The organism is Streptomyces himalayensis subsp. himalayensis, from assembly GCF_013778455.1.
Classification (GTDB): domain Bacteria; phylum Actinomycetota; class Actinomycetes; order Streptomycetales; family Streptomycetaceae; genus Streptomyces; species Streptomyces himalayensis.
This window is the reverse complement of the sequence record NZ_JACEHE010000025.1, coordinates 57672-115342: the sequence shown is the minus strand read 5'-3', so window position 1 is coordinate 115342 and position 57671 is coordinate 57672. Positions and strand designations below refer to the sequence as shown.

45 protein-coding genes and 1 pseudogene (2 of these 46 cut by a window edge) are annotated in these 57671 nt (G+C 70.0%); 31 read left to right on the top strand and 15 right to left on the bottom strand.

Annotated elements, in window-relative coordinates; genetic code table 11:
* The 3 genes from catA to H1D24_RS31540 all read right to left on the bottom strand — a co-directional run.
* Positions 1-271, bottom strand: partial view of a catechol 1,2-dioxygenase gene (catA, locus tag H1D24_RS31550; protein WP_181661133.1) — the start only. 593 nt of this gene lie to the left of the window's left edge; the window shows 271 of its 864 coding nt (coding positions 1-271); it begins with the start codon at positions 269-271; its stop codon lies off the left edge, out of view.
* 90 nt (positions 272-361) lie between these two features.
* The gene (locus tag H1D24_RS31545) at positions 362-1465 is read right to left on the bottom strand and encodes a mandelate racemase/muconate lactonizing enzyme family protein (RefSeq protein ID WP_181661132.1); all 1104 of its coding nucleotides are present in this window, start codon (positions 1463-1465) and stop codon (positions 362-364) included.
* Positions 1462-2370: a LysR substrate-binding domain-containing protein gene (locus H1D24_RS31540; protein ID WP_181661131.1), complete on the bottom strand. Its 909-nt coding sequence runs from the start codon at positions 2368-2370 to the stop codon at positions 1462-1464. Before H1D24_RS31540 ends, H1D24_RS31545 begins: the two co-directional genes overlap by 4 nt.
* A 260-nt stretch (positions 2371-2630) precedes the next feature.
* On the opposite strand from H1D24_RS31540, the gene benA reads away from it, so the two are divergent.
* The 8 genes and pseudogenes from benA to H1D24_RS31500 all read left to right on the top strand — a co-directional run.
* A complete protein-coding gene (gene benA, locus H1D24_RS31535; RefSeq protein WP_181661130.1) occupies positions 2631-3977 on the top strand; it encodes a benzoate 1,2-dioxygenase large subunit in 1347 nt (448 codons plus the stop codon).
* On the top strand, positions 3974-4498 hold the full coding sequence (benB, locus tag H1D24_RS31530; protein ID WP_181661129.1) for a benzoate 1,2-dioxygenase small subunit: 525 nt from the start codon (positions 3974-3976) through the stop codon (positions 4496-4498). Before benA ends, benB begins: the two co-directional genes overlap by 4 nt.
* 41 nt (positions 4499-4539) lie before the next feature.
* Positions 4540-5586 (top strand): benzoate 1,2-dioxygenase electron transfer component BenC, encoded by a 1047-nt coding sequence (benC, locus tag H1D24_RS31525; RefSeq protein ID WP_258564440.1) that lies wholly within the window; start codon positions 4540-4542, stop codon positions 5584-5586.
* Positions 5583-6368, top strand: coding sequence for a benzoate diol dehydrogenase BenD (gene benD, locus H1D24_RS31520; RefSeq protein WP_309484503.1), 786 nt, complete (start codon positions 5583-5585; stop codon positions 6366-6368). The genes benC and benD overlap by 4 nt, the downstream gene beginning before the upstream one ends.
* A 140-nt stretch (positions 6369-6508) precedes the next feature.
* Positions 6509-7915: an MFS transporter gene (locus H1D24_RS31515; RefSeq protein ID WP_181661128.1), complete on the top strand. Its 1407-nt coding sequence runs from the start codon at positions 6509-6511 to the stop codon at positions 7913-7915.
* Positions 7908-10862 carry a helix-turn-helix transcriptional regulator gene (locus H1D24_RS31510; protein WP_181661127.1) on the top strand — a complete coding sequence of 985 codons (2955 nt, stop codon included), beginning with the start codon at positions 7908-7910 and terminating at the stop codon, positions 10860-10862. The genes H1D24_RS31515 and H1D24_RS31510 overlap by 8 nt, the downstream gene beginning before the upstream one ends.
* 218 nt (positions 10863-11080) lie before the next feature.
* Positions 11081-11848 (top strand): sulfite exporter TauE/SafE family protein, encoded by a 768-nt coding sequence (locus H1D24_RS31505; RefSeq protein WP_181661126.1) that lies wholly within the window; start codon positions 11081-11083, stop codon positions 11846-11848.
* Positions 11849-11983: 135 nt separating this feature from the next.
* Positions 11984-12178 (top strand): annotated as a pseudogene (locus H1D24_RS31500) (2Fe-2S iron-sulfur cluster-binding protein); the annotation flags it as partial.
* Here the strand turns inward: H1D24_RS31500 and H1D24_RS31495 are convergent.
* On the bottom strand, positions 12175-13809 hold the full coding sequence (locus H1D24_RS31495) for a transposase (RefSeq protein ID WP_181661125.1): 1635 nt from the start codon (positions 13807-13809) through the stop codon (positions 12175-12177). The pseudogene H1D24_RS31500 and the gene H1D24_RS31495 sit on opposite strands and share 4 nt — an antisense overlap.
* 323 nt (positions 13810-14132) lie before the next feature.
* Positions 14133-14675, bottom strand: coding sequence for a DUF488 domain-containing protein (locus H1D24_RS31490; protein ID WP_181661143.1), 543 nt, complete (start codon positions 14673-14675; stop codon positions 14133-14135).
* Positions 14676-14986: 311 nt separating this feature from the next.
* Between H1D24_RS31490 and H1D24_RS31485 the strand changes: the two genes are divergently transcribed.
* The 7 genes from H1D24_RS31485 (at position 14987) to H1D24_RS31455 (ending at position 22087) form a co-directional block, all read left to right on the top strand.
* The gene (locus H1D24_RS31485; RefSeq protein ID WP_181661124.1) at positions 14987-15670 is read left to right on the top strand and encodes a DUF899 family protein; all 684 of its coding nucleotides are present in this window, start codon (positions 14987-14989) and stop codon (positions 15668-15670) included.
* 255 nt (positions 15671-15925) lie between these two features.
* A complete protein-coding gene (locus H1D24_RS31480) occupies positions 15926-17161 on the top strand; it encodes an ROK family transcriptional regulator (RefSeq protein WP_181661123.1) in 1236 nt (411 codons plus the stop codon).
* A gap of 395 nt (positions 17162-17556) precedes the next feature.
* Entirely contained in the window at positions 17557-18495 is a 939-nt protein-coding gene (locus tag H1D24_RS31475) for a TauD/TfdA dioxygenase family protein (protein WP_181661122.1), read from the top strand.
* Positions 18492-19526 (top strand): ABC transporter substrate-binding protein, encoded by a 1035-nt coding sequence (locus tag H1D24_RS31470; protein WP_181661121.1) that lies wholly within the window; start codon positions 18492-18494, stop codon positions 19524-19526. Before H1D24_RS31475 ends, H1D24_RS31470 begins: the two co-directional genes overlap by 4 nt.
* A 5-nt stretch (positions 19527-19531) precedes the next feature.
* Entirely contained in the window at positions 19532-20512 is a 981-nt protein-coding gene (locus tag H1D24_RS31465) for a TauD/TfdA dioxygenase family protein (RefSeq protein WP_181661120.1), read from the top strand.
* Positions 20505-21395, top strand: coding sequence for an ABC transporter permease (locus tag H1D24_RS43720; protein ID WP_220137454.1), 891 nt, complete (start codon positions 20505-20507; stop codon positions 21393-21395). Before H1D24_RS31465 ends, H1D24_RS43720 begins: the two co-directional genes overlap by 8 nt.
* On the top strand, positions 21395-22087 hold the full coding sequence (locus tag H1D24_RS31455; RefSeq protein ID WP_181661119.1) for an ABC transporter ATP-binding protein: 693 nt from the start codon (positions 21395-21397) through the stop codon (positions 22085-22087). Before H1D24_RS43720 ends, H1D24_RS31455 begins: the two co-directional genes overlap by 1 nt.
* A 212-nt stretch (positions 22088-22299) precedes the next feature.
* On the opposite strand, the gene H1D24_RS31450 is transcribed toward H1D24_RS31455, so the two are convergent.
* The 5 genes from H1D24_RS31450 to H1D24_RS43715 form a co-directional block, all read right to left on the bottom strand.
* Positions 22300-22521 (bottom strand): hypothetical protein, encoded by a 222-nt coding sequence (locus H1D24_RS31450; RefSeq protein ID WP_181661118.1) that lies wholly within the window; start codon positions 22519-22521, stop codon positions 22300-22302.
* Positions 22522-22982: 461 nt separating this feature from the next.
* A complete protein-coding gene (locus H1D24_RS31445) occupies positions 22983-24749 on the bottom strand; it encodes a hypothetical protein (protein WP_220137453.1) in 1767 nt (588 codons plus the stop codon).
* Positions 24750-24812: 63 nt separating this feature from the next.
* Complete coding sequence (locus H1D24_RS31440) at positions 24813-25643, bottom strand: nucleic acid/nucleotide deaminase domain-containing protein (protein ID WP_181661117.1); 831 nt, start codon at positions 25641-25643, stop codon at positions 24813-24815.
* Positions 25644-25686: 43 nt separating this feature from the next.
* Positions 25687-26265, bottom strand: coding sequence for an SUKH-4 family immunity protein (locus H1D24_RS31435; protein WP_181661116.1), 579 nt, complete (start codon positions 26263-26265; stop codon positions 25687-25689).
* A 79-nt stretch (positions 26266-26344) separates the two neighbouring features.
* Positions 26345-28057, bottom strand: a complete 1713-nt coding sequence (locus tag H1D24_RS43715) for a WXG100-like domain-containing protein (RefSeq protein ID WP_181661115.1) — start codon at positions 28055-28057, stop codon at positions 26345-26347.
* A gap of 264 nt (positions 28058-28321) precedes the next feature.
* On the opposite strand from H1D24_RS43715, the gene H1D24_RS31425 reads away from it, so the two are divergent.
* The 4 genes from H1D24_RS31425 to H1D24_RS31410 all read left to right on the top strand — a co-directional run bounded on the left by H1D24_RS31425 (position 28322) and on the right by H1D24_RS31410 (position 34960).
* A complete protein-coding gene (locus H1D24_RS31425) occupies positions 28322-30343 on the top strand; it encodes an ATP-binding protein (RefSeq protein WP_181661114.1) in 2022 nt (673 codons plus the stop codon).
* 2 nt (positions 30344-30345) lie between these two features.
* Entirely contained in the window at positions 30346-31878 is a 1533-nt protein-coding gene (locus tag H1D24_RS31420; RefSeq protein ID WP_258564444.1) for an ABC transporter substrate-binding protein, read from the top strand.
* Positions 31879-32401: 523 nt separating this feature from the next.
* Positions 32402-33505 carry a GNAT family N-acetyltransferase gene (locus H1D24_RS31415; protein ID WP_181661112.1) on the top strand — a complete coding sequence of 368 codons (1104 nt, stop codon included), beginning with the start codon at positions 32402-32404 and terminating at the stop codon, positions 33503-33505.
* Between the two features lie 249 nt (positions 33506-33754).
* The gene (locus tag H1D24_RS31410) at positions 33755-34960 is read left to right on the top strand and encodes a DegT/DnrJ/EryC1/StrS family aminotransferase (RefSeq protein ID WP_374064453.1); all 1206 of its coding nucleotides are present in this window, start codon (positions 33755-33757) and stop codon (positions 34958-34960) included.
* A gap of 37 nt (positions 34961-34997) precedes the next feature.
* On the opposite strand, the gene H1D24_RS31405 is transcribed toward H1D24_RS31410, so the two are convergent.
* Complete coding sequence (locus H1D24_RS31405) at positions 34998-35432, bottom strand: Lrp/AsnC family transcriptional regulator (RefSeq protein ID WP_181661110.1); 435 nt, start codon at positions 35430-35432, stop codon at positions 34998-35000.
* Positions 35433-35533: 101 nt separating this feature from the next.
* Between H1D24_RS31405 and H1D24_RS31400 the strand changes: the two genes are divergently transcribed.
* Positions 35534-36478, top strand: coding sequence for an SMP-30/gluconolactonase/LRE family protein (locus H1D24_RS31400; RefSeq protein WP_181661109.1), 945 nt, complete (start codon positions 35534-35536; stop codon positions 36476-36478).
* 71 nt (positions 36479-36549) lie between these two features.
* Here the strand turns inward: H1D24_RS31400 and H1D24_RS31395 are convergent, their stop codons facing one another.
* Positions 36550-37494, bottom strand: a complete 945-nt coding sequence (locus H1D24_RS31395; RefSeq protein ID WP_181661108.1) for an aldo/keto reductase — start codon at positions 37492-37494, stop codon at positions 36550-36552.
* A gap of 267 nt (positions 37495-37761) precedes the next feature.
* On the opposite strand from H1D24_RS31395, the gene H1D24_RS31390 reads away from it, so the two are divergent.
* Both H1D24_RS31390 and H1D24_RS31385 read left to right on the top strand, forming a co-directional pair.
* Positions 37762-38994 (top strand): M14 family zinc carboxypeptidase, encoded by a 1233-nt coding sequence (locus H1D24_RS31390; protein WP_220137452.1) that lies wholly within the window; start codon positions 37762-37764, stop codon positions 38992-38994.
* Between the two features lie 252 nt (positions 38995-39246).
* Complete coding sequence (locus tag H1D24_RS31385) at positions 39247-40140, top strand: Gfo/Idh/MocA family protein (protein ID WP_181661107.1); 894 nt, start codon at positions 39247-39249, stop codon at positions 40138-40140.
* A 63-nt stretch (positions 40141-40203) separates the two neighbouring features.
* Here H1D24_RS31385 and H1D24_RS31380 read toward each other — a convergent pair whose 3' ends face one another.
* Positions 40204-43578: a pyruvate carboxylase gene (locus H1D24_RS31380; protein WP_181661106.1), complete on the bottom strand. Its 3375-nt coding sequence runs from the start codon at positions 43576-43578 to the stop codon at positions 40204-40206.
* 21 nt (positions 43579-43599) lie between these two features.
* Here H1D24_RS31380 and H1D24_RS31375 point away from each other — a divergent pair, with 21 nt between their 5' ends.
* A complete protein-coding gene (locus H1D24_RS31375; protein ID WP_181661147.1) occupies positions 43600-43890 on the top strand; it encodes a hypothetical protein in 291 nt (96 codons plus the stop codon).
* 75 nt (positions 43891-43965) lie between these two features.
* On the opposite strand, the gene H1D24_RS31370 is transcribed toward H1D24_RS31375, so the two are convergent.
* Positions 43966-45897 carry a cellulase family glycosylhydrolase gene (locus H1D24_RS31370; RefSeq protein WP_181661105.1) on the bottom strand — a complete coding sequence of 644 codons (1932 nt, stop codon included), beginning with the start codon at positions 45895-45897 and terminating at the stop codon, positions 43966-43968.
* An 882-nt stretch (positions 45898-46779) separates the two neighbouring features.
* Here H1D24_RS31370 and H1D24_RS31365 point away from each other — a divergent pair.
* From H1D24_RS31365 to H1D24_RS31330, 8 genes are all read left to right on the top strand, one after another.
* The gene (locus H1D24_RS31365; protein ID WP_181661104.1) at positions 46780-48450 is read left to right on the top strand and encodes an ABC transporter substrate-binding protein; all 1671 of its coding nucleotides are present in this window, start codon (positions 46780-46782) and stop codon (positions 48448-48450) included.
* Positions 48451-48575: 125 nt separating this feature from the next.
* Positions 48576-49559 (top strand): ABC transporter permease, encoded by a 984-nt coding sequence (locus H1D24_RS31360; protein ID WP_181661103.1) that lies wholly within the window; start codon positions 48576-48578, stop codon positions 49557-49559.
* Complete coding sequence (locus H1D24_RS31355; RefSeq protein WP_181661102.1) at positions 49556-50518, top strand: ABC transporter permease; 963 nt, start codon at positions 49556-49558, stop codon at positions 50516-50518. Before H1D24_RS31360 ends, H1D24_RS31355 begins: the two co-directional genes overlap by 4 nt.
* Positions 50515-51591 carry an ABC transporter ATP-binding protein gene (locus H1D24_RS31350; RefSeq protein ID WP_181661101.1) on the top strand — a complete coding sequence of 359 codons (1077 nt, stop codon included), beginning with the start codon at positions 50515-50517 and terminating at the stop codon, positions 51589-51591. Before H1D24_RS31355 ends, H1D24_RS31350 begins: the two co-directional genes overlap by 4 nt.
* Positions 51588-52568, top strand: coding sequence for an ABC transporter ATP-binding protein (locus tag H1D24_RS31345; RefSeq protein ID WP_181661100.1), 981 nt, complete (start codon positions 51588-51590; stop codon positions 52566-52568). The genes H1D24_RS31350 and H1D24_RS31345 overlap by 4 nt, the downstream gene beginning before the upstream one ends.
* Complete coding sequence (locus tag H1D24_RS31340; RefSeq protein WP_309484502.1) at positions 52565-53932, top strand: glycoside hydrolase family 36 protein; 1368 nt, start codon at positions 52565-52567, stop codon at positions 53930-53932. Before H1D24_RS31345 ends, H1D24_RS31340 begins: the two co-directional genes overlap by 4 nt.
* Before the next feature lie 33 nt (positions 53933-53965).
* A complete protein-coding gene (locus tag H1D24_RS31335; protein WP_181661099.1) occupies positions 53966-54976 on the top strand; it encodes a LacI family DNA-binding transcriptional regulator in 1011 nt (336 codons plus the stop codon).
* Positions 54977-55575: 599 nt separating this feature from the next.
* Positions 55576-56856 (top strand): MFS transporter, encoded by a 1281-nt coding sequence (locus tag H1D24_RS31330; RefSeq protein WP_181661098.1) that lies wholly within the window; start codon positions 55576-55578, stop codon positions 56854-56856.
* 164 nt (positions 56857-57020) lie between these two features.
* On the opposite strand, the gene H1D24_RS31325 is transcribed toward H1D24_RS31330, so the two are convergent.
* Positions 57021-57671, bottom strand: the 3' portion of a protein-coding gene (locus H1D24_RS31325) for a LysR family transcriptional regulator (RefSeq protein ID WP_181661097.1). 315 nt of this gene lie beyond the right edge of the window; only the last 651 of its 966 coding nucleotides appear in the window; its start codon lies off the right edge, out of view; its stop codon occupies positions 57021-57023.

The window sequence follows — 57671 nt, the reverse complement described above, 5'->3', positions numbered from 1 at the left end:
CCAGCCACACGTCGAGGAAGAGCGGCCACTCGCCGTCCTCGCCGACCTGGATGAGCCACGACTTGAGGACGTCGTACTCGGCGTAGGTGACCTTGTGGCGGCGGATGATGTCGTGGGCGGCTGTGAGGAGTTCGGAGACCAGGGTGTCCACGCGCTTGGTGTCGGAGTCAGCGGTTCCGGTGCGCTGCTTGCTGCGGAACTGCTCAGTGGCGGCGGCTCCGGACGCGGCCGCGGTGGCCTGCTCGACCTGCTCGGTGATGGTGTCGGTCATGGTCTTTCCGTCCCTTGTCTGTCTGGTGTCGTTCTGTCCGCTGTATGTCTGGTGTCGTTCTGTCCGCCGGCCTCTGCCTGAGGCCGTCCGTCAACGGTCCTGGCGGTAGCGAGCCAGCTTCTCGGGGTCGACGTCGATGCCGAGGCCGGCGCCCTCGCGGATGCGCAGGGTGCCGTCCTCGATGGTCAGCGGCTCGGTGAGGAGGTCGTCGGTCATGTCGAGGAAGTTCGACAGCTCGCCGGCGTGCAGGGAGGTCGTCCGGTGGGCGGCGCCGAAGGCGGCCGAGCACAACGTGCCGATCTGGCCGTCGATCTGGTTGCCCATCACCACCTCGACGCCGAGCCCCTCGCACTCGTGCAATACGCGCTGGGAGGCGCTGAAGCCGGTGCGGGCGGTCTTGATGCTGATGGCGGTGGCGGATCCGCCGAGGAGTTCGCGGGTGACCTCGGCGGCCCGGGTGGCGCTCTCGTCGGCGATGAAGGGCACCGGGCTCTGCGCGACCAGCCAACGCCTGCCCAGCACGTCGTCGGCGGGGCAGAGTTCCTCGGCGAAGGTCAGGCCGAGGTCGGCCATCTCACGCAGGGCGCGGGCGGAGTCGGAGGCGCTCCAGCCGCGGTTGCCGTCGATGTAGAGCTCCACGTCCGGGCCGAGCGCCTCGCGCAAAGCCCGGCAGGCCACCACGTCTTCGGTGTACGGCTGCCGCCCCACCTTCACCTTGAACGTGGTGACCCCGTACGTGTCCCGGATCCGCTCCGCCTCGGCGACCATGCGGTCGGCCGGCGCGAACCCGACCATGTGGCTCACCCGCATACGGTCCGTGTAGCCGCCGAGCAGTCCGGAGACCGGCATGCCGGCGGCCTGGCCGAGGATGTCCCACAGGGCCATGTCGATGGCCGCCTTGGCGGTCGGGTTGCCGACGGTCCGGTCGAGCTTCTCGTGGACCGCCTCGCGCTCCAGCGGCGTCAGTCCCAGGATCCCCGGCGTGAAGATCTTGTCGATCACCGCGACGATCGACTCCTGGGTCTCGCCGTAGGTGTACGGGCGAGGCGGCGCCTCGGCGGTCCCGGTCAGGCCCTCGTCCGTGTGCACCCGCACCAGGACGTGGTCCGCGGTGTGCACCTCACCGCTGGCGAACTTCAGCGGCTTCTCATAGGGAATGGCAAAGGGTATTGCCTCCACGTTGACGATCTTCATGCCACTCCTTCGGGCACTTCAAGAAACATGTCGTGCTGCTCCAGCACCTTCAGGAGGTTCCGCAGCAGCGGCGAGTCGTCGTCCTCGCGCCAGGCCAGGTCCAGGCGTACGGACAGCGCGTCCTCGATCTCCTTGCACAGCACTCCCTCGCGGGGCGCGGAGCGGATCGAGTCCGGGAGCACGGCGACGCCGAGGCCGGCGGCGACCAGCGCCAGAGCTGCCGAGGTCTCGGTGACCTCGTACGCGCGGTGCGGGTAGAAGCCGGAGGCGAGGCAGCTGCGTACGACGGCGTCGTTGACGACGGAGCCGAGCGCGGCGCCATACATGATGAAGTCCTCGTGCCGCAGCTGCTCCACGCGGACGGATTCCGCGTCGGCGAGCCAGTGCTGCTCCGGGACCGCCACGATCAGTGGTTCGGAGGCGATGGAGCGGTGGGCGATGCCCTCCTGCCGTACCGGTGGGCGCAGGACCCCGACGTCGAGGCGCCGCTCGATCAGCCCCGCTTCCTGGGCGGGCGTGAGCATCTCGGTGTGCACCTCCAGCATCACGTGTGGCATCTCTCGCTTCATCAGCCGTGCCAGCGCGGGCAGTTGTCGGTACGAGGCGGAACCCGTCAGGCCGATCCTCAGCACCCCCTCCACCCCGGACGCGAAGCGCGCGACCCTGGCCACCGCTTCGTCGACGGCTTGGAGGATCCGCTCCACATCGGTGCGGAACACCTCGCCGGCGCCGGTCAGGGCGACCTGGCGGGTCGTGCGGGTGAACAGCTCCACGCCCAGTTCCGACTCCAGTCGGCGGATCGCCTGGGAGAGCGGGGGCTGGGCCATGTGCAGGCGTTCCGCGGCCTTTCCGAAATGACGCGTTTCGGCGACGGCCACGAAATACCGGAGGTGCCTGAACTCCATCGGGCTGCCCCTTTCCTGTTTCGGGGCCCCTCGAATGCCCCTCAGCGTAGGGAGCGCCTCCCATACACCACAAATACCTGGTTGGAGGTTATTGAGACGCCGGAGATATCAGTACCCCCCTGGGTCAACCCTGGGGAAATGTCTGGGGCCGACTCTTCACCGCGCTGCCATGGTGCTGAAAAGCGGCCGTAACACGCCGTTGCCGACCGGAGAGGCCGCTCGGCGACATGAATCGCGGACAGGAATCGGAGGGACGGACCATGGCCGACGACCTCAGCCGTGCACGGACCATCCTCGAAGACGCCCTCGTGGAGGACCCGGACAGCGGTGTGTACCGGGTGCGCCGGAGCGTCTTCACCGACGAGGAGCTTTTCGAGCTGGAGATGAAGTACATCTTCGAGGGCAACTGGGTCTATCTCGCTCACGAGAGCCAGATCCCGGAGATCGGGGACTACTTCACGACCTATATCGGCCGGCAGCCCGTCGTCATCTCCCGCGACAAGCAGGGCGAGCTGCACTGCCTGATCAACGCGTGCAGCCACCGCGGCGCGATGCTCTGCCGCCGCAAGACCGACAACCGCACCACCTTCACCTGCCCGTTCCACGGCTGGACGTTCAACAACAGCGGCAAGCTGCTGAAGGTGAAGGACCCGCGCGAGGCGGGCTATCCGGAGCAGTTCAACACCGACGGCTCCCACGATCTGAAGAAGGTCGCCCGGTTCGAGAGCTACCGCGGCTTCCTCTTCGGCAGCCTCAACCCGGACGTCAAGCCCCTCACCGAGCATCTGGGCGACGCGGCGGTCGTCATCGACATGGTCGTCGACCAGTCCCCTGAGGGTCTGGAGGTGCTGCGCGGCTCGTCCACGTACCACTACGACGGCAACTGGAAGCTGCAGGCGGAGAACGGCGCCGACGGCTACCACGTGTCCGCAACCCACTGGAACTACGCGGCCACGCAGGCCCGCCGTACGTCCGGGGAGTCGAAGAACGACACCAAGACGATGGACGCGGGCGGCTGGTCCAAGCAGCAGGGCGGCTTCTACTCCTTCGACCACGGCCATCTGCTGCTGTGGACCAAGTGGCTCGACCCCGCCAACCGGCCCCTCCACGAGAAGCGCGACGAGCTGGCGGCCGAGTTCGGCGAGGAGAAGGCCGACTGGATGATCGGCGTCTCCCGCAATCTGTGCCTCTATCCCAATGTCTATCTGATGGACCAGTTCAGCTCGCAGATACGGCATTTCAGGCCCATCTCCGTCGATAAGACCGAGGTCACCATCTACTGCATCGCCCCCAAGGGCGAACCGGCCGAGGCGCGTGCCCGCCGCATCCGGCAGTACGAGGACTTCTTCAACGCCACCGGCATGGCGACCCCGGACGACCTGGAGGAGTTCCGCTCCTGCCAGAAGACCTACCTGGCCGAATCCATGCCCTGGAACGACCTCAGCCGCGGCGCCGTGCACCAGATCGACGGCCCCGACGAGGACGCCAAGAAGATCGGCATCAATCCCATCGCCAGCGGCGTGCGCACGGAGGACGAGGGCCTCTACCCCATCCAGCACGGCTACTGGCTCGAGACCATGCGCAAGGCCCTGGAGGTGGCGAAGTGACCACGGCGATCGACACCACGATCACGCCCGGCGCAGTCACGCTGGAGGGCATCCGCCAGTTCCTCTACCGCGAGGCGCGTCACCTCGACGACCGCGAGTTCGAGAAGTGGCTGGAGTGCTACCACCCGGACGCCGAGTACTGGATGCCCGCCTGGGCGGACGACGACGAGCTCACCCGCGACCCGCAGCGTGAGATCTCGCTGATCTACTACCCGAGCCGGGCGGGTCTGGAGGACCGGGTGTTCCGCATCCGCACCGACCGCTCCAGCGCGACAAGCCTGCCCGAGCCGCGCACCGGCCACAACATCACCAACGTCGAGATCACCGGCCAGGACGGTGACCTGGTGGACGTGCGGTTCAACTGGTTCACGCTCTACTACCGCTACCAGACCGTCGACACGTACTTCGGCACGTCCTTCTACCGGATCGACTTCTCGGGCCCGGACCCGCTGATCAGGAGCAAGAAGGTCGTGCTGAAGAACGACTACGTGCACCACGTCGTCGACATCTACCACGTCTGAGCCGGCCAGTCCCCGTCCTGATACGACGCCCCCTTCTTGAAATGAGCAAGCGCATGCCCTTCCAGGTCGCCCTGAACTTCGAGGACGGCATCACCCGGTTCATCGAGTGCCGGCCCGACGAGACGGTCGCCGAGGCCTCGTACAAGGCCCGGATCAACATCCCCCTCGACTGCCGCGACGGCGCCTGCGGCACCTGCAAGTCGCTGTGCGACTCGGGCCGTTACGACGGCGGCGACTACATCGACGAGGCACTCACCGAGGACGAGGCGGCGCTCGGCTACTGCCTGCCCTGCCAGATGACGCCGCAGAGCGATCTCGTGCTGCGCATCCCCTCCTCCTCGGCCGCGGCCAGGACCGCCGCGGCCACGCACACCGCCACCGTCGCCGGCATCAAGCACCACTCACCCACCACGGTCGAGTTCACGCTCGACGTCGACGACCGGGAGGCGCTGGACTTCCTGCCCGGCCAGTACGTCAACGTCGCCGTGCCCGGCACGGACCAGGCCCGCTCGTACTCGTTCAGCTCCGGCCCGAACCAGCAGCAGACCTCGTTCCTGGTGCGGATCGTGGAGGGCGGCGCGATGTCCGGCTACCTCACCGAACGCGCCGCGGTCGGCGACCGCATCGAGTTCACCGGTCCGATGGGGAGCTTCTACCTGCGCGAACTCACCCGGCCCGCCCTGCTCCTTGCGGGCGGCACCGGCCTCGCACCGCTGCTGTCGATGCTGGAACGCCTGGCCCAGAAGCCGGTCGCCCACCCGGTCCACCTGCTCTACGGAGTCACCACCGACCAGGACCTCGTCCACCTCGACACCCTCGAGGACTACGCGGAGGTCATCCCGGGATTCACCTTCGACCACTGCGTGGCCGACCCGTCCAGCAGCGCCCGCAACAAGGGTTTCGTCACCGGCCTGATCGACTCCGGGACGCTGCACGACGGTGACGTGGACGTCTACCTGTGCGGACCGCCGGCCATGGTGGAGGCTGTACGCGGCCACATCACCTCCCTCGGCGTGACTCCGGCGAGCTTCCACTACGAGAAGTTCACGCCGGCCGCCGCAAGGGAGACGGTGGAGGCGGCCGCGTGAGCGTGACCACCATCCACGCAGACCGGTTCGCCGGGAAGAAGGCCGTGGTCACGGGTGCGGCGCAGGGCATCGGTCTCGCGGTGGCCCGCCGCATGGCAGCCGAGGGCGCCGAGCTGACCCTCGTCGACCGGTCCGAGCTGGTCCACGAGGCCGCCGCCGCACTCGGCGCGCACTCCGTCACCGCCGACCTGGAGACCTACGCGGGAGCCGAGTCGGCCGTCGCCTCCGCCCTGGAGCAGCACGGCCGGATCGACGTCCTGGTGAACAACGTGGGCGGCGCGATCAACTTCAAGCCGTTCACCGAGTTCACGGCCCAGGAGATCCAGGCGGAGATCACACGCTCGCTGATGACCACCCTGTGGTCCTGCCGAGCGGTGCTGCCGACCATGACGGAACAGGGACACGGCGTGATCGTCAACGTCTCCTCCTGCGCGACCCGCGGCATCCACCGCATCCCGTACTCCGCGGCCAAGGGCGGCATCAACGCGCTCACCGCCTCACTCGCCTTCGAGTGCGCCGACGCCGGCGTCCGCGTGGTCGCGACCGCGCCGGGCGGCACCGAGGCGCCCCCGCGCAAGATCTCCCGGGGCACTCCGACGCCACGGACCGCACAGGAGAAGGACTGGTTCCAGGCCCATATCGACCAGACCATCGCATCCTCCCTGCTGAAGCGGTACGGAACGCTGGCCGAGCAGGCCGCCGCGATCTGCTTCCTCGCCTCCGACGAGGCGTCCTACATCACCGGCACGGTGCTTCCCGTAGCGGGCGGGGACCTCGGCTGAGTCCCCCGTCCCCTTTCCTACAACTCCCCCCACGGCCGCCCCTCATGTGCATCACCTCCCCACCCCTGCACGCCGCCGCCCGGGCGCCCCCTCGCCCGCGCCGCGGAGTCACCCATCCGCTCACACACCTGGGGCACCAGATGAACGCTCGACAGCACGGCACGGCGGACCCACGCCACCGCGCCACGCTCCGCTGGATCGTCGCCATCGCCACCGTCACCCTTCTCTTCGACGGCTACGACCTGGTCGTCTACGGCACGGTCGTGCCCGTCCTCCTGCGGGACCCGAGCCAGCTCGGGCCCCTCACCCCCGGCCAGGCCGGAGCCCTCGGCAGCTACGCCCTCATCGGTGTCATGGTCGGCGCCCTGATCGCGGGCGCCATCGGCGACCACATCGGGCGGCGCCGCGTCATGCTGGTCAATATCGCCTGGTTCTCGATCGGCATGGGCCTGAGCTCGTTCGCCACCGACCTCACCGTCTTCGGCTTCCTGCGCTTCTTCACGGGCATCGGTGTGGGGGCCCTCGTGGCCACGGTCGGTGCCCTGATCGCGGAGTTCGCCCCGCCCCACAGGCGCAACTTCTACAACGCGGTCGTCTACAGCGGAGTCCCCGCCGGAGGCGTGCTCGCGGCCGTGCTGGCGCTGCTCGCCTCCGACGCGGTCGGCTGGCGTGGGCTGTTCCTGTTCGGCGCCCTGCCGCTGGTCGTGCTGCTGCCGCTCGCCCTGCTGCGGCTGCCGGAGTCGCCCAAGTGGCTGCTCGCGCGCGGGCACACGGCCCAGGCCCTCGAGGTCTCCCGCCGCACCGGCGTCCCCCTACCCGGCACGACACCCGACACAGCCTCGGACATCTCAGGGGACGTGACAACTGGTTCGACGCCGGCGAGGACCAAGGTCGGCTTCCCCGCCCTGGCCACCCGCCGCTACGCCCTGCCCACGCTGCTGCTCGGCCTGATGAGCTTCACCGGCCTGCTGCTCACCTACGGCCTCAACACCTGGCTGCCCGAGATCATGGGCCGGGGCGGCTACGGAAAGTCGTACTCGCTGGTCTTCCTGCTCACCCTCAACGGCGGCGCCATCGTCGGAGGCCTCATCGCCTCTCGGGCCGCCGACCGGATCGGTCCCCAGCGTCTCGTCGCCACGACGTTCGTCCTGGCCGCCGCATCCCTGGCCCTGCTCACGCTGCGGCTGCCACTCGGCGCGCTCCTGCCCCTCGTCGCCGTCGCCGGAGTGGGGACGCTGGGCACCCAGGTGCTGATCTACGGCTACGTCTCCCACTACTACGACACCGTGGCCCGTGCGGCCGGAGTCGCCTGGTGTGCCGGATTCGGACGACTCGGCGGAATCGGCGGGCCCGTCATCGGCGGGGCGCTCCTGGGCGCCGGGCTCCCACCGATGTACGCCTTCTACGTGTTCGCGGGCGTCGCCGTCATCGGAGCGGTGGTGACCGTGTTCGTCCCACGCCGGTCCACCGAGCCGGCCACCGCCCCCGCGACTCCCGCACCCGCGCCTCTCGCCAGCGGCGGTGCTAGCGTGCTGGCACATGAATGACCGCCCTGAGCAGCAGCAACGCCTGATCGGGCGGGCCGGCGAGGTCGCCTCGCTGGCCCGCGCGGTGAGCGCTGCCTGCGCGGGCCGGCCCTCGATGGTGCTCGTCGAGGGGCCTGCCGGTATCGGCAAGACGGCCCTCGTCGATCATGTGCTGCGGACGCAGCAGGCGGGTGCCGGTCATACGGCGCCCCGCGTGCTGCGTGTCGCCGGAGTGCCGTGGGAGTCGGCCCTGCCACTGGGCATCGCGGCGCAACTCGTCCGGGCCGGTCTCGAGCGGTCCGATCTCGCACGAGCCGATGACCTACGAGCCGACGGCGTACGAGCCGACGGCGTACGAGCCGACGGCCTACGAGCCGACGGCCTACGAGCCGACGGCGTACGAGCCGATGACGTGCGAGCCGATGACGTGCGAGCCGAGGGGCCGGGCACCACCCGTCGGCCCGACCCGGCCTCGTCCGAGGCGGTGCTGGACATGGGCCGCTTCCTGCACAGCCGCCTGGCGGCCCAGCAGGAGCGGGAGCCCCTCGCGGTCATCGTCGACGACGCCCACTGGGCCGATGTGGAGAGCCTGCGCGCGATCCTGTCGGCGATCCGCCGGATGTCCGATGAGAGGGTGCTCGTCATCCTGATCGCGCGTGACGAGCCGCACGAGTTGTACGAGATGAGGGAAGCGCGCGACGAGCCGCCCCTCTCGGTCCTGCGGACCCTGGAGTTCCTCGACGGCTGCCGGGACAACGCCATACGACCGGCGCCGCTCACCCCCGAGGACACCAGGACCCTGGCCCGGGAGTTCTGTGGCATCCCCATGGACCTCCCCACGGCCCGGCACCTGTGCCGCCACACCCTGGGCAACCCCCGCTACATCACCCAGCTGCTGCGCGAACTCCCCCGCGAGACCTGGCAGGACTGGCGGCCCAAGCTGCCCGCGCCCGCCCGCTACGCCTCGGCCGTCCGGCACCGGCTCTCCCAGTGCGGCGCGGCCGCCCGGAACCTGGTGGACGCGTGCTCCGTCCTCGGAGACGACGCATCCCTCGCCGAGGCCGCGGAACTGGCCGCCCTCGACGATCCGCTGCCCGCCGTGGACGAGGCTCGGGCGGCGGGCCTGCTGACCACCACCATCGACCCCGGACGCATGCTGCTGTCCTTCACCCACCCGCTGGCTCGGTCCGCCGTCCTCACCGCGATCGATCTGACCCGCCGCGCCGAGCTGCACCGCCGGTCGGCAGCGATCATCAAGGACCGGGGCCGGCAGCTGGCCCACCAGGTGGCCGCCACCAGCTCAGCCGACGGAGCGCTGGCCGAGGAACTCGACCGGTACGCGGCCGAGCGCGCGTGCGCCGGCGAGTGGGCCACCGTGGCCGACACCCTGGTCCGGGCCAGCCGGCTGAGCCCCGCCCGCACAGCCCGCCAGGACCGGCTGCTGCGTGCCGTCGACGCCATGATCGGTGCCGGGGACGTACCGGGCGCCGCGGTCTTCGCCGCGGAGCTGGAGAGCTTCCCTGCCGGCACCCTGCGCGACGTGGTGCTCGGCTATCTGGCCATCATGCGCGGCCGCCCGTCGGAGGCCGAGACGTTCCTGGCCCAGGCCTGGGAGCGCTGCGACCCGGAACACCATCCGGAACTGATGGCGAAGATCTGCCAGCGGCGTGTGCTGCACGCCCTGGGGCGCTGGGACGCGGGCGATCTCGTCGCCTGGGCGCGGCGCGCGCTCGAAGTGGCGGATCCCGGCGACCCGTCGGGCATCGAGTCGGAGGCCGTCCTCGGCCTCGGACTGGCCGCGATGGGCCACCCCGAGGAGGCCATAGCCGCCTACGAGACGGCCGCGGCCAAACTGCCCGGCGGCGCCCAGCCCCAGCGCTTCCAGCTCGGCCGCGGCTGGATCGATCTCGCCCTGGACGCCCCGGAGGCCGCGCGCAGAAGGCTCGAAGCCGCCGTTCCGACCGGCTACCGGATGGGATCCACCCGTATCTCCCTGTGGGCGCAAGGCTGGCTGGCCCGCACCCAGTTCGCGCTGGGGGCATGGCAGGAGGCCGTCGAAACCGTGCAGCGGGCCGCCTCCCGTATCGCCGAGGTCCGCATCGAACTCGTGCGTCCCCTGGTGCACTGGACCGGAGCCCAGATCCATGCCCTGCGCGGCGACTGGGACATGGCCGAGTACCACCTCAACGAGGGCGCCGCCGACCTCCACCACTACGAGGTCATGCTGGTCCCGGCCTGCTTGGCGCGTGCTCAGGTCGCCGAGGCACGCGGAGACTACGCACGCGTCATCGAGGCCCTGTCACCCGTGGTCCAGCTGCCCGCACGGCAGTCCGTCGACGAGCCGGGCTTCTGGCCCTGGCCGGATGTGTACGCCAACGCTCTGGTGATGACGGGACGCCTCGACGACGCCGACGCCTTCCTCACGCCGTACGAGCAGCTGGCCGAACGCCGCGGCCACCGCTCCGCCATGGCGCGCCTCGGCCTGGCGCGTGGACGTCTGACCGCGGCACAGGGCGACATGGACACCGCATGCAAGGACTTCGAGCAGGCGCTCGCGCACCTGGAGCAGCTGCCTCTGCCCTACGACCGGGCCCGGGTGAACTTCGCCTACGGCCAGACCCTGCGCCGTGCCGGCAAGCGCCGTGAGGCCGACACCGTCCTCAACAACGCCCGTGACGCCTACGTCGCGCTCGGCGCCCGCACCTACGTGGAACGGTGCGACCGCGAACTCAAGGCGGGCGGCCTGCACGCCAACCGCCTGTCCCCCGGCCTGTCCCGGCTCACACCCCAGGAACAGGCCGTCGCCCAGCTCGTCGCCTCAGGAGCGAGCAACAAACAGACGGCGTTGGAGCTGTACATCTCCGTCAAGACCGTGCAGTACCACCTGACACACATCTACTCCAAGCTGGGCATCCGCTCCCGCAGCGAACTGGCGGCGCGGTTCAGGGATGTGCCGGATGCGCCGTGAACGCCAGAGTGGCTACTGCCCGCACGCGCTGTCTGTTCGATGGCCTGACCGAGCGATGAAAGGCCCAGGACTGAGCATCGTCGCATCCGGCAGTACGCTCGAGCGACGGCCCCGGGGCGGACCGGCACCCTGCGGCGAGTGCCGAAGCATTCGGTCTCTATGCTCAACATCATGAACACCGCACACCTGGACATCAGGCCCGCAGCGGAAGGCGCAGTGTGACGACGGGGGAAATGCTCGCCGTCCTCGGAGCCGGCATCAGCGCCGGCGCAGTCAACACCGTTGTCGGCTCTGGGACACTGATCACCTTTCCCATTCTGCTGGCGACCGGCTTGCCGCCCGTCACGGCCACGGTCTCCAACGCACTCGGTCTGATCCCCGGCTCGATCAGCGGAGCCATCGGCTACCGCAGCGAACTCAGCGGCCAGACAAGGCGCATCCTGAAGCTGAGCATCGGCGCCCTGCTCGGCGGCCTCGCGGGCGCCACGCTCCTGCTGGCCCTGCCCGCCACGGCATTCGAGAGGATCGTGCCCGTCCTGGTGGGCCTCGCTCTCGTTCTGGTCGTCCTCCAGCCGCGGATCAGCAAAAACCTACGGCATCGCCGCGAAACGACCGGCAAATCCGTTCGCCCCGACGGCGGCCGGCTGCTGCTCACCGGGCTGACGCTGGCCAGCGTCTACGGCGGCTACTTCGCCGCCGCCCAAGGAATCATCTACATGTCCCTGATGGGCATGCTGCTCGACGACAGCATGCAACGGCTCAATGCCCTCAAGAACGTTCTTGCCGCTGTCGTCAACGCCGTCGCCGCGATCGTCTTCCTCGTCGTCGCGGACTTCGACTGGACGGCCGTTGCACTCCTCGCGGTCGGTTCCGCCGTCGGCGGCCAGATCGGAGCCACGGCAGGCCGCCGTCTCGGCCCGGGAGTTCTGCGCAGCCTCATCGTGGCAGTCGGCACCGTGGCCATCGTCCAGTTGCTGCTGCGCTGACCCATGGCGGCCGACCCGGCCGTTACAGCTACTCATGGGACGTCTATGACGGCGCCACCATGAACTGCGCCAAAAACGTGCACCACGACGACTCACCGGCGGGTCCCCTGCTGACCCGCCTCCGCACGGTGAACCGAAGGGCTGCCCGCCACCGTCGGCAAGGACCTGCACCCGATGCAGGAGGCCTGGCTGGAGATCGACGTCGCGCAGTGCGGCTACTGCCAGCCCGGCCAGATCATGACTGCCGTCGCCAAGGTACGCCAGGCCGCCGCGGACGGCCGCGAGATCAACGACACCGACGAGATCCGTTGCGGGACGTACCGTTCCTAGACACTGAGCGGGGGTGAGTCCTGTTGCCGGGACTGCTGCTCGGTGGCGCTGCCCCGAACGGTGTTGGGCAGGCTGGTTGTCCGCTTTCGCTCCACCGCCGGCGACGCGCATCTCGTGCGTGGTCCGGGCAGGTGGGGGCGGGTTCCCTCACGCCGTCGGTTCTCCGACCCGGCCTGGACGGTCCGATGCCCCACCGCATCACTCTGGTGCGGTGGGGGCGGTGCCGTCCGTCGCCTGATCGGATATCCGAGGGCGCGTCGCCCGATCGCGATGCTCGCGGCATCGTGCCGGGTCGTCTCACGTCGGCCGGTGGCCAGCGGCTTCTGCCAGTGCTGGGCACCCCACCGACTGGTATAGGCAGGGTCGACCGCAACGATCGCCACGTCCTGCTCGGCGGCCATCGACACCAGCCGGGCGGTGAGCCTCGCGGTCGGGAAGCGGGAGATCAGGCGGCGGAACCGCTTTTTCCGGCCGTGCTTCTCCCGGGTCTTGCTGTCGGCGAAGTCGAGGTCCTCGATGGCGATCGCGGCCACGCCGCAGCGGCGGGCGTAGTGCAACAGCCGGGTCAGGGCGTGCCGGATCTGGGCATCCCGGTGCGCGGCGCTGCCCGACAGGTCGTAGAAGAAGCGCTGCGGCTCACCGACGGGGTTGCCGTGCTGATCGAGACGCCAGACAGCCAGGTGGTCGTCGTTCATGTCGACCCCGACCGTGCCCCGGGCCAGCGCCGTCTGAAGCGGGAGGACGGGGACCGCAGCGCGCTGCCAGGATGCCGTCACATACCAGCGGCCGCGCAGCACGTCGTGGTGGACGCGGTACGCCACCGCACGGTCCGCGGTGATCCGGTCGAGCCACTCCTGGCCCCGATGCTTGAAGGCCACCCTCGCGTGCAGCTCGTACCGGCCGTGCGGGGCATTGGCCAAGTGGGCCAGCGCAGCGGGCAGTTTGATGGAGATCTGGCCGGTGTCGGTGATGCGGATGGTCTCGTTGCCGAAGCGTTTGCCGGATTCGCCGTCTGCGGCCAGGAACATCCGGGCGGCCTCCCACCGCGACCGCCATGCCTTCTCGTCGAGCCCGGCCTGCGCCAGGTGGTGGCGGGTGTTGGCAAGGCGGCGGCCGCCGCGCACCACGTGCACCCGGCCCGTGTTCCAGTCCGCCTCCACTGCCGCGAGCCGGTCTTTCAAGGTCTGCAGGCGCCGGGACTTGGCGTGCCATTCGCGCCGCGAGGCATAGCCTTTCGGTAGCCCCTCGTGCTTGTCGGCCTTGGCGCCGAGCGGCCGGTCCAGCCGGGCCCCGATCTGCGCGATCTGCCGGCGCAGCCAGGCGATATGCGCAGCCTGTGCGCGCCGGGCCAGCGCCCACTGGTCGTGGGTGGCCTTGGTGACAGAGCCCGCCCAGCGCGATGACGACCGACCGGTCAGCTCCCGCTTACGCACCGCCCACGCGGCGGCGTCGTGCTCCAGGCCCTGGCGGCAGCGGTCGGCGAGATCACCGGCGGCCAGTGAGCCGAGGAAGGCGCCGACCTCACGCAGCACGGCCGCATCCTTGTCCGTCACGCGCAGCCGGTCCCGGACAGCGACCCCGGCAGGCCCCGGCACCACGAACGATGCCGCCAGCTCCCGAACTCCGCCCACCCCTTCACCCCCTCCGGCCCGAAGGTACCGTCACGGCACTCAACGACCACCACCGGCAAAGGTCACCCATTCGACTCAAGAAACTCTGTTCCCACTCCAGAAGGCCCGGACAGGCGTCGTGGAAAGCAGCCTCCAGTGCATGGCCAGACGCCCAGACCCAGCCCCAAGCCGACCAGGCACTCACTTCTACTCACCAAGACTCACTACAGCTCAGCAAATCGGCAGCAGTTGGCGAGCCCCGTATCCGCGAGGCCATCAGACTCGGCGCCAAGAACATGTGAGCCCCCCACCCGCACACCCTGACACTGCCGCGACGACTGAGTTCACTCCGGGAGGGGAGGTTGGCCGGCGTCATAGACGAGCAGGCGGCGGTCGGGCACCAGGCGCGCCTCGGGGCTCGGGAGGTGCCGCTGCAGTGTGCCGTCGTGCATGAGGTGCAGGACCTGGACCTCGCGGGCGAGGGCCAAGTAGTCGGCGATCATTTTCCGGTGGCAGCGCCACCACACGGACTCCGCGCACATGACCGCGGTGCGTTCCCCGGCCGCCTCGATGAGCAGGTCGTCGATGGCGGAGAGAAACTCCGGGGAGCGCATGTGGGCGGCGTACCCGCCGAACGCACGGTTGCGCAGCGCGGTGTCCGGCGTGTCCGGCCGCGGCTTGCGCCAGCCTCCGAGCCGCTTCTCCCAGCGGTAGGCGATGCCGGCCTGCGGCAGCCACTGAGACATCGCCTCTCGGTTGGCGTCGGGGTTGTGCCGGCTGCCGGGCGCCGTCCGCACGTCGACCAGTCGGCGCACCTCGGCGCCGTGCAGGAGCCGGGTCATCGCCGCCGCATCAGCGGTGCCGTGGCCGAAACTCAGCAGCTGCATGTCACTCACACTGGCTTTCCCTCAGCAGTCGCGCCACCGCCGCGTGGCCGAGGGCGTCGCCCACTTCCTGCTGCGGCCCTGTGCGGCGCGGGGCTACTGCCTCCTCAGAGGACACCGATGCACCTTACGAATAGACTCGAAGGACCGGTTCGGGGACGAGGGAACTGCGAGCTCAGGGACTGGGAGCTCGGGGACTGGGAGCTCGGGGACTGGCAGCTCGGGGATTGAGAGCTCGGGAACTGGCAGCTCGGGGCCCAGGAGCTCGTGACTCGGACCGGGGACCGGGGGGATGGCCACCCCAGGAGGACGCGATGTTGCGGCACACCAGACTGGCCGGGGAATCAGAGGACTACCTCGCCGCCCGCGAGGAGCTGCGCCAGGCCGAGATCGAGCTCATGCGCCACCGCGAGAAGGTCGCGGCCCAGCGACGGGCGCTCCCGCAGGGGCCGCCCGTCGACGACTACGTCTTCATCGAGGGTCCCGCGGATCTCGACGCCGGCGACACACCGGTCCGCGAGGTCACCCTGAGCGGCCTGTTCACCGCGCCGGACCGCCCGCTGATCGTGTACCACTTCATGTACGGCAAGTTGCAGACCGACCCCTGCCCGATGTGCACGATGTGGATCGACGGCTACAACGGCATCGCCCACCACATCGCCCGCAACGCCGACTTCGCCATCGCCGCGGCCGCCGACCTGCCCACCCTGCGGCAGCACGCCCGCAACCGCGGCTGGGACCGGCTACGGCTTCTGAGCTGCGGCGACAGCACGTTCAAGTACGACCTGGGCAGTGAGGACAAGGACGGCGAGCAGGACTCCACGATCTCCGTCTTCACCCGCGACGGCGACGGCACGGTCCGCCATTTCTACTCCGCCCACCCACGGATGGCCCACGACATCGAGGAGCGCGGCATCGACCTCCTGGCCCCCGTCTGGCACCTGCTCGACCTGACCCCGCAGGGGCGCGGCGAGTGGTACCCGAGCCTCGACTACTGACGCCGACCGGCGGTGACGGCTCCCAGCATGTGTCACGTCGGATATCACGGCGCGTGCTCCGGACGGCCGACCGGATTCACAGGACTGCCGTACGCCCGTAACGGAACGCCGTTGACCGCCGAAGGCGGGCTTGCGAGCATCGGCGCATGGTCTTTCCGCTCCCGCTCCCGCTCTCGCGCTGTACGGACTCCCGCCGCCGCTGAGCCACCTCGCTCGGCGGCTTTCCGCCGTCCTTCCGTTGAGCGAGGGGAGCCGATGACCGCCGTCTCCGATCATGCCCGGCCGCCGCTGCTTGTTGCACCGCCCGCGCGGCCCGAACCTCTGTCCGTCGAGGGCGGCGGCCCGGGCGCCCTGCTGCGTACGTTGCTGCGCGACGGGCCCACTGCCCGCACGGAAATCGTGGCCAGAACCGGGCTCAGCCCAGCCGCGGTGTCGCGGCACACCGCGGAGCTGATCGGGCTCGGGCTGCTGCGCGAACTGCCGCCGCGCCCCAGTTCGCCGCGTGCCGGGCGGCCGCAGGTGCCGGTGGACATCGACCCCGGCCACCACGTCGCCTGCGGGGTGCACATCGCCCTGGAGCACATGACCTTCGCTGTGGTCGATCTGCGTGGCCGGGTCACGGCGCAGCAGCGGTTGCCGCATCCGGGCGGGCCGCGGCAGGTGCTGGAAGAGATCGGCAGGCGCCTGCCGGGCTTCCTCGGCAGGCACGCGGCGGGGCGTTCGGTGCTCGGGCTCGGCGTCGTGACCGGTGGCTGGGTCGACGCAGAGCAGGGCACGGTGATCGAGCATGGACCGCTCGGCTGGCGGGATGTGCCGGTTCGGCGCGTGCTGAGCACCGCGACCAGGCTGCCGGTGCATGTGGACGGGCACGCGCGGGCGCTGGCGCACGCGGAGCTGCTCTTCGGCGCGGGGGCGGGGCGCTCGGACCTGGTGCAGCTCTTCGTCGGCAATGTGGTGGACGCGGCGATCGCGGCGGGTGGCAGCGTGCTGCGCGGGCGCCGGTCGGGTGCGGGTGATGTGGCCCATCTGCCGCTGGGCCACAGCGGTCAGACCTGCGGGTGCGGCCGTACCGGCTGTCTTCAGAGTGCGGTGTCCGAACTCGCCGTGGCCGAGCGCGCCTTCGAGGCCGGGACCATCCCCGCACCGGACTTCGCTCAGCTCATCGACCGGGCCCGCCGAGGCCACCACGAAGCGCTGCGGGTGCTGCGCGAGCGGCTGCGGACCGTCGGACGTGCGGCCGCGCTGCTGCTCGACGTACTCAATCCGGAGGTACTGGTGGTCGTCGACCGCACGGCCCTGACCTTCCCCGAGCTGCTGCCGGACCTGTATGAGGAGGTCGACGCACACTCGCATCTGTGCATCGATCCCGAACAAGCCGTCGTGCCCAGCAGCTTCGGGCCCCACGTGCTGGCGGTCGCGGCCGGATCGGTGGTACTCGACGCGGTGTACCGGCGACCGATGGAGCTGCGTACGGCGCGTTCCGCGTGGTGAGGGTGCGTGCGCGATAGCCCAGTACCGGCCTCCCGATCGCGGTTTCTTCCACGGCGTCGCAAATTATTGTCGCCCCGACAGGCAGCGCGGGAGAATCGCCCTATGGATACGACAGGGAGGGCCGCGGCGCGTGACGCCGCCGGGCGGGAGACGGTCAACGCCTTCCGTGCCCACCACTTCGCCGGTCTGGGCTGTCGTCGGCCCGCCTGCCGCGCGCGCTGAGCCGAGCGCCGCCCGCGCGTTGTCCGTCTCCTGGTTGCCGTTTCCTTTTCCGGCCCCGTAAAGGGCCGCTTCCCGCCCTGTAGAGGGCCGACTTCTCCGTACACCTCCGTACGCCTCCGTACACGTTCACCGGTCAGCGCATCCGCAGATGCGCGCATTGGAGCTGCCCTGCCATGTCTGCACCCACCCAGACCGTCCTCGATGTCGTCAAGGTCGCCGGGAACATAGGCGCCGAGATACGCGGCGTCGACCTCGCCTCCGACCTGCCGAACGACACCGTCGCGGCGATCCGCGCCGCCCTCCTTGAGCACAAGGTCGTCTTCTTCCGCGGTCAGGACCTCGACGAGGCGAGCCATGAGCGCTTCGTCCGCCGCTTCGGCACCCCCACCACCGCGCACCCGACCGTCCCCGCCCTGGAGGGTGCCCCGGCCGTTCTCGATCTGGACTACGGCAAGACGACATCCCGGGCCAACCACTGGCACACGGACGTCACGTTCGTGCAGCGCCCGCCGCTGGGATCCATCCTCCGCGCGGTGACGATCCCGCCCTACGGCGGCGACACCGTGTGGGCCAACACGGCCACGGCGTACGCGAATCTGCCGGAGGAGCTGCGGGCGCTCGCCGACCAGCTGTGGGTGGTGCACTCCAACCAGTACGACTACGCGGCCTACAAGCCGGCGGACGACACCGAGGCGGCCCGGCGCCACCGTGCCGTCTTCACGTCGGTCGAGTACGAGACCGAGCACCCGGTCGTGCGCGTGCACCCGGAGAGCGGTGAACGCGTGCTGGTGCTTGGCGGGTTCGCGCGCCGCTTCGTCGGCTGGTCCGCGGAGGACTCGCGCGAGCTGCTGAGGCTGTTCCAGTCGTACGTGACCGAGCTGGAGAACACCGTACGCTGGCGCTGGGCGCCCGGCGACGTCGCGTTCTGGGACAACCGGGCCACGCAGCACTACGCGGTCGCCGACTACGGCACTCTCCCTCGCCGCGTGCAGCGCATCACGCTGGCCGGCGATGTCCCGGTGTCGGTGGACGGCACGCACAGCAGGGCCGTCGCCGGTGACGACACCGCGTACAACACCGCCCTCGCCCAGCCAAATGACGGGGAGCGATGATGCGGAGGCGTATCAGAGCGCTGGTCGCTCCGCTGCTGCTCGGGTTGTTGCTCCCGGTCGCCACGGCCTGCGGCGGGGACTCCACCGCGGCCACGTCGCCGGACGGCAGCGGCAGCCAGGGCAAGGTGACGCTGCGGATCGGCGACCAGGGTCAGAGTCTGCTGACCACTCTCAAGGTGTCGGGGCAGCTGAAGAACCTGCCCTACAAGGTGGAGTTCAACCAGTTCGACAGCGGGCCGCTGGTCAACCAGGGGCTCCAGGCAGGGGCGATCGACTTCGGCGTCATGGGTGACACTCCGGCGGTGTTCGCGCAGGCGAGCGGGATTCCGGTGAAGGTCATCGCGGTGTCGAAGACCGTCGGCCCCGGCTACACGCTGGTCGCGCGGGCGGGCACCGGGATCAGGACGATCGCGGACCTCAAGGGCAAGAAGATCGCGATCTCCAAGAACACCGCGAACCACGGCTTCCTGCTGCGGGTCCTGGACAAGGCGGGGCTGAAGCAGAAGGACGTCACCGCCGTCGACGTTCCGCTGCAGAACATCGGCAACGTCCTCGAGTCCGGAACGGTCGACGCCGCCACGGCCTCCGAGGAGACCCGCGCCAAGTACCTGCAGGACCATCCCGACGCCGTCCAGGTCATCAACGGCCGTTCCGTAACGCCCGGTTACGCGTTCCGGCTGGCCACCGAGAAGGCCCTGGCCGACCCGGCGAAGCGCAAGGCGCTGCTGGACTTCACCGCACGTCTGGCGAAGGCCAACGCATGGATCCGCTCCCATCCGGACGCCTGGGTCGACGCCTACTACGTCAAGATCCGCAAGCAGACGGCAGCCCTGGGCAAGCAGGTCTTCCAGGCCACGGGCGAGACCACCTACGTCCCCATCGACGACACCGTCGTCCGGTCCCAGCAAGAGCAGGCCGACCTCTTCACAGAGAACGGCCAGATACCGCAGAAGGTCGACCTCTCCCAACAGTTCGATCCCTCCGTCATCAAGGACTTCAACGCGGTTCTCGCCGCTGCACAGAAGGGCTGACCACCATGACCTCGACCGCCTCGACGAACCCGACGACCTCCACCGCGACCGTACGCCCCGCCTCCGGCCACACAGGCGCCGACATCTCCGGCGTCGACCTCTCCAAGCCCCTCTCCGACGGGGACCTTGCGGTCATCAAGGAGGCGCTGCACCGCTGGAAGGTCGTCTTCTTCCGCGGCCAGGACCTCGACCACGCCTCGCAGATCGCCTTCGCCCGGCAGTTCGGCGAGCTGACCTATGCCCACCCGCACGACGACACCCCGCCGGAGGACCACCCGGAGATCTTCACCATCGACCCGCGCCGCTACGAGGAGCGCTACGGCGAGGGGTTCCGCGAGGCCACGAAGAAGCGCCGCTACAGCTACTTCTCCGGCTGGCACACCGATGTCACCGCGGCCGTCAACCCACCGGCCGGATCGATCCTGCGCGCCGAGACCGTCCCCGAGTTCGGCGGCGACACCCAGTGGACCAACCTGGTCGCCGCTTACGAGGGCCTGTCCGCCCCGGTACGCGCCTTCGTCGACACGCTGCGTGCCGAGCACCGCTACGGCGGCGCCGACAAGCCCACCGGCGACAGCGCCTACGCCCGCCGCATCAACGACAACCTGCTGGTCTCCGTCCACCCGGTGGTCCGCGTCCACCCCGAGACCGGGGAGCGCGCGCTGTTCGTGAACCCCGGCTTCACCAGCCACATCGTGGACGTGACCCCGAGCGAGAGCCGCGCCATCCTCAATCTGCTCTACGAGGAGATCACGCGCCCCGAGTACACCGTCCGCTTCCGCTGGGAGCCCGGCAGTGTCGCCTTCTGGGACAACCGGGCCACCGCCCATCTCGCCCCGCGCGACATCGAGCACCTGAACGTCGAGCGTCGGCTGCACCGCGTCACGCTGATCGGTGAGCTCCCGGTCGGCCCGGACGGACAGGAGTCCGAGCTGGTCGCGGGCAAGCCGTTCACCGCCGACCACCGGGTGGTCGTCGGTGCCTGATGCGCTGACGACCGAGGTCGCCGCGCCGTCCTCCGCAGAGGGCGGCGCGGCGCCGCCGCCGCATGCGTCGGGCCTGGTCGACGCGGCCGCGCTGAGCAAGCCGCGGCGCACCCTGGTCCCCCTCCCCCGCCCGGTACGCCGCCTGGCGGGGCCCGGGTCCGTCCTCATCGTCTGGCAACTGCTGGGCACCCTCGGCATCCTCAGCGACCGCGTGCTGGCCCCGCCCAGCGCCGTACTCTCCGCCGGCTGGGAGCTGACCCGTACCGGCGAGCTCGGCAACCACCTGCTCGCATCCCTCACCCGGGTCACGTCGGGGCTCGCGATCGGGGTTTCGGCCGGTGTCGCGCTGGCCGTGGTCGCCGGGCTCTTCCGGCTCGGCGACGAATTCCTCGACTCCACTCTGCAGGTGCTGCGCGCGCTGCCCGTACTTGGCCTGCTGCCGCTGGTCATCATCTGGTTCGGGGTGGGCGAGCCGCCGAAGATCGCGCTGGTCTCCTTCGCGACGCTGTTCCCCGTGTACGTCAACACGTATGCGGCCATCCGCGGCGTCGAGAGCCGGCTCGTCGAGGCGGGCCGGGTCTTCGGCCTCGGCCGGCTCGGTCTCGTACGCCATGTGATCCTGCCCGGCGCCGTCCCCGGTTTCCTCGTAGGACTGCGCTTCGCCCTCACCGGCGCATGGCTCGTGATGATCATCGCCGAGCAGCTCAACGCAACCGACGGCATCGGTTACCTGATGAACCAGGCCCAGAGCTGGTACCGCACCGACATCATCGTGCTCGGCCTGCTGATCTACGGGGCGCTCGGGCTGGCCGCCGACGGCATCGTGCGGCTCCTTGAGCGGCGCCTGCTGTCCTGGCGGCGCGGCTTCGAAGGAGGCCAGTGATGACCGTCGCACAAGGAGTACGCCGTGCCTTCGACGGCCGCGAGGTGCTTGCCGGAGTCGATCTCACCATCCGCGAGGGCGAGTTCGTCGCCCTGCTCGGCCGCAGCGGCTCCGGCAAGTCCACGCTGCTGCGTGCCATGGCGGGGCTCGACCCGGAGATCGGCGGGCAGCTGCTGGTGCCGCGGCGCCGCTCCGTGGTCTTCCAGGACCCACGACTTCAGCCCTGGAAACGAGTGCTCGACAACGTGGTGATCGGCCTCCCCCGGCAGGGCGCCCGCGAGCGCGGCCGCGCCGCCCTCGCCGAGGTCGGACTCGCCGCGCATGAACGCGCCTGGCCCGCCACCCTCTCGGGAGGCGAGGCCCAGCGGGCCGCGCTGGCCCGCGCCCTCGTCCGCGAGCCCGAACTCCTCCTCCTCGACGAGCCGTTCGGTGCCCTGGACGCGCTGACCCGCATCCGTATGCACGCGCTTCTACGCGAGCTGTGCGCGAAGCACCGGCCCGCCGTCCTCCTGGTGACCCATGACGTCGACGAGGCGATACTCCTCGCCGACCGTGTGCTGGTCCTCACGGACGGCCGCATCGGACTGGCCCGCGAGGTACGGCTCGAGGGCGCCCGGCAGCGTACGGACCCCGCCTTCGCGGAGCTGCGCGGAGATCTGCTGGCCGAGTTGGGGGTGGCGGACGGAAGCTGAGGTTGGGCCGGGCCGATGTGTCACGGCGTCGGTTTTCCTGTCGGCGCACCTTCGGCACGCCTGAGCAGGAGTATCGGTAGTTCCGGAGTTCCGCTTGGCCCGGAACCTGTGCGGGCCAAGCGGACCGGTCTGTCGGCGCAAGGCAGAACCGACAGACCGTGGTCACCGCCCGTGCTTGTTCCGCGTCGCGGCGCACGGTCGATTCAATCTGCTCAGAGGGTCGAGATGAGACCCGTGACGGCCGAGGTGTCGACGTGACCGGCACCCTGGCCGGACAGGGTGAGCTCGGCCGGGACGAGACCGCCGACGCCGCCGGAGATCCAGGCGCCCTCGCTGTCGACGCCGGCGGAGAGCCAGGCGCCGGTGCCACCGGACACGGTGTCCAGGTCGGTCTCGGAGATCTCCTGGGTCGCAATCTGGGGGATGGAGCTCATGGTGTGAGGTTCCCTTTCGGTGGGCGTTGAGCGATGGATACGGCCGTTCGGCCGACCGGCGTGCACACAGTGCATGCCGCAGTCACGGGAGTCGGTGCGGCGCCAAGTTGCCTGTAACAGCATCTTTTCGTACGACTTCCGCGCCGCGAAGAGCAAAGCATGCGCGCTGCTTGCAGTGCCAACTGCGCCACGTCCACTTGTGCAGCGTTTCACCGCCGGAGTGTGCGGCGTGCCCGCGCGTCCACGACTTGGTGGCAGATTCTTCACGCGATGGAAGGTGTATTTTCCGCGGGCTCTACAACCTGCCGTAGCGAATCAAGACATAACTGCTCCAAGGGAATTGCTTGCTGCCCCGGCAGGGCGGGGACTCTCGCAGACCGTGTGCCGTCTGCGTCACCTCTGTGCAGATTCGCTGTAGGACGCCGACCGCCGACCTCGCCGAGCCTCAGCGAACTGGTGTCTCACCCGTCCCAGAGGTCTTCCAGCCGAAGCCGTACGGCATACAGCCCGTCGGGCCCGCCGATGGTGAGCAGCCCCTCGGAGGTGAGGGCGAGCGCGTGGCAGGCGTGCAGCAGCGGCAGGATGCGCACCCTGCCGGAGAACACGTCCCACACGTGCAACTCGGCATCGCCCCAGGCGGCGGCGAGCACCGGACCGGTGGGTGTGTCGGCCGCGGCGAGTGCGGTGACAAGGGCCGGCCGCTCCTGCACGGGGACCGGCATCGGCTCGGCCGAGGTCTCCCACAGCCGCAGGGAGCCGTCCAGTGCGGCGCTGAAGACGAAGGTCAGTCCGTGCTCGGGGCGGTGGAGGCAGGTGGCGGCCGTGACCGGCTGCTCGTGCAAGCGGCAGGACCACGGGGTCTCCTGATAGTCACTCAGGGACCACACGTGCACGGTTCCGCCGCCGTCGCCCACGACCGCGTAGGGGCTGGGCAGGCACCCGCCGAGGGCGGTGACCCGGGATTCCTTCTCCGTGAGGGCTGCCGAACCGTGGTGCTCGGCGATGTGCGCGAGCACTGTCGCCGCGGCTGTGTCGTCCTCGGGTGCCAGCGGCAACAGGGCGCCGTCCTCGTCAAGGAGCAGCATGGACCGGGCGTCGCGCGGGGCGACGGAGCCGGGTCGTACGACCGGAGGAGAGCCGATCGTGGCGGTGGGCGCACCGGTGTCCAGGTCGTACGCCCGCAGCCTACCCGTGGCGTCGGCCACCAGCAGGTGCCGTTCGCTCCCGGGCAAGGGTGACAGCGCCGCCACGGGGGTGTCGCGCCGAGCCCACACCGCTGCCCAGTCGTTCCGCTGTGCGAGGGGACGCAGATACTCGGCCAGGGCGGCATCCGTGCCCACGGCCGCGGCGTGGAGCAGGGCCGCACGCGCGGCACTGCCGGTATGGACCGCCGTCAGCTCGGGCGCGGCACGCCGCCACACCTGGCGGAGCCGTCCGGGAACGGGGATGCGCTCGTCGGCGAGTACGGACGTGATGGCGTCGGCCGCGCCGTGCACCAGGAACCCGGGGTCGGCCAACAGGCCCCGGACGGCCGCTGCGCCGTCGTCGGCGCGCAGCGCCGCGTCGAGGGCATGGCGTCGGACCGCGTCGGGCGCCTGGGACCAGTCCGGGCGGCCGTCGGGCGTGTGCGGCACCGCTGCGACGAGCTCCGTGAAGGCGGCGGGCTTCGGGCTCGCCGGGCCGTCCGCAGGAAGGCCTGCGATCACGGGCGGGCTGCTGCCCAGTTCGATGGTCTCCACACCCTCCGCGGGCAGCAGTCCGGATGCGCCGACCTCCACCGCCGCGCGGAGGTGGGGCAGCGACAGCAGGGGTTCCAGCAGCTCGGCGACCAGAGCCGCCGGGTCCGCTTGCGGCAGGTCCGCAGGACCGGCCCCGGCCCGGTGCAGATCCGGTACGAGCAGCAGCAACGGCCGCTCGTCCCTGCGCATCCAGGCCAGCAGACGTGCCGGGGAGAGCGGGCCGTAGCCGAGCTGCCGCCCCAGTTCCCACGCGAAGGTGTCCACCGTCAGCCCCTCGGCCGGGACGGTGGCATGGACGGTCGTGTGCGGATGGCCGGGCGACCCGGCCAGGAACCAGGCGAGCAGATGGCTCTTGCCGCTGCCTTCCGCGCCCTGCACCAGGCACAGTCGGGGTCTGGCCCCGCTGTCGTCGGCCGCCCAGTCGAGCAACTGCTGCCCGAAGGGCCGCTTGTCGTCGTCGAGCGGCGGCCAGGAGGCGATGTCCGGCACGGCGATGTCGGCGGTGATGGCGTGCTCCCCCTTCCCTTCGTTCCCGGGTTCCTCGTGCGACCCCTACTGAGGAGGCGGCGCAGCCGCCTCGCGTAGCTGCCGGATGCCCTCGGCGCGGGACTCCGCCGTTTCCCCGTAAGGGAAGTTGTGGGTCAGCTGCGCATCGGGAAAGACCTGTCCGAGCCACATGGCGCAGTAGTGCCCCGGCATGAAGCAGGCCTCCAGCTCGGTGTGGATCCGCAGCACCTGGTCCGGCTCGACCCCCGCCGCCTGCAGCCGGGCCCACAGCCGCTCCTCGGGGTGGACGCCTATCCCGCCCGCCTGCGTGACGATCTGCTTCTCGCCTTGGCCGTCGACGATCTCGAAAGCGCTGAACCACTCCGCGCTCGCTGTGTCCCTGATGTCGTCGAGCACGAGGGGCCACCAGTTCTCGCGCCCCTCGAAGGCCCGCGGGTCGATCGCCCGGAGGCGCTGTTCGAGCTCGGTGTGCGCGGCGGAGGCCTCTTGTGGCCGGTCGGTGCCCAGGATCACGCCGAGGGCCCGGTCGAGCGTGGCGAGCGACTGCGCGAAGCCTTGCGGAGTCGAGTTCACGAATCTGAACTCCTCGGCCCAGTCGAGGAGTACCGCGCGCACCACGCCCTGGTGGTCGGCGCAGATCTCGAATCCCCGGTCTGATCCGAGCCGCGCCCAGTCCCGGCAGCCCTCTTGCACGACCGTGCGCCCGACGGCCCCTGCGAACTCCGCCAGCCGCACGGGATCGGCGTCGGCCGTCGCGAAATACGGACCGACCCGCAGGGGGACGGCGACCTGCGCGAGCCGCCGGGCGCTCTCGGGGCTGTCGGCCGGATCAATGGCCGCGCTCGTCCCGAAAAGCCGAACGCCGTCGTCACTCATTGCTGCGCACCCCCGGGGAAAGGACCCTTACCGTGCCGGAAAACTACCACATGCCGCCGGCGATATCGGTGATCACGCCTTCCCAGAGGCTGGGACCTTCGAAAGGAATCGGGTCGATCCGGGAAAGTTCCGCCTCGATCTCTCCGGCGATCCGTTCCAGCTCTTCAACCGGCAGCATTTCGACTGCGTCCTCCGGGTCGTAATCCGGCCGCCGCTTCTCCAGGAGCCACATTCCGTACACCATGGATGAAAGGTCGGTGTGCAGAGGTTCGATCTGGCGCAGTTCGCTGATGTCATACACGATTCCGGTTTCGCCATCGAGCGCGATGTCGCTGTGAATGGCTTCGCCGAGATGAATCCAGTGGCTGAAGTCAGCCGGTGCGCCCTCGTACTCCGCGAAATCGGTTGCGGGCCGGTGGGACAGCAGAGGCGTCAGCCCTTCGGCGAGGTCGTCCCTGATCTCGAACAGTACTCCTTCGGCCTTCGGAATACCGATCTCGGCCAGGAATGCGCGGGACTCCGCGTGGCTGAGAATCGAGCTCTGCCGGTCCAGTGGCGTACGTGAAATCTGCTCCGCGGGGAAAACACCCTCCAGGAGCTCGGCGGTGACCGGAGCGATCATGGCATGTCCCTAAATCATGCTGTGCGCGACATGGGCAGGCGCCAAGGTAGCACGTCCTGCCCCCGCCCCTGCGGCCTGTTCAGTGGGCGAGGCGGCCCAGTGCGCTGACATACTTACCCATTTCCCTGTTTCCTTGTCTCTGGGATTCCAGCAGCGCCGCTTTCCGGTCCTTTTCATCGTCCCAGGTCGCATGCTCCCCGTATTCAAAGCTGTGTGACATATTGGCGTTCGGGAAGTGTTGCTCCATCCACTCCCCACAGAAATATTTCGGTGTTCGGCAGGGCGCCCGCTCGCTGTAGGCATCGGTGACCAGGTCGGCCATTCCACTGTTCTTCAGCGGGACTCCGACTATTCGCTCCGAGTGCGGGCCGTCGACCCGCCCGACCAGAATGAAGCTGTTGTCGCCCTCGCCGACCCGGAACGCCGCGTAGTTCTTTCCCTTGTAGTATCCGTCGGAATGCCGGGCCAGTTGGGTGGCACGCGACAGGTCCGTCGATCCTGCGACGATCGGCGTCGAATTCTTGCGTGGCCCCTCCGCGCTCGCCGTGTCCCGGTCGAGCGGCACGGCCTCCCGCTTGCCGTCCGGCATGGGATTTTCGTCGGACAGCAGCCTGCTCAAAGCGCTGTCCTTTTTGGGATCGAGCGAGCCGGGATCCACCTCGACTTTCTTGCCGTCCGACTGGAGAAGGCTGACCTTCCCAGATTTGTCGACGAGATAGACGGGCGTTTTGTCGCCGAATTTCGCGAGCTCACCGAGGGAGTGCGCCTTGTGCAGCCCCTCCAGGTCGCGAGCCGATCGACCGTCGCTGTCGCGGTAGTTCTGGCCCATCTTCTTCATGCCGCGCGTCATGCTGTCGTCGAGATGCTTCGCGGCGGTTTTCGCGGCGTCCTCGATGCCGTCCAGCACCGTCTGGATGCCGGCGTTCGCGGCATCCGCGATCTCGTCCCTGCCCTTGGTCCGGCCGTGCGTCGACTTCGCCCGGGACAGCTTGCCGCCCGCCTTGTCGCGCACCTTGCCGCCGGCGTTCTTCAGCCCGGAGTCGGCCCGGTCGAAGGAATCCGGGTCGAAGCTGAACTTCCCGCCGCCGACCTCGCCTCCGTCGTCGCCGCCGCCCGCGCTGTTGAGGCGCATCGTCGTCTTGGCGGCGTCCACGCCCTGCGCGAGGCCCTCCTGGCCCGCCTTGGCGGTCCGGCCGAGATCCACCCCCTCCTGGACGCCCAGAGCGTTCCCGCCGAGCTGCACCACCAGGTCGCCGACCATCGAGCCCAGGGCCTCGTAGACCGGGCCCATGGCCACGTTCACGATCTCTTCGGCGACCTGCTCGCAGACCTCCTTGAAGATCTTCTTCACCGCGACCCGGGTGACCTGCGTCGCCGCCAGGCCGCCGAGCGTGGACAGGCCCAGGGTGACGGGGGACGCGGCGATGGCCGCCGCGATCTCGGCAGCGAGAATGCCCAGTTGCGCGATCGCCGCGAGTTTCGCGCCTTCGATCAGCCGGGCGACCCCGTCCAGCGCGGTCGCCGTCATCCGCCCCGCCTCGGCGAGGTTCTGGAGATGCGTGTCCTTGACCTTGCCCCAGTGCTTCTCGAGGGCCTGTATCGCGAGGCCTTCGTTCGACCCGATCAGATCCGTCAACGCCTTGTGCGCCTCGGACGCGCCGTCGTCGATGTCATCGGCGAACTCGCGCATGGCCGTGGCCATCTCGCGATAGTCGTCCTCGTCGACGTTCGGCCAGCTGACACCGATGAGCTCAAGGGCTTCGTCCAGATAGCCCGGCAGCGTGACACCCACAAGAACCCCCGTTCGAAGGTCACCTGACGAAACGTAACTTCGAATGGTTCAGAGGATCAAGCGCGCTACGGCACAGCGGCTGCATCTGTGACGAAGACGTCACGGGATCGCCAACTCGGCGACTCTCGACGGCTATGCGTGCGCCTCCACGCCCGGTCCCTAGCGCCAGTCCCCCGCTCCGGGCCCAAACTTCCGAATACCTTTACGAGCAAAGGGAATTGATACCTACCCCAAGCGTGGGGTGTGGCCGGTGAGGGGAGTGGGGTGGCTGACGACAGAGCCGGCAGAACCGAGCGGGACGCCGCGATACGCCGGCAGCTTGCTCGGAACCTGCACAGACCGCAGGGTCCCCTGCAGCCGCTGCCCGCGCTCGTGCTGCTCGGCGGGCGCGGCAGCGGCAAATCGGCGCTCACGGCGCAGCTGCGTGAGTGGGCGCAGCGCATCCCGCTGGCCGCGCTCGATCTGGAGTCCATCGGTGAGCGTGGCGGCACGCGCATCGACGTTCTGACCGAGCTGGCGTTCCAACTCAGCGCTCATCGCGACGGGTTGCCGCAGCTGGGTTTCCCTGCGCTGGGCTCGCTGCTGGCCGCGGTGGGCACCGCGGTCGACGTGCGCAGCCGGGAGCGCGCCGTGCGCGACATGGCCGAGGCGCTGCGGCAAGGCCGCGCACGGGAGCACTCGTACGAGGAACTGCAGGGCATCGCCGACGGGATCGCCCAGCTCGCCGGGCTGCCCGGGTGGACCTCCGCCGTGCTGCCGCTCGTGCAGGGCGGTATGCGGCTGCCCCGCCTGATGCGGCTGCGCCGCCGCTTCGCGGAGACCTCCGCGGGCGGACCCGGCCGGGGCTCCACGGCCGACTTCCTGGTCGGCGTCAACCGTCTCTACCACGGCTATCCCGCCCAGCGCGCCGAGGCCGAGCAGGTGCTGCTCGACGCCTTCCTGGCCGACCTGCGCGGCGCCTACGCGACGAGGAGCGCCGACCGGCGGCGCACCACGCACTGCCTCGCCCTGCTCGACAACGCCGACTCCCCCGTCGGCGAGTCCTTCCTCAACCTGCTGCTCGACGCCCGCACGCGTTCCGGCCGCCCCGACCCGCTGCTCCTGGTCGCCACGGCCCGCCGTCGGCCGGAGGCTCTGGTACGCGCCGAGACCGGCGGCGGACGCCGCCTCGACTACCGCGCGAGCTGGTCGCAGGAAGGGGAGTTCCTGCCCCTGTCGGCGGGGCTGCTCAGTGCCGGGCGGTTGCGCGATCTGGAGCGGCGGGAGGTCGAGGCGCAGGCCGCCGCCACACTCGACTCAATTCCGCCCGGCTCCGTGCTGCCCCGCGCCGACAACGCGGTGCGCTGGCTCGGCTGGATCGTGTACGAGCTCACGCGCGGGCACCCTCGCGGTACCGCCGCCGTCCTCGACTCCCTGCGCCGCATGCCCGCCGACATGCCCTGGGACGAGCGGGTACGCCAGTGCCTTGCGCCGCTTGACGGCAGTGTCCAGCCGCAGCCGGTGCTGTCCGCCGCGCCCGCCCTGCTCGAGCTGCTGCTGCGCGACTGCTCAGCGCAGCTGGCGCGCGTTCTGCCGCGCACCGCCGCCTGCACAACGCTGGGCCGTGCCGAGACCTGCGAGGGCCTGTGGGAGGGGCAGGAGCCGGTGCTGCGCGAGTTCGTCAGCCTCAGCGCCGACGACCTGCGCACCGTACCGGATCCGGACGAGGGGCTGCCCGCGCTGCACCGCCTCACCCGATTCCTGCTTCTGCGCCGCCTCGACGCCGTACAGGGCGACGCCGTTCAGCCGGACACCTGGACGGGTGCGCACCAGGCGCTGCGCGCGGCCGCCCGTGCCCGCGGCGACCTGCGCGCCGTGGCCTACCACGACCTGGCCCTGGGTGACCTGGGCGCCGCGGCGGACTACTTGAGGGAGCGGTTCGACGAGTGCGGCGCCGACGAGTGGTGCGCCGACCTCGCCTGGATCCAGCGGGCCCCCGCGCGCTGGGGCGGCGCCCTGCCCGAACCGGCTCGCGAGCGCTACGAACGCCTCGTCGGAGTGGCCGAGGGCGATGCCGCGCGGCGCGCCATCACCCGCCTCCTCACGGCGGGCTGGATCACCGCGCACCCCAGACAGGACGGTACGGGCCCGGCGCCCTACACGGATCCGCTCGGCGATCCGTACGCCGAGCTGTACCCGGACATCGCCGAGGAGTTCCTCACCCTGCGCCGGCCCATCGGCAACGAGCACGACCGTCATGTGCTGCTGCGCATGGCCCAGCGCTACGAAAGGAAGCCCTGGTGGTGACGATGACCGACGACCTCCCGTTCGTACCGCCGCGCCCGCCGCGCCGCACGGCCCTCTGGGTCGCCGTCGGCGCCGTGGTCCTGGCGGGCGCGGGGTGGGGCGCCTGGGCGGCGTGGAACGAGTGGCATCAGGACCAGCAGGAGTGCGCGCCCGGCATCCTCAGACAGGGGCCGCGCCAGGAGTGCATCGGCGTCAGCGACGGCTCGTTCACCTTCGACAAGTCCCTCGACGACGTCATGGGCAAGATCGAGGCGGAGAACCGCCGGGTCGAGGAGTCGAAGAAGCCGTACGTGTCGATCGCCTACGTCGAGCCGCTGACCACAGTGAAGGGCGAGGAGGAGGCGAAGTACGGACTGCGCGGCGAGTTGATCGGCGCCTACCTCGCCCAACGCGAGCTGAACCATCCGGAGTTGGGCATGGGCCGCGGCGAACGCCCCCAGATCCGGCTCCTCGTCGGCAATCTCGGTCTGCGCTCCGAACAGTGGAAGCCGCTCACCGACGACCTGATCGCCCTGTCCAAGGACCACAACCACCTCGTCGCCGTCGCGGGTTTCGGCCAGAGCCGAGGCGGCACCCAGAAGGCGGTCGACGCGCTGCGTGCCGCCGGCATTCCCATGATGGGGGCGACGGTGACCGCGGACAGCCTCAGCAGCGCCTCCGAGCCGGGATTCTTCCGGGTCTCGGCGCCCAACCGGGACCAGGCGAGCGGCGCCGTCAACCACCTCAAGGAGCAGCAGAAGAAGGACCGCGGCTACAAGGTCGTGGTGATCCGGGACCGCAACACCGACGACATCTACAACACGTCCCTCTCCGCGTCCTTCGCGTCCGCCGCGAAGGACCGCGGGTTGCGGCTGCACGGCGCCCCGCTGGAATTCCTCTCCGGAGTCGACGGCGTCTCGAACGCGTTCTCCTCCGTCGCCGACAAGGTGTGTGCGCTCAAGCCCGACGCGGTGTTCTTCGCCGGCCGCGGCATCAACATCCGCAACTTCGTCAACTCGATGTCGGCGCCGGACCGCCGCTGTCCGATCACCTTGCTGACCGGGGACGACGCGGTCGGCACGTACTACGGGTCCTCGGCGAGCGAGTCGCAGCGGGAGAAGTTCCGTACGGAGTGGCAGGACAGCCAGGTCACCGTCCTGTACACGGCGCTCGGCCACCCCGGTCTCGCCGCGGAGCTGTATCCCAAGGCCAACAACCCGCTGCCCGACTTCCTGGACCTGTACCACGAGGAGTTCGGCGGCGCCTCCGGCGACGACCAGCGGGTTCTCCAGGACGGCCAGACCGTCCTTGGTCACGACGCACTGTGGACGGTCGGCGTCGCGGTGCGCAACGCGGCGGGACCCGACGGCAACGGCGCGGTGAATCCAGGAGCCACCTTGCAGATGCTGCTACAACTCGGCGGCTCCAAGGCGGTGTCCGGGCTCAGCGGCCCGATCTCCTTCAGCTCGGACGGCAACCCGGACGACAAGCCGATGGCCCTGGTACGGATGGAGCCGAGCGGCACGTACACGTTCCGGGGCGTGCTGCGGCCGTAGCGGGCGGGGCGGACCATGGGGCGCGACCAGCCTCCCGGCGAAGGCGGCATCACGCACGGGTTCCGGTAGCCGTGTCGTACGGATTACGTAGCCGGGGAAGTGTCCACGGCCCTCCCAACCTCGTGCGGCTCGTACGATCTTCGCAGTAATCGACGGGAGCGCTCTGCTGTCTCTTTGGGCTGAGATCGCCAGCCCTCCGGTGGAAGCGCGCCCCATGTGAGCGCGCCGCGACAGGTTCCCCCGGCGGTCAGGGAAGAGACGGAAGGCCGGGAGCTGCGGGTCGTATGGCCTTGAGCGGCCGTGGACCGGGCCATCCGGTCCACGCTTCTTCCGGACTCTTCCGTCACGACAGGCACCCTTGACAGCGTGCGTGGTGCTTCGCGACGTTTGAGCCTCGCCGAACAGTTCGAGACTCGGTCGTCGACCCGTGGAACGAGCGTGTACACGGCGTGGATCAGCAGATGCTGAAGCAGTAACAGGACGCGGACAGCGCGTCGTGGGGGGAAACGGGGGGCGGTCGCCCATGCGCATCACGATCCACAGACCGGAGGAGCTGAGTACCTCGCTGCTTCGGGACTGGCACGGGGCGATGGACCAGTCGCCCGATTACGCCAATCCCTTCCTGGCGCCGGAGTTCGCGGCAGGGGTCGGCAGGCACCGCGGTGGGGCGCGGGTGGCGGTCCTGCACGAGGGCGGAGAGCCCGTGGGCTTCTTTGCGTACGAACGCACAACCTTCGGCGTAGGCCGGGCCATCGGTCTCGGCCTCTCCGACTGTCAGGGCCTGGTGCACCGCCCCGGGGTCACGTGGGACACCGAGGAACTGCTACGCGCCTGCGGGCTGTCCGTCTTCGAGTTCGACCACCTCGTCGAGGAGCAGAAGCCCTTCGGCAGATACGTCACGGGGACGTTCGCCTCACCGGTGGTCGACCTCAAGGACGGCGACGACGGCAGCTACGCGGAGTGGCTGCGTGGCGCGTACCCGGGGCTGGCCAAGACGACGCTGAAAAAGGAACGCCGCCTGGGGCGCGACCTGGGCGAGATGCGGTTCGTCTTCGACGAGCGCGACCCGCGGATGCTGCACACGCTCATGCAGTGGAAGTCCGCCCAGTACCGCAGGACCGGACGCATGGACCGGTTCTCGCGGCCGTGGATCGTGGACCTGGTGGACCATCTCTTCCAAGTCCGCGAAGAGCACTTCACCGGCGTGCTCTCCGTGGTGTACGCGGGCGACCGGCCGGTGGCCGCGCATTTCGGGCCGCGATCGCGCACGGTGTTCGCGGCCTGGTTCACCGCGTACGACCCCGAGCTCCGCTACTACTCGCCGGGGCTGATCATGCACCTCCGGATGGCCGAGGCGGCGGGCCGTCAGGGCGTGCGGCTCATGGATCTGGGACGGGGCGACAAGGAGTACAAGGACTGGCTGAAGACCCGTGAGCTGCGTGTGGGCGAGGGGTTCGCGACCCGCCCCCACCCGGTGGCGGCGGCACACCGGCTGTGGCGTAGACCGGTGCGGGGACTGAGGAACACGGTCCTGGCCCATCCGACACTGCGGGAGCCAGCCGACCGGCTGCTGAAGATGGTCGGCACGCTGCGCACGTCCGGTGGGGCGGGAGCCCCCGCACGCTGAGCAGGCTTGCCCACTCCCGGCCTCCGCCGCACCGCGCTTCCGTCGTCGTCACCGCCTGTGAGGACCCGACGCCGAGCGCTACCGCGCTGCCCCCTCCACACCGCACGGCGGGCCGCAATGGCGAGGTCCCGCCCTGCCGTAAGCCCGGTCGGCACCTGATCGACGCTCACGAGTGACCTGTGCCGTCTCTTCGACGGCCCTTCGACGGAAGAGGTGACGATGCCGTACGGATCGCGGCTCGCTGCGATGATGACACGGCGAATCGGACGCGAATGCGTCTACACGCCCTCGGCACGGCTGGCTCTGTACCTGGCACTGCGGCGCTGGTGCCGCCCGGGCGCACGGGTGCTGATGTCGCCGGTGAACGACGACGTGATCCTCTTCGTGGTCCTCGCAGCCGGGCTGCGCCCGGTCCAGGCCCCCGTGTCCGTATGGGACGGCAACATCGACCCGGCCGCCGTACCGGAAGCGACCTGGCGGAGCGTGGACGCCGTCCTGACCACGAATCTGTACGGGATGCCGGACCGAGTCCTGGAACTGCGGCGCCGCTGCGACGAATTGGGGATTCCCCTGTTCGAGGACGCGGCGCACGCGATCGGCACGCACGTGGACGGCCAGCCGATCGGGACCTTCGGGAAGGCGGCGGCATTCAGTCTGTCCAAGCATGTGGCAGCGATGGCCGGGGGCTTCCTCGCCGTCGAGGACGCGCGCACCCGACGGGAGTTGGAGCTGCTGCGCGACGATCTGCTGGTGCCGCGCCGCCTCCGCGCCGACCTGGCCACGACTTTGCGGCCGCTGGCGCGTTCAGCCGTGAGCTCCCTCCACCTGGTGCGTCCTGTGTGGCGGACGATGCAGCGCCTGGGGTTGCTGGAACGCGACGACTTCCGCATGGCCCTGCACGCGCCGCGGCTCTCCGCCAGCGCGCGCGAAGCACCGAGCCTGTCCGCGTACGAGCCGTGGGTGCGCGTCGACCTGCACGGCTTCCGTTCGCGCCACGGTGCTCTGGTCCGCGGGCAGATGATGCTGCGGACGGCTCTGCTCGACGGCAACCTCACCAGACGCAGGGTCGGTGTCTCGCTGCTCTCGGGTACCGCCTGGGCCTCCCCGGCTCTCCGCGACCGGGCGGCGCAGGGCGTCCCTCTCCCCCTCTTCCGGGTTCCGCTCCTGGTCCATGACCGCGACGCCCTCATAGAACGTCTGGTGAGGCACGGCGTGGTCGCCGGCTACGTCTACGACCCCCCGCTCGACGACTACGCGGGCGCGGAGTTCGTCGAACCGTCCCCCGACCCGTCGGCCGCCCGCTGGTTCGCCTCACACGTGCTTCCGGCGGATCCACTCCTGGCCCGCAAGATCACCAACGCCCTGACAAAGGAACGAGCGACGACCGCGCACCCCTCAACCCCCACCCCGCTCATCATCCCTGACACCACGCCACCGACACTCCTGGGCCATTGAGGCAGGTTCAGCAGGCCGGCACGCTGCCGGTGGCGCGCTACGGAGTGACAGGGCGCTCGAAGAGGGTCTCGAGCACAACGGTGGCCTGAGTACCGCTGACGCCTTCGATGGCGTACATACGGCGCAGTACGTCCTGGAGTTGCTCTTTCGTCGAGGTCCTGACCTTGACCAGGACCGAAGCGCTGCCGGCGATGACGTGCGCTTCCTGGATCTCCGGTATGGCCGCGAACTGGTCGCCGGAGTCACCCACCCACTTCGTCGAGTCCACCATGACGAAGGCGAGCACACCCCGTCCGATCGCTGCGGGATCGACGTCGACGGCTGTCCGGCGGATGACGCCTCGCTCACGTAGCTTCCGCACGCGTTCATGCGTGGCCCCCGCGGACAGTCCAACGGCCTGCCCCAGCGCCGCATACGGCCTTGAGGCGTCCTGCTGGAGGAGAACGAGCAACTGCCGATCGACGTCGTCCAACGAATCTCCTTCGGAGAAGAGCTTGATCTATCGAATGTCATTCTGCATAGTTTGGATTTGTCAGGTCAACATTCGTTCGACTCAATGGTGAGGATGGCAGCATGCCCGGCGAGCGACCGCAGTTGTACGAGATCCTCGATGACCGGTTCCGGACTGGCAGGTGTCACGCGGGCGACTCGAAGCTGGAGACCCTCTTCGAGGGCTGCCGCTGGGCCGAGGGTCCCGTCTACGTCCCGGCCGGGCGGTACCTGGTGTGGAGCGACATCCCCAACGACCGCTTGCTCCGCTGGGACGAGACCACCGGGACGGTCGGCGTCTTCCGCTCACCCGCCGGTCACCCCAACGGCAACACCTTGGACAACGAGGGCCGCCTCATCACCTGCGAGCAGGGCAACCGCCGCGTCACCCGCACCGAACACGACGGCTCGATCACCGTGATCGCCGACCGCTTCGAGGGCAAGAGGTTCAACAGCCCGAACGACGCCGCCGTGAAGTCCGACGGCTCGATCTGGTTCTCCGACCCCGACTTCGGGATCACCAGCGACTACGAGGGCCACCGTGCCGACAGCGAGATCGGCGCCTGCAACATCTACCGCGCAGACCCGCGCAGCGGCGAAGTACGGCTGGTCGCCGACGGCTTCAGCGGCCCCAACGGCCTCGTCTTCTCCCTCGACGAGCGCAGGTTGTACGTCTCGGACAGCCGTGCCAACCACATCCGCGTCTTCACCGTCCAGGAGAACGGCACCCTCACCGGCGGCGACATCTTCACCGAGTGCAAGATCGGGAACTTCGACAACATCCGCTTCGATGACGACGGCCGGCTCTGGGCCGCCGCCATGGACGGCGGCGTGCACTGCTACGACCCGGACGGCACACTCCTCGGCCGCATCCTGGTCCCCGACACCGTCGCGAACATCCGCTTCGGCGGCGCCAGACGGAACCGCCTGTTCATCGCTGCCGACACCGCGCTCTACTCCCTGGTCATGTCGGTCACCGGCACCCCACCCCTGCCTACGGCACGCCGGCCTTCCTCACCGACCAGCTGACTTCCACGGGCATGCGCTCGTTGGTGGAGCCGGCCACCGTGCGGACGGGGCCGGCTCACCCTGCCTGTTGCTTACGCGGACGCGGCGTCCAGCTTTGCCAGCTCCTCACCCGCCAGCTTGAGGTCGGCCACCGCGACCAGTGCCGGCAGCTGCTCGACCGTGCGGGCACTGGCGATCGGCGCGGCGACCGTCGGCTGGGCGGCGAGCCATGCCAGGGCCACGGTCGGGACCGCGGCACCGCGCTCCTGCGCGATCTCGTCGAGCGCGGCGAGAACGCGTACACCCCGCTCGCTCTGCAGGTAGGCGGCCGCACCCCCGGCCCGCGGGCTGTCGACCGTCGTACCGGGCCGGTACTTGCCGGTCAGGAAGCCGGAAGCAAGCGCGTAGTACGGCACGGCGGCGAGACCGGCGCGGTCGGCGACGGCCTGCAGGCCCCCTTCATACGTGTCGCGGGAGACCAGGTTGTAGTGGGGCTGCAACACGGTGTAACGGGCCAGGCCCGCACGGTCGGAGAAGTCCAGGGACTCCTGGAGCCGCTCCGGGGTGATGTTGGAGGCACCGATCGCCCGCACCTTGCCCGCCCGGACCAGCTCGTCGAGCGCGGTGATGATCTCCTCGACGGGAACGGAGGGGTCGTCGAAGTGCGTGTAGTAGAGATCGATGTAGTCGGTGCGCAGACGGCGCAGGGACGCGTCGGCGGCCGCCTTGATGGTGGCGGCGGACAGGCCCTTGTACTGCGGATGGGCCCCGACCTTGGTGGCGACGACAACATCGGACCGGTTGCCGCGCACGGCCAGCCAGTTGCCGATGACTGTCTCGGACTCGCCTCCCTGGTTGCCCTCGACCCACGCGGAGTAGGAGTCGGCGGTGTCGATGAAGTTGCCGCCGGCCTCCGCGTAGGCGTCGAGGACGGCGAAGGACTGCGCCTCGTCGGCGGTCCAGCCGAAGACGTTGCCGCCGAGAGCCAGGGGGAAAACCTCGAGAGCGGATGAGCCAAGCTTGCGTAGGGACGTCATGTGAGGGTCAACGCCCGCGCGGATGATCGCATTCCGTCGACCGTCACGGTGCCGCGCACCGGCCACTCCGCCCCGGGCACCGCGCACCGCACCGGGCACCGGGGACCGGGCACCAGGCACCAGGCACCAGGCACCAGGCACCAGGCACCAGGCACCAGGCAACCTAGGCGGTGTTGACCGAGACCTGACAACAGACCAAGATCCTTCGTGTCACCCCCCACGTCCAGCGCACCGGCCCCACTTGCCACCCGTCGTGAGGAGCACCGTTTGTCTGTCACACCGCTGACCCGCCGCCCGTTGCGTTGCGCCGTCGCCGTCGCCGCCGCGCTCGGGGCAGTCGTCCTGGCCCTCCCACCGGCCGCGTCGGCCGCGTCGGCCGAGCCGGGGAACTGCCCGGTGAAGGACGATCCGTCATGGTCCGGATGGACCGACTACGCCCAGCTCACGGAGGAGCTGGACCAGATCGAGCAGACCAGCAAGGGCCGCGTCCAGGTCGATGTAGCGGGCCGCACCACCCAGGGCCGGGACCTGTACGCGGCCCGCGTCGGCACCGGCGACCGCGTGCTGCTGGTGACCAGCGCCATCCACGGGAACGAACGCACCGGCACCGAGGCCCTGTTGGGCATCCTCAAGGACCTCGGCTCCAGCGACGACGCCGCCACCCACCAGCTCCTCAGCGAGGTCACGCTGGTGGCGATGCCGATGGTGAACCCGGACGGCGGTGAGCTCAACCGCCGTATCAACGTGCGCTCCTGGGACGAGACCCTCGCACAGTTCCCGCAGCTGGCCGGGGCGCCGCGGGCCTGGTACCACAGCCTCACCGGCGACGGGATCGCCCAGCCGGGCTACGACCTCAACCGGGACTTCAACCCGGACCTCGACTACACCCCGCGCGCCGCTGATCTGCCCGGCCAGCAGACCGACGCCGGTTTCTTCCTCTCGCCGGAGTCCCGCGCCATCCGCGACACCTACACGGCGCTGCGCGACGAGAAAGGCGCGGTGGACGCGTACATCGATCTGCATCACATGGGGCCGTGCGAGCGGATCACCGGCGGGCCGCAGGACGGCAAACTCGTCACGGTCTCGCTGGACTACCCGCCGCTCGGTGTCAACGACGGTGCCAAGTACAAGAAGGACTGGCCCAAGCTCGACCAGGACAAGTCGCGGCGTTACGCGGTGACCGTGGCGAACGGCATCGCGGATGCCTTCGGCTCCCAGTCGCGGCTCGCCTCGACGGCCCGCTATCTCCATCCCGACACCCGCGAGTACGCGGGACAAGGCCGCTCCGCATTCGCGCTCAACGGCACCGGCACGGTGCTGTTCGAGGTGCGCGGCCAACAGGACGACCTCGGGCAGGCGCAGAAGGGCATGTTCGTGAAGGCGGTGCGCACGGGCGTCGAGTCGCTGCTGGGCGGCCTCGCCTCGGGCACCGCCGACACGGTCGACGGCGACACCTTCTTCCAGCTGCCCGACTACGGCTGGGAGACGACGGCGGACTGATCGCGAAAGGGGCCGGGTTCCGGCAGGAGCCGTTCACGTAGGCCGGTACGGGCGCACCACGCACTGAGAGGTGCGCCCGTCTCGGTCCCCGGCACAGGCGCACCAGGCACCGGCGGGCGCGCCCACACCGGTCCCCGGCACGATGGGTGGTCGTGCACCGTCGGGGCCGGTATGAAAGCCTCACTGCACACTGGCGGTCGGGCGACCGGTATCGGTTGCCGGACGGGATCGTGGACGACGAGGGGCGGCGGCATGCGCATCGGATTGCTCGGTACAGGACCGTGGGCCGAGGCAGCCTACGCCCCCGCGTTGAGCGGGCATCGTGAACTGGACTTCGTGGGGGTGTGGGGCAGGCGCCCGGACGCGGCCAAGGCCCTGGCCGACCGTCACGGTGCACGCGCATACGACGACGTCGACGCCCTGCTCGCCGAGGTGGACGCGGTGGCCATCGCCCTGCCGCCCTCCGTTCAGGCCCCACTCGCGGTGCGCGCCGCGCAGGCGCACTGCCATCTGCTGCTCGACAAGCCCCTCGCTTTGAGCGTCGAGGAGGGGCGGGCCGTCGTCGAGGCGGCCGAACAGGCCGACGTCACTTCCGTCGTCTTCTTCACCGCCCGTTTCCAGACCGCGACGGAAGACTGGATCACCGAACAGGCCGCTGTGGACGGCTGGTTCACCGCACGCGCCGAGTGGCTCGGCTCGGTGTTCACCAGCGACAGCCCGTTCGCGGCGTCGCCATGGCGGCGGGAAAAGGGCGCCCTGTGGGACGTCGGCCCTCACGCCCTGTCCGTACTGTTGCCGGTTCTCGGCGACGTGAAGCAGGTGGCGGCCGCGGCACGCGGCCCGCAGGACACCGTCCACCTGGTCCTCGAACACGTCAGCGGGGCGTCGAGCACCCTGACCCTCAGCCTCACCGCTCCGCCCGCGGCTGCCGGAGCCACTGTCGAGCTGCGCGGCAAGGCGGGGGTGACCGTCCTGCCCGCATCCTCCGATGGACCGGTTCACGCCCTCACTCGAGCCGCTGACGCTCTCCTCGCCGGGGCCCGCACCGGCCGACCGCACCCCTGCGACGCCGCTCTCGGACTACGAGTGACGGAGATACTCGCCACGGCTGAAGCACAGTTGGCCAACGGCATCGGGACGCGATGACAGCAGCGACAGTGCGGGGCAGGACACCCACGTGTCCTGCCCCGCACTCGTGCGCGATGGGGATCAGCCGATCTCGACGAGCAGGTCTCCGCCCTCCACCTGCTGGATCTGGTTGATGGCCAGCCTGGCCACCGTCCCGGCCTTCGGGGCGGTGATCGCGGCCTCCATCTTCATCGCCTCGATCGTGGCCACCGTGGCGCCGGCCGCCACCTCGTCTCCCTCGGCGACCGCGAGCGTCACCACTCCGGCGAACGGCGCGGCCACATGGCCGGGGTTGGCCCGGTCGGCCTTCTCGGTCGCCGGGATGTCCGAGGCTGCCGCCGTGTCGCGTACCTGGATCGGCCGCAACTGACCGTTCAGGGTGGACATCACGGTGCGCATACCGCGTTCGTCGGCCTCGCCGACGGCCTCCAGCTCGATGAGCAGCCGGACACCGGGTTCGAGGTCGACGGCGTACTCCTTCGCGGGACGGAGCCCGTAGAAGAAGTCCTTGCTGTCCAGCACGCTGGTGTCGCCGTACGCCTGGCGGTGCGTCTCGTACTCACGCGTCGGCCCGGGGAACAGCAGCCGGTTGAGCGTCGCGCGCCGGTCCTTCGCCAACGCCGTACGGTCGTCCGCGGTGAGCTCCTGCACGGGCTTGGGGTCGGCGCGGCCCTCCAGCGCCTTGGTACGGAACGGCTCCGGCCATCCCCCGGGCGGGTTGCCCAACTCGCCGCGCAGGAACCCGATGACAGAGTCCGGGATGTCGAACCTGTCCGGCGTCGCCTCGAAGTCCTCCGGGGACACACCGGCGCCCACCAGATGAAGGGCGAGGTCGCCGACCACCTTAGACGAAGGGGTGACCTTCACGAGCCGGCCGAGGATACGGTCGGCGGCGGCGTACATCGCCTCGATCTCCTCGAAGCGTTCGCCGAGGCCCAGCGCGATCGCCTGGGTACGCAGGTTCGAGAGCTGCCCGCCGGGGATCTCATGGTGGTAGACGCGCCCGGTCGGCGAGGCCAGGCCCGCCTCGAAGGGTGCGTAGACCTTGCGGACGCTCTCCCAGTACGGCTCGAGGTCGCCGACGGCCTGGAGGTCGAGACCGGTCGGCCGCTCGGAGTGGTCGGTCGCGGCAACGATCGCCGACAGCGACGGCTGCGAGGTGGTGCCCGCCATCGACGCCACCGCGCCGTCCACCGCGTCCGCACCCGCCTGGATCGCGGCGAGGTAGGTGGCGAGCTGGCCGCCCGCGGTGTCGTGGGTGTGGATGTGCACAGGCAGGTCGAACTCCCGGCGCAGGGCCGATACCAGCGTCGCGGCCGCCGGGGCGCGCAGCAGCCCCGCCATGTCCTTGACGGCCAGGACATGGGCGCCCGCGGCCACGATCTGCTCGGCCAGCCGGAGGTAGTAGTCGAGGGTGTACAGCCGCTCGGACGGGTCGGACAGGTCGGAGGTGTAGCACAGCGCGACCTCGGCGACGGCCGTTCCGGTCTCCCGCACGGCGTCGATGGCGGGCCGCATCTGCTCGACGTCGTTGAGCGCGTCGAAGATACGGAAGACGTCGATGCCGGTGGTCGCGGCCTCCTGCACGAAGGCGTCGGTCACCTCGGTCGGGTACGGCGTGTAGCCCACGGTGTTGCGGCCGCGCAGCAGCATCTGCAAGCAGATGTTCGGCACCGCCTCGCGCAGGGCTGCCAGGCGCTCCCAGGGGTCCTCGGCGAGGAAGCGGAGCGCGACGTCATAGGTGGCGCCGCCCCAGCACTCCAGGGACAGCAGCTGCGGCAGGGTCCGCGCCACCACCGGGGCGACCGCGAGCAGGTCCTTGGTACGCACCCGCGTGGCGAGCAGCGACTGGTGGGCGTCCCGGAACGTGGTGTCGGTGACGCCGATGGTCGGAGACTCGCGCAGCCATCGGGCGAACCCTTCCGGTCCGAGTTCGGCGAGCCGCTGCCGGGATCCGGCGGGCGGTTCCGTGGCCGGCAGCGGTGGCAGCTTGGTGATCGGGTCGATCAGCTCGGGCCGCTCACCGTGGGGCTTGTTCACCGTGACGTCGGCGAGGTAGGTGAGCAGCTTCGTACCGCGGTCGGCGGAGTGGCGGGCGGTGAGCAGGTGCGGACGCTGTTCGATGAACGACGTGGTGACCTGTCCGGCCCGGAAGTCCGGGTCGTCCAGCACGGCCTGCAGGAACGGGATGTTCGTGGCCACGCCCCGGATGCGGAACTCGGCCACGGCACGCCGGGCGCGCCCGATCGCGGCCTGGAAGTCCCGGCCCCGGCACGTGAGTTTGACCAGCATGGAGTCGAAATGCGCGCTGATCTCCGTACCGGCGTGGGTGGTGCCGCCGTCCAGACGGATGCCCGACCCGCCCGGCGAGCGATAGGCGCTGATCCGGCCGGTGTCCGGGCGGAAGCCGTTCGCCGGGTCCTCGGTGGTGATACGGCACTGCAGTGCGGCGCCGCGCAGCGTGACGGCCTCCTGTGACAGCCCGAGGTCGGCCAGCGTCTCGCCGGCGGCGATGCGCAGCTGCGACTGCACGAGGTCGACGTCGGTGACCTCCTCGGTCACCGTGTGCTCGACCTGGATGCGCGGGTTCATCTCGATGAAGACGTGGTTGCCGTCGCGGTCGAGCAGGAACTCCACGGTGCCCGCGTTGCGGTAGCCGATCTCCCGGGCGAACCGCACGGCGTCGGCGCAGATCCGCTCGCGCAGCGCCGGGTCGAGGTTCGGCGCGGGCGCCATCTCGATCACCTTCTGATGGCGGCGCTGCAGCGAGCAGTCGCGCTCGAACAGGTGGATGACGTTGCCCTGCCCGTCGGCGAGGATCTGCACCTCGATGTGGCGGGGATCGACGACGGCCTTCTCCAGGAAGACTGTGGGGTCGCCGAAGGCGGACGCCGCCTCGCGGGCGGCCGCCTCGATGGACTCGCGCAACTGGGCGGGGTCCTCGACGCGGCGCATGCCGCGCCCGCCGCCGCCGGCGACGGCCTTGACGAACACCGGGAAGCCGATGTCCTCGGCGGCACGGACCAGTTCGTCCACGTCGGTGGAGGGCGCCGAGGAGCCCAGCACCGGTACGCCGGCCACGCGGGCGGCGGCCACCGCGCGCGCCTTGTTGCCCGTCAGCTCGAGCGTCTCCGCGCTCGGCCCGACGAAGACGATGCCCGCCGCCTCGCACGCGCGCGCCAGGTCGGGGTTCTCGGACAGGAACCCGTAGCCCGGATACACGGCGTCCGCTCCCGCCCGGCGCGCCGCCCGGACGACCTCCTCGACGGAGAGGTAGGCCCGCACCGGGTGTCCCGGCTGGCCGATCTCATAGGCCTCGTCGGCCTTCAGCCGGTGCAGCGAGTTGCGGTCCTCGTGCGGGAAGACGGCGACGGTTCTCGCGCCCAGCTCATAGCCGGCACGGAACGCGCGAATCGCGATCTCACCACGGTTGGCGACCAGCACCTTGCGGAACATTCAGGATCCTTTCGCCTGCCGGTGTCGCGCACCATGCTGTCGGCGACGCCTGTTCCGTGCCATATGAGCCACGCCACTCATGTGTCACTGTCACCAATCTTGGCGGTCGGCTCATTTCGCCGGCGCACGGCGACGCTCGACCAACTCAGTCGTGGACGGGCCCTGGTCAACATCGTCAGCGGACTGGACAACCTGGCCGCGTACCGCGACACACGCATCAGCCGGCTCAAGACATTGAGCGAGCAGGTGGGCCGCCGGCACAAGCCACTCGAGTTCGGGCTGGAACTGTCGGCGTGTTCCAGGTGTCGTTGAGCGGCACGGCGGGGCTCCTCCTACGGGTCGTAAGGTGCGAGGGTCAGGACCGGCGCACTTCCAGGGGTACGGGTGTCAGGCCCCGCGCAGTTCCAGTACGCGAACGCCTCGCTCGGGCAGGCAAACGGTGTCGGCGGGCGTGCCGTCGAGGTCGTACAGGGTGGCGTCGCCCTCGACCACGGGCTTCACCATGATCTCCTGGCGGGCCTGGCTGACCAGCCAGACGAAGACCCGGCCGTCCTCGTGCTCCAGGCGGTCCACGACCACCCTGGGGTCCGCGACCGTGACCGGGCGCCGCACCTCCGCGTGTGCGCCGAGGGCGTCGTACAGGGTGACGCCGTCTTCGGGGTTGACCCGCGGGGTGACCGCCGCCATGTGCTCGAGGGGGTAGGTGCTCAGGATCACGGAGCCTTCGCCGACCCGCCGCAGCAGCAGAGCGGGGCGGCCGTGGGCGTCGACCGCGAGCACCTCGGCGTCGGTGGGCTCGACGGGGAGGAAGACGCGGCTGTTCTCGGTCCCGGCGGCGCGGAAGGTAAGCCGGGCGCCCTGGGGGAGGTTGCCGAAGGGGCGGACGAACGTGAAGGCCACCTCGTCGTCCTCGATGGGGTCGACCAGGCCGTACTCCAGTTGGTGCTCGACGCCGAACATCTCGTTCAGATGGGCGTACCAGGGGCCGCGTTGCTCGTCGTGGTAACCGGGGCAGTAGGAGACGTACACGGTGGCGCCGGCGCGGGCGCGGTCCTCCAGCTCGTACCAGGTCGGGGAGAGCAGCTGCTTCGTGGATGGTACGAGGTAGAGCCTGGCCTCGCCGGGTAGGTCGTCGCTCTCCCGGGTGACGGCCGGGGCGAGTCCGGCGAGGCGGCCGGCGACCCAGGCCTGGCGGGCGGTGCGGTAGATGTGGTCGGCGTCCTCGGGGCGGGTGAAGGGGTACTCCGTGTCCAGGTACGAGGAGATCACGACGGCGGTGTCGGTGTCGGCGCGCCGGGTGCGGCCGAAGTCCACCTTCTCGAGCAGTTCCGCGAAGTCCTTCAGCTCGCGCAGTTGCGGCTTGGCGGTGCCCTTGGCGTCGGTGAGGCCGAAGTGCATCTCGAACGCGTGGTGCAGGTAAGGCGGTTGGTGCTTGAGGTTGTCGTAGTCGGTGTTGTTCCAGGCGATCCAGCCGGTGGCCCCGGCGAGCAGGCTGTTGTGCAGGACCTGGCGGTAGTAGTGGGCGGCGTTCGGGCCGGAGACGAAGTCGGAGCTGACGCCGAACTCCTCCAGCACGACGGGCCGCCCGAAGGTGCCGGTGAGTTCGCAGACCCAGGCGGCGGCGTGGTGCTGGCGGACGGGGTCGTCCTCCATGCGGTAGACGTGCGGGCCCAGGAAGTCGCAGATCTCGGCGGTGTAGCGGACCGAGAAGCCGTTCTCGTTGCCGGTGTTCTCACGGCCCCAGGCACCTTCGCCGAGGGAGAACGGCTGCGTGCCGCCTGCGGCACGGACGGCGTCGGCGATGATCTGGGCCCAGGACGAGACGGTCTCGCGGTCCTGGGTGCGGTTGCCGTAGATGGGCATCTCGTTGGAGACCAGCCAGCCCGCGACGGCCGGGTGTTCCTTGAAACGGCGCACCATCTGCCCGGCGAACCAGGCCTGGCGGGCGACCATCCATACGTCGGAGTACAGGTCGCGGCCGCCGCGCCAGGACGGGTCCCAGTTCTCACCGGACATGTGCCCGACGATGAAGGTCGGGACGGTGGTCATGCCCAGCTCCTGGTGCCGATCCAGGAAGTCGGCGAACAGGGCGCACTTCTCCTCGTCCACGGTGTAGGGGGTGGGCATGAAGTCCGGCCAGTAGTAGAAGGACCGGGTCATGTTCAGCCCGTGGTCGCGCAGGACGCGCAGTTCCTCGGTCACCACGTCCGGGTCGTAGGAGCGCCACATCAGCGGACCTCCGGTACGCGACCAGTAGTTGGCGCCGAGCCAGGTGACCGGCGTTGCGTCGGAGGTCAGCCGGGCGGAAGTGCGCTGCATGGGCGGGATCCTCTTCTTCTGGAGTGGTGGTCGGTGCACGGCAGGGGGCGTACGGGGTTTCGAACGCGAGAGGAACGTTTCGAGGGCGTGCGCCTACGACGTGGCCGAAGGTTGCGGGGAGGCGGGGAGCTGACGGCGACACGGCCGCGCACCGTGACTCGCGGTCCGCCCTCGCCTGGCGGTGATTCGCTGCGCGGCGCATACGGTGTGGTGGCCGGGCGGTTCCCCGGACGGCGGGACGATGGAACCACTGCACCGGTTTAGCGTCAAGACATCGCGGGGAACTCGGCCGAGATTCATAAACCGGTTTATGCGATGGTCCGACATCTCCGGCCCGGAGGGCGGCCCCTACCACTTCCCGCCTCCCGCCCTGGGCGGTAGCCGCCTCACCGCAGGGCTCGTCCGATCGGCGAGGTCACGACACCGGGCCCGACCGTCGCCGGTCGGCGGCCGGCCACACTCGCCCTTTTTGGTCATGGTCGAGCAAAACCGGTTCAGTTGAGTATGGGCCGAGGACGCCGATGCTTCGCGAGATCAAGAACTCTTTTGTTTTGGAAGTGTTGACATCGGATTACCCGGACTCTAATTTTTGCCCACGCCGACTGTGACGGGGCAACCATCCCCGTCCCGCCGACGCACGTCGCGGACGCCTACAGGCGCCCACCGAGCCGCACCACTCGCATAGCTCCACGACTTGCGCAGCCGTACCACCACGTCAGTTCCGCACGGCTCGAGAATTCCGTTCTGACATCGTTGTCATACGCGATCCACCCGCACCTCGTCATCCGCTTGCACGCAGCGCCTCCCCCCAGCCCCCCACGAGTGCTCACTCCCCTCCGACTCCTCACCCCTCCAACCCGCCCACCGATCAGGGGATCACCGATGAACCTCATGAGAGTGGCCCGGCGGCGTCTCCTCGCCTTCGGCGCAGTACTGGCTCTGGCCGCCACCACCGCCACCGCATGCGGCGGGGGAACCTCCGCCAGCCCCGCCGCGACCGGCATGGTCACCGTCACGGCTTCCTCAGGCAACTTCACCCGCAACTTCAACCCGTTCTCGCCGAACGCCCAGCAGGGCACGCACGGCATGATCTACGAGCCGTTGTTCCTGTTCAACGCGGTGAAGAGCGGTGACGTCAATCCCTGGCTCGGCAAGTCCTACACCTGGGCGGACGGCGGCAAGACCCTGCGTATCAAGATCCGCACCGACGCCACCTGGAACGACGGGGAGCCGTTCACCAACAAGGACGTGGCGTTCACCTTCCGGATGGCGCTGAAGAACAAGGACTTCAACAGCTACGCCCTGCCCCTCACGTCGGTCACCACGGACGGCACGGACGGGGTCACGCTGAAGTTCTCGCAGTCGGCGTACACCAAGGAGTACTTCATCCTTGGCAAGGCCGACCAGTTGCCCGAGCACATCTGGTCGAAGATCCCCGACGGCAAGAAGAAGACCGTCCTCAACAGCAAGCCGGTGGGCACAGGTTCCTGGACGGTCAAGTCGGTCGCCAACACGGTGATGGACCTGCAGGCGCGCAAGGACTATTACATCAAGGCCAAACCCAGCATCAAGACGCTGCGCTACCTGTCCTTCAGCGGCAACAACAGCGCCAACGCCGCGATCACCTCGGGGAAGGTCGACTGGGCCGGCGCCTTCATCCCCGACATCGAGAAGAACTACCTCGCCAAGAACAAGAAGTTTGACCTGGTCAACATCCCGCTCGCGGTCACCTTCTTCGTGCCGAACACCAACAAGGGCCCGACCGCGGACGTGAACGTGCGCAAGGCCGTCAGCGCCGCGCTCGACCGCGACTTCATGAGCAAGACCGTCTACAACGGCCAGGCCGGCCCGACGAACCCGATGGCGCTGCTGCTGCCCAACTACCAGTCGGTGCTCGACCCGTCGCTGAAGGACGCCACGTTCGAGACCGGCGAGGCGAAGGTGGCCTCGTACCTGAAGGCCGCCGGCTACTCCAAGGGCTCGGGCGGCATCTACGCCAAGGACGGCAAGAAGCTGTCGATCACGCTGGAGGTGGTCTCCGGCTGGACCGACTACATCAGCGTCGCGCAGATGGCCAAGCAGCAGCTCGCCAAGGCCGGTATAGAGCTGAAGGTGCGCACCGAGGCATACGCACAGTGGGTGGCCAACCAGTCCGCCGGCAAGTTCGAGATGCTGCTCAGCAACTACGGCTACACGCCGGTGCCTTACGCCTACTACGACCAGCTGCTCGACAGCCGGATCGCCCCGAAGGACGGGCAGAGCACGAACATCGGCAACTACGGCGGCTACGCCAACTCCGATGTGGACGCGGCGCTGGACGCCATCGCCTCGACCACCGACCTGGAGAAGCAGAAGCCGCACTTCTACAAGATCCAGCAGCAGTTCATCAAGGACATGCCGCTGATCCCGCTGTTCAACGCTCAGAACGAGATCGAGTTCAACGGCAACCACATCACCGGATACCCCACCAAGGACAACGCGTACGCCGCCCCGTCGGTCTGGCTGGCCCCGGACAACGGCTGGGTCGCCATGCAGCTCAAGCCGGTGAAGTAACGCGGCACACTCCCGTCCGCACTCCGGTGCGGTGCCCTCCTCCCCTCGCCGGCTCCTGACACCGGCGCGGGGCGGAGCGGCACCGCACCGGCCCCCCGGCCGAGCCGGCAAGGAGCTTTTCGGATATGCGGTACCTCTTGAGAAAACTCGGGTTCTACGCGATCGCCGCGTGGATGGCGGTCACCCTCAACTTCGCGCTGCCCCGGCTGATCCCCGGCGACCCGGTGCAGCTGATCATGGCCAGGCAGGCGCAGCAGGGCCCGGTGCCCCCGGGTGAGAAGGAGGCACTGGCGAAGATGCTGGGCCTGGGCAACGGCAACATCTTCGTCCAGTACTGGGACTACCTGGTCTCCACGGCGCAGCTGAAGTTCGGCCTCTCGGTCACCTTCTTCCCGACCCCGGTGTCCTCGGTGCTGAACTCCTCGGTGCTGTGGACCCTGCTGCTGGTCGGCGTCTCCACCGTCATCAGCGTCGTCATCGGCATCACCCTGGGCACGGTCGCCGGGTGGAAGCGCGGCACCTGGCTGGACTCGCTGGTGCCGTCCACCACCTTCCTGGCCGCCATCCCGTACTTCTGGTTCGCGCTCCTGCTGCTGTACCTGCTGACCCAGATCTGGCCGGTGTTCCCGGGGAACGGCGGCTACGACCCGGGCGTGACGATCGGCTGGAACGGGGCGTTCATCCAGTCCGCTGTGCAGCACGCGGCGCTGCCCGCGATCACGATCGTGCTGAGCTCGGTGGGCGGCTGGCTGCTCGGCATGCGGAACATGATGGTGTCCACCCTGTCCGAGGACTACGTGTCCGCCGCCGAGGCGAAGGGCCTCAAGTCCCGTACGGTGATGATCGGTTACGCGGCCCGCAACGCGGTGCTGCCGTCGGTGGCCGGTTTCGCGATCTCCCTGGGCTTCGTGGTCAGCGGCTCGCTGGTCATGGAGATGGTCTTCTCGTACCCCGGCATCGGCTACACCCTGTTCCAGGCCGTCAGCAACAACGACTACCCGCTGATGCAGGCCGTCTTCCTTGTCATCACCTTCGCCGTGCTGTCGGCCAACTTCCTGGTGGACATGCTGTACGGCTTCGTCGACCCGCGTACGAGGCAGGCCCGATGACCACCGCACCGATCACCTCGACCCTTCCGACCGCCACTCCGCCCGCGTCCGGCTCCTCCGGCGGCCCGGCCGCCTGGGCGCGCGGCGCCTGGCGGACGCTGCGCCGCTCCCGCCGGCTCACCATCGGCTTCGCCATCATCACCGCCTTCGTGCTGGTGGCGGCCTTCGGCCCGCTTCTCTCCGGCAACCCCGACGCCTTCAGCCAGGACCTGTCCCAACCGCCGTCCGGCGCCCACTGGCTGGGCACCACCCAGACCGGCCAGGACGTCTTCGCCCAGCTCATCGCCAGCACCCGAGGGTCGTTGGTGGTCGGCGCCGCTGCCGCCCTGCTGGCCACGGCCGTGTCGATCGTGATCGGCATCGGCGGCGGCTTCCTCGGCGGCTGGGCCGACGAGGCGCTGTCGCTGATCAGCAACGTGTTCCTGGTGATCCCGGGCCTGCCACTGGTGATCGTGATCGCCTCGTACGTGAAGGGCAGCAGCACGCTCGCCACCATCGGCGTCATCGCGCTGACCAGCTGGGCCGCCTCCGCCCGTGTACTGCGCGCCCAGACGCTGAGCCTGCGCAGCCGCGACTACGTGCAGGCGGCGCGGCTGTACGGCGAGCGGCGCTGGCGGATCGTGCTGGTGGAGATCCTGCCGAACGAGGTCGCGATCATCGTCTCGCAGTTCATCTTCGCGGTGATCTTCGCGATCCTCACACAGGCGGGCCTGGCGTTCCTCGGCCTTGACGACCCGTCGGCGATGACCTGGGGCAACATGCTGTATTTCGCGCAGAACGCCGAGGCGCTGTCCGGCGGTTCCTGGTGGTGGTTCGTCCCGCCCGGCCTGTGCATCGCGGTCTTCGGGGCCGCCCTGTCACTGATCAGCTTCGGCCTGGACGAGGTCCTCGACCCGCGGCTGCGCGTCCACCGGCCGCGCTCCGGCCGCCGTACCCGTACGAAGGGGACCGCCCGATGATCGACACCGTTGCCGGCCTGGCCGCCGATCCCTCGGGCTCCACCGCCCAGGATGTCGTGCTGCGCGCCGAGAACGTCCACGTGGAGTACGACGGCGAGCGCCCGACGCGCGCCGTCCGGGGCGTGAGTTTCGAGCTGCGGCGCGGCGAGGTACTGGGTATCGCCGGGGAGAGCGGCTGTGGCAAGTCCACTCTGGCGTACGCGGTCACGCGGATGATGAAGCCGCCCGCGCAGTTGACGGGTGGCAGCGTCGTCTTCCGCGACCGGGAGGGGCGGGAGACCGACCTGCTGGCGCTGGAGGGCGAGGAGCTGCGGGCCTTCCGCTGGAACCGGCTGTCGATGGTGTTCCAGAGCGCCATGAACGCGCTGAATCCAGTCACCACCGTGGGGCGGCAGTTCGACGACATCTACGGCGCGCACCGTCCGGAGATGACGAAGTCCGAGCGGGCGGAGCGTACGAAGGCGCTGCTGGAGATGGTGGGCATCGACGCCGGCCGGGCCGACGGCTATCCGCACGAGCTGTCCGGCGGTATGCGCCAGCGGGTGGTGATCGCCATGGCGCTCGCGCTGGAACCGGACGTCGTCATCATGGACGAGCCGACCACGGCACTCGACGTGGTGGTGCAGCGGGAGATCCTCGACGAGATCGAGCGGCTCCGCGAAGAACTGGGTTTCAGCGTCATCTTCATCACGCACGACCTGGGACTGCTGCTGGAGATCAGCGACCGGCTGGCCGTGATGTACGCGGGCGAGATCGTCGAGTACGCCCCGGCGGAGCGCCTGACCGACGCCCGGCACCCCTACACCCAGGGTCTGTTGCGGTCGTTCCCCGACCTCGTCGGGGAACGACGCGAGCTGCGCGGTATCCCGGGCTCGCCACCGGACCTGCGTGGCGAGGTCGTCGGATGCGCGTTCGCGGACCGCTGCGAGTACGCCTTCGAGCCCTGCCGCGCGGTGACTCCTCACCTGCTGGACATCGCGCGCGAGGGTGCCGCGGGTTGGCGCGCCGCGTGCCATCTCAACGACCCGGAACACCGCAGCTCCGTCTCCGACGCCGAAGGACCGCAGTCATGACCGCCCTCGAAGTCCGCGATCTCGTCGTCGAGTACGCCCAGTCCCGCGGCAAGCCCTTCCGAGCCGTCGAGAAGCTCTCCTTCACGTTGGAGGCCGGCCGCACCCTCGCCCTCGTCGGCGAGAGCGGCAGCGGCAAGTCCAGCGTCCTGAAGGCGCTCTCACGCCTGGTGACGCCGGCAGGCGGGCAGATCCTGCTCGGCGGCCGGGACAAGGTGCCGGCGAAGGAGTACCGGCGCGCGGTGCAGATGGTCTTCCAGGACCCGTTCGCCTCGCTCAACCCGTCGCACAGTGTGGACCACCACCTGCGGCGTCCGCTTCTGGCCACCGGGCGCGCGCGGCGCGGGACCGAGGCGGACACGGCTGTCGCGGAGCTGCTGCGGCAGGTGAACCTCACCCCGGCGGCGGACGTGGCGCGCAAGCGGCCGCACGAGCTGTCCGGCGGGCAGCGGCAGCGTGTCGCGATCGCCCGGGCGCTCGCTCCGGCGCCCGACGTGCTGCTGGCCGACGAGCCGGTGTCGATGCTGGACGTGTCGATCCGTCTCGAGATCCTCAACCTGCTGGACGACCTGAAGCGCCAGCGCGATCTGGCGCTGCTGTATGTGACGCACGACCTGGCCACGGCCCGGCACTTCTCCAGCGACATCATGGTGATGTACCGGGGGCAGGTCGTCGAGCGCGGCCCGAGCGACGAGGTCATCCTCAACCCGAAGCATCCATATACCCAGTTGCTGGCGGCTGCGGCGCCCAGGACCGGAGCGACGCGTGCGGAGGTCCGGGCCGCGCGGCAGGTGCGTGCGGCGGCGCGCTCGGCGCGGGACGCCGAGCGGCGGGAGACGGTGGTCGGTGACGGCTGCCGGTTCCGGCCGCGCTGTCCGTTCGCCATGGACGTCTGTGCCACCAGGCCGCCGGAGGCAGCCCTCGGCGGAGGCCACAGGGTGCTGTGCTGGCTGCAGTCTGAAGGGAAGGCCGCCGCGTGACCGGGGGTGCCGGTTTCGAGCCGGTCACCGGTTTCGAGCCGGTCGCGACGCTGACCGTGGACCCGGGCACCGCCCGGATCCACGCCGAGGGCTGGCAGTCCTGGAGCGTCACCGACTCGCTTCCGGTCACCGCCGTGCCGTACCGCCCGACGCTCGCCAACTCACTGGCGATGGACTGCCACTACAACGCCGCCCCGCCCGAAGGTGTCTTCCAGGGCGAGGGCGTGCTGGCGGTGGATCCCGGCGACGGCGGGCCGGTGCACGTGTTCGCGGCCGATCGCGCCGACCGGACGGTGCCGCGGGTGCGCGCGGAGCCGGCGCCGGGAGGCGTGCTGCGGATCTCGTCCGACGCGCCTGTGCTACAGCTGGAGGGCGAGGACGGCGCGACGGTGCAGTCTGCCCTCGGCGCCTGGGCGGACGGGTTCGCCCGCCGGGCCAGGGTGTCCGAGGAGCGCCTGACGCGGGCGGCGCCTACGGTGTGGTGCTCCTGGTACCAGTACTGGAACACCGTCACCGAGGCGGACATCCACGCGGAGTTGGACGCCATGGACGAGCTGGACCTGCCGTTCGGCGTGGTCCAGATCGATGATGGCTATCAGGCCGCGCCCGGTGACTGGCTGCTGCCGTCGGACCGGTTCGCGGACCTGCCGGGGCTGGTCGGCCGGATAAGCGGTCACGGCCGGCGGGCCGGGATCTGGACCGCCCCGCTGCTGCTCGGCCTGGGCAGCCGTCTGTACGCCGAGCACCCGGACTGGGCGGTCATCGACCCGGCCTCCGGTGAACCGGTGTTCGCCGGCGACGCGATCGGCGACCGCTGCACGGCGCTGGACGTGACGAACCCGGCCGCGGCCGCGTACCTCAGCGGGGTGTTCGAGGCGATGCGCGGCTGGGGCATCGCCTACTTCAAGATCGACTTCATGTACGCGGCTGCGCTCGAGGGCCGCCGGTACGCGGACGTGACGGGTGTCGAGGCCTACCGCGAAGCACTGCGGATCATCCGCGACGCGATCGGCCCGGACTCGTACCTCGTGGGCTGCGGAGCCCCGCTGCTGCCCGCCGCCGGATTCGTGGACGCCATGCGGGTCGGCCCGGACATCGCCGCGTACTGGCAGGCGCCGGGCGGGCATCCGTCCGAGCCGAGCCAGCACAACGCCACCCGCAATGTGCGCGCCCGCGCCTGGCAGCACGGCCGGCTGTGGACCAACGACCCCGACTGCCTGATGCTGCGGCCCGGCGTCGAGCGGCGAGAGGAGTGGGCGCGGACTGTGGAGACGCACGGTGGCCTGCGGTCGTCGGGCGACGGCCTGCGCGCACTCGACGACTGGGGGCTCGCGACCACCCGCCGCCTGCTGTGGCCGTCCTAGACTGAGCCAGGCAAAAGGGAGAGGAATGCACAAGTGAAGCGCCCGACGATGGCAGACGTCGCCCGGCGAGCCGGAGTCACCAAGGGTGCCGTGTCATTCGCGCTCAACGGCAAACCGGGCGTGTCCGAAGGAACGCGCCGGCGGATCCTCGCCATCGCGGAGGAGCTCGGCTGGAAGCCCAACAGCGCGGCCCGCGCCCTGTCCGACGGACGGGCGGGTACGTACGGGCTCGTCGTCGACCGGCCCGCGCGCACCCTGGGCATCGAGCCGTTCTTCATGCAGCTGATTTCCGGCATCCAGGTCGAACTGTCCGGCCGGGGTGTGTCGTTGCTGTTCACCCTGGCCGAGGACACCGCCGCCCAGATCGCCGTCTACCGCGACTGGTGGGCGAGCCGCCGGGTGGACGGCGTGTTCCTGGTGGACGTCGCGGTGGACGACCCGCGGATCCCCGCACTGGAGGAACTACGCCTGCCCGCCCTGGTGGTCGGCCACCCGGTCGGCACCGGGAGCCTGCCGGCCGTGTGGAGCGACGAGGCGGGGGCCGTACGTGCGGCTCTTGCGCATCTGGCCGCCCTGGGGCACCGGTCGGTCGCCCGGATCAGTGGTCCCAGCGCACTGTGGCACACCCGTATCCGCACCGCCGCGTTCGAGGAGGTCACCCGCGAGTTCGGGATGCGGCTGACCACCGTCGAGACCGACTACACCGGCGAGCAGGGTGCCGCCGCGACCCGCGAGGTACTGGCCGGCGATCCGCGTCCCACGGCCGTGCTCTACGACAACGACGTGATGGCCGTCTCCGGCCTCAGCGCCGCCCGCCACATGGGACTGTCCGTCCCCGGCGACGTCTCGATGGTGGCCTGGGACGACTCCGCCCTGTGCGAACTGGTCGAGCCCGGACTCACGGCGCTGAACCGGGACATCGTGGACTACGGGGCCCGGGCGGCCCAGCAGTTGCGGGAACTGGTCGAGGGCAGGACGATCGACCACTTCCAGGTCACCGGTCCGAAACTGGTGGAACGCGGCAGCACGGGACCGGCGGTCTGACGGACGGGCGGAGCCGACACGAGCCGCAGCGCCGGAACCGCCTGGTGGAGTGTGCGGGGGCGGCGATCGGCAGGGCCCTGGAATGCGCCGTGCGGGCGGAATGCGCCGTGCGGGCCATCGGCAGGGGCCCGGGATGCGCCGTGCGGGCCGCAGGTACAGGCCGGTGGCCCGCGGCATGGCCAAGCGCTGCAAGGCTCCGGCTGCATCTCGATCGAAACGCTGGGTGCGGTAGTTGCCGTGCACGGTGGGAGCAGCAACGTGCTCCGGCACCGACTCACCGTCGTGCGCTGGTAGGTCGCCCGGCCACAACTCTCATGGACGAACCGGGCGGTGCCCGCTCCGGCATGCCCGCGAACCACGACTCGGACCATGGGCTCCGCTCGGCCGTCCCCCGCCCATCCATGGTGTGGATGACCCGGATACGGGATTCGGATCGTGTGGAGGATGGCGGCGCCCTCCGGGACGGCCCATAGTCGTCCCTACCCGCACGCCGCCGTCCGGACCAGCCGCCGGTGTGAGGCCTACCCAGGCATGCCCTGCGCCGTCGGCGGCGCCCCTGGTGGCATGCCCGCTCCCGTACACCGTCCCCTGGAGTCGCCATGCCTGGTTCCGTGCCCCCGTCCCCCGCCGCGGTGGACGACGTCACTCCGTCGCCCGTCCCCGTCTCGGGCCCTGCCCGTCTGCTGCGCGTGACCCTGCTGATGGCAGGCAGTTGTCTGCCGATTCTGGGGGCGGTGCTGATCGCCCCGGTGCTGCCGAAGATGCAGGACTACTTCGCCTCGACCCCGGGGGCCAAGGCACTGGTTCCCCTCGCGCTGACCGTTCCGGCTCTGTCGCTGGCTCTGCTGGCCCCGTTCGCCGGGGTGATCGTGGACCGGCTGGGCCGCAAGCGTCTGCTGATAGTGGCGACCCTCCTGTACGCCGTGTTCGGCACGGCCCCGCTCTGGCTGGACTCGCTGGGCGCCATCATCGCCAGCCGGGCCCTTGTCGGTGTCACCGAGGCCGCCATCATGACGTGCTGCACCACCCTGATCGGCGACTACTACTCCGGTCACCAGCGGGTGAAGTACCTCGCCCTGCAGACCATGTGCGCCTCCGCGTCGGCCACCGCGTTCTTCGTGCTCGGCGGCGCCGTCGGGGCGGCCGGCTGGCGTGTGCCCTTCTGGGTCTACGCCGTGAGCCTGGTGCTCGCCCCGCTGATGGCCACCGCTCTGCCCAACCCGGCAGCCCGCGCGGCGGCCGACGAGGCCCCGGCCGAGAGCGAAACGGCCGAGGCCTCGACCAGCCGTCCGTTTCCCTGGCGGCAGATGGCGGGTATCTGCGCGCTCACCTTTTTCGGGGCGATGGTCTTCTACACCGTCCCCGTGGAGATGTCGTACCTGCTCGACGATCTCGGCGTGGAGAACACGGGTGTGATCGGCCTTGCCACCGCGATCGCGAGTGCGGCCACCGTGGCCGGAGCGGTCACGTTCGCCCGGCTGAAGCGCTCCCCGGACCCGATGCTGCCCGCCGTACTCGCGCTCTGCGCGGCCGGTTTCGGAGTGATGTTCCTCGCCGGCAACCCCCTGCTGCTGGTTGTCGGAGCGGTGGTCAACTGCCTGGGCACGGGCATGCTGCTGCCCGCCCTCCTCACCAGTGCCATGTCCCGTCTGGCGTTCGAGGACCGCGGCCGCGGCACTGGGCTGTGGATGGCGGCCTTCTTCGGCGGCGAGTTCGTCTGTCCGCTGGTGCTGCTGGCCCTGGAGCCGGCGGTCGGCAGTCTCGTGGGCGCGGTGGGCGTGCTGGGGGTGGCTGCCGCGGTCGTCGCGGCGGGGCTGTGGGGGGCCCGGCGCCGTGCGGGCGCCGCGGATCCCCGGCCGCTGCCGGAGCAGTTGGCCTGAGCCCGCGGAGGCGGACGGGCCGGGGAGTACCGGGCGACGGTGCCCCGGCCCCGTCACGCGTGTCGGTCTCGCCGTCGTACCAGACAGACGGCGAGGCCGACACGTGCCGAACACACCTGCCGCCGGGCGGGCTTTGCCGTTCATCGGCTGCCGCCGGGCCGGGATCAGGGCAGGACTGGCGCCGGCCCCGCGCCCTGTACGTCGGGTACGGCCTCGGTCGTGCCGCGCCCTGTCAGCGTCGCGCCCACCTCTTCCGCTTTCTGCCGCAACCAGATGTGGGCCGCGTCCTGGGAGTGCACCGGATGCCACCACAGCGCCACCTGGACCGGTACGGCCTCGAAGGGGCAGGGCAGGACACGCACCGCGGCGGAGAGGACCGCCCTGCGGGCCAGGCGCTCCTGGATCATCGCGACCCGGCGCGTGCCCTCGACCATGTGGGGCAGCAACTGGAAGGTCTGCACGGAGACCTCCACCCGAGGGCTGATGCCGAGCATGCTCAGCTGGCGGGCCGCCGGTGCGTCGTAAGGCCGTTGGTAGACGGCCCAGGGCAGGCGGGCCAGCTGGTCGAGGGTGAGTGCGTCGCCGACCTCGGGGTGGTCGTCGGCGACCATGCACAACCAGCGGTCCGTGAAAAGGTCGACGGCGGGGAAGCCGTCGATGACGCCGTGCGGCATCAGCAGTCCGTCGACGGTACTCAGCAGGGCGGCGGTGTTCTCCTCTACGGAGGGCGCCGGGTGCTGGAAGGTGAGCCGGATGCCGGGGGACTCCTCATGCACGGCGCGGGCGAGCACTGCGCCGAAGACGGCCGCGCTGTA

Bases quoted from the DNA above. Each gene is read 5' to 3' on its own strand.
- H1D24_RS31360 (WP_181661103.1), top strand. From the start codon at position 48,576: ATGCGGTACCTCTTGAGAAAACTCGGGTTCTACGCGATCGCCGCGTGG.
- benA (WP_181661130.1), top strand. From the start codon at position 2,631: ATGGCCGACGACCTCAGCCGTGCACGGACCATCCTCGAAGACGCCCTC.
- H1D24_RS31455 (WP_181661119.1), top strand. From the start codon at position 21,395: ATGACCGTCGCACAAGGAGTACGCCGTGCCTTCGACGGCCGCGAGGTG.
- H1D24_RS31435 (WP_181661116.1), bottom strand. From the start codon at position 26,265: ATGATCGCTCCGGTCACCGCCGAGCTCCTGGAGGGTGTTTTCCCCGCG.
- H1D24_RS31330 (WP_181661098.1), top strand. From the start codon at position 55,576: ATGCCTGGTTCCGTGCCCCCGTCCCCCGCCGCGGTGGACGACGTCACT.
- H1D24_RS31490 (WP_181661143.1), bottom strand. From the start codon at position 14,675: ATGCAGCTGCTGAGTTTCGGCCACGGCACCGCTGATGCGGCGGCGATG.
- H1D24_RS31480 (WP_181661123.1), top strand. From the start codon at position 15,926: ATGACCGCCGTCTCCGATCATGCCCGGCCGCCGCTGCTTGTTGCACCG.
- H1D24_RS31485 (WP_181661124.1), top strand. From the start codon at position 14,987: ATGTTGCGGCACACCAGACTGGCCGGGGAATCAGAGGACTACCTCGCC.
- H1D24_RS31540 (WP_181661131.1), bottom strand. From the start codon at position 2,370: ATGGAGTTCAGGCACCTCCGGTATTTCGTGGCCGTCGCCGAAACGCGT.
- benC (WP_258564440.1), top strand. From the start codon at position 4,540: ATGAGCAAGCGCATGCCCTTCCAGGTCGCCCTGAACTTCGAGGACGGC.
- H1D24_RS31465 (WP_181661120.1), top strand. From the start codon at position 19,532: ATGACCTCGACCGCCTCGACGAACCCGACGACCTCCACCGCGACCGTA.
- H1D24_RS31385 (WP_181661107.1), top strand. From the start codon at position 39,247: ATGCGCATCGGATTGCTCGGTACAGGACCGTGGGCCGAGGCAGCCTAC.
- H1D24_RS31345 (WP_181661100.1), top strand. From the start codon at position 51,588: ATGACCGCCCTCGAAGTCCGCGATCTCGTCGTCGAGTACGCCCAGTCC.
- H1D24_RS31515 (WP_181661128.1), top strand. From the start codon at position 6,509: ATGAACGCTCGACAGCACGGCACGGCGGACCCACGCCACCGCGCCACG.
- H1D24_RS31400 (WP_181661109.1), top strand. From the start codon at position 35,534: ATGCCCGGCGAGCGACCGCAGTTGTACGAGATCCTCGATGACCGGTTC.
- H1D24_RS31365 (WP_181661104.1), top strand. From the start codon at position 46,780: ATGAACCTCATGAGAGTGGCCCGGCGGCGTCTCCTCGCCTTCGGCGCA.
- H1D24_RS31350 (WP_181661101.1), top strand. From the start codon at position 50,515: ATGATCGACACCGTTGCCGGCCTGGCCGCCGATCCCTCGGGCTCCACC.
- H1D24_RS31415 (WP_181661112.1), top strand. From the start codon at position 32,402: ATGCGCATCACGATCCACAGACCGGAGGAGCTGAGTACCTCGCTGCTT.
- H1D24_RS31420 (WP_258564444.1), top strand. From the start codon at position 30,346: ATGACCGACGACCTCCCGTTCGTACCGCCGCGCCCGCCGCGCCGCACG.
- H1D24_RS31395 (WP_181661108.1), bottom strand. From the start codon at position 37,494: ATGACGTCCCTACGCAAGCTTGGCTCATCCGCTCTCGAGGTTTTCCCC.
- H1D24_RS31410 (WP_374064453.1), top strand. From the start codon at position 33,755: ATGACACGGCGAATCGGACGCGAATGCGTCTACACGCCCTCGGCACGG.
- H1D24_RS31370 (WP_181661105.1), bottom strand. From the start codon at position 45,897: ATGCAGCGCACTTCCGCCCGGCTGACCTCCGACGCAACGCCGGTCACC.
- H1D24_RS31355 (WP_181661102.1), top strand. From the start codon at position 49,556: ATGACCACCGCACCGATCACCTCGACCCTTCCGACCGCCACTCCGCCC.
- H1D24_RS31380 (WP_181661106.1), bottom strand. From the start codon at position 43,578: ATGTTCCGCAAGGTGCTGGTCGCCAACCGTGGTGAGATCGCGATTCGC.
- H1D24_RS31475 (WP_181661122.1), top strand. From the start codon at position 17,557: ATGTCTGCACCCACCCAGACCGTCCTCGATGTCGTCAAGGTCGCCGGG.
- H1D24_RS31470 (WP_181661121.1), top strand. From the start codon at position 18,492: ATGATGCGGAGGCGTATCAGAGCGCTGGTCGCTCCGCTGCTGCTCGGG.
- H1D24_RS31545 (WP_181661132.1), bottom strand. From the start codon at position 1,465: ATGAAGATCGTCAACGTGGAGGCAATACCCTTTGCCATTCCCTATGAG.
- H1D24_RS31440 (WP_181661117.1), bottom strand. From the start codon at position 25,643: ATGAGTGACGACGGCGTTCGGCTTTTCGGGACGAGCGCGGCCATTGAT.
- H1D24_RS31510 (WP_181661127.1), top strand. From the start codon at position 7,908: ATGAATGACCGCCCTGAGCAGCAGCAACGCCTGATCGGGCGGGCCGGC.
- H1D24_RS31450 (WP_181661118.1), bottom strand. From the start codon at position 22,521: ATGAGCTCCATCCCCCAGATTGCGACCCAGGAGATCTCCGAGACCGAC.